Origin of the sequence: Segatella copri (assembly GCF_009494835.1) — a bacterium.
Lineage (GTDB): Bacteria > Bacteroidota > Bacteroidia > Bacteroidales > Bacteroidaceae > Prevotella > Prevotella copri_F.
The window spans coordinates 1-57671 of the sequence record NZ_VZBE01000073.1; the positions used below are offsets into that span (position 1 = coordinate 1).

Annotated in this window: 58 protein-coding genes, 1 tRNA gene and 1 pseudogene (1 of these 60 running past the window's edge); 20 read left to right on the top strand and 40 right to left on the bottom strand. The window is 40.7% G+C overall.

Translation table 11 applies throughout. The annotated features are described in order from the left end of the window. The first annotated feature begins 183 nt into the window (after positions 1 to 183). The 6 genes and pseudogenes from F7D47_RS15050 to F7D47_RS11215 all read left to right on the top strand — a co-directional run bounded on the left by F7D47_RS15050 (position 184) and on the right by F7D47_RS11215 (position 4632). Positions 184 to 312: a hypothetical protein gene (locus F7D47_RS15050; protein ID WP_262884480.1), complete on the top strand. Its 129-nt coding sequence runs from the start codon at positions 184 to 186 to the stop codon at positions 310 to 312. 708 nt (positions 313 to 1020) lie between these two features. After that, the gene (locus F7D47_RS11195) at positions 1021 to 1632 is read left to right on the top strand and encodes a hypothetical protein (RefSeq protein ID WP_153086685.1); all 612 of its coding nucleotides are present in this window, start codon (positions 1021 to 1023) and stop codon (positions 1630 to 1632) included. A 13-nt stretch (positions 1633 to 1645) separates the two neighbouring features. After that, entirely contained in the window at positions 1646 to 2116 is a 471-nt protein-coding gene (locus tag F7D47_RS11200; RefSeq protein ID WP_072546033.1) for a hypothetical protein, read from the top strand. A 207-nt stretch (positions 2117 to 2323) separates the two neighbouring features. After that, positions 2324 to 2722, top strand: a pseudogene (locus F7D47_RS11205) (chorismate-binding protein); the annotation flags it as partial. A 277-nt stretch (positions 2723 to 2999) separates the two neighbouring features. Next, positions 3000 to 3875: a peptidoglycan-binding protein gene (locus F7D47_RS11210; protein ID WP_153086686.1), complete on the top strand. Its 876-nt coding sequence runs from the start codon at positions 3000 to 3002 to the stop codon at positions 3873 to 3875. Further along, a complete protein-coding gene (locus F7D47_RS11215) occupies positions 3847 to 4632 on the top strand; it encodes an XAC2610-related protein (RefSeq protein WP_153086687.1) in 786 nt (261 codons plus the stop codon). The genes F7D47_RS11210 and F7D47_RS11215 overlap by 29 nt, the downstream gene beginning before the upstream one ends. A 670-nt stretch (positions 4633 to 5302) precedes the next feature. Here F7D47_RS11215 and F7D47_RS11220 read toward each other — a convergent pair. From F7D47_RS11220 to F7D47_RS11245, 6 genes are all read right to left on the bottom strand, one after another. Next, positions 5303 to 6223, bottom strand: coding sequence for a hypothetical protein (locus F7D47_RS11220; protein ID WP_153086688.1), 921 nt, complete (start codon positions 6221 to 6223; stop codon positions 5303 to 5305). Continuing rightward, positions 6220 to 6723, bottom strand: coding sequence for a hypothetical protein (locus F7D47_RS11225; RefSeq protein WP_153086689.1), 504 nt, complete (start codon positions 6721 to 6723; stop codon positions 6220 to 6222). The genes F7D47_RS11220 and F7D47_RS11225 overlap by 4 nt, the downstream gene beginning before the upstream one ends. 429 nt (positions 6724 to 7152) lie before the next feature. Continuing rightward, positions 7153 to 8103: a capsular polysaccharide synthesis protein gene (locus F7D47_RS11230; protein ID WP_153086690.1), complete on the bottom strand. Its 951-nt coding sequence runs from the start codon at positions 8101 to 8103 to the stop codon at positions 7153 to 7155. A gap of 27 nt (positions 8104 to 8130) precedes the next feature. After that, positions 8131 to 8961 (bottom strand): LicD family protein, encoded by an 831-nt coding sequence (locus F7D47_RS11235; RefSeq protein ID WP_153086691.1) that lies wholly within the window; start codon positions 8959 to 8961, stop codon positions 8131 to 8133. Beyond that, complete coding sequence (locus F7D47_RS11240) at positions 8951 to 9982, bottom strand: NAD-dependent epimerase/dehydratase family protein (protein ID WP_153086692.1); 1032 nt, start codon at positions 9980 to 9982, stop codon at positions 8951 to 8953. The genes F7D47_RS11235 and F7D47_RS11240 overlap by 11 nt, the downstream gene beginning before the upstream one ends. Further along, the gene (locus F7D47_RS11245) at positions 9970 to 10686 is read right to left on the bottom strand and encodes an IspD/TarI family cytidylyltransferase (protein WP_153086693.1); all 717 of its coding nucleotides are present in this window, start codon (positions 10684 to 10686) and stop codon (positions 9970 to 9972) included. The genes F7D47_RS11240 and F7D47_RS11245 overlap by 13 nt, the downstream gene beginning before the upstream one ends. 473 nt (positions 10687 to 11159) lie before the next feature. On the opposite strand from F7D47_RS11245, the gene F7D47_RS11250 reads away from it, so the two are divergent. Beyond that, positions 11160 to 12338 carry an IS4 family transposase gene (locus F7D47_RS11250; RefSeq protein ID WP_153086694.1) on the top strand — a complete coding sequence of 393 codons (1179 nt, stop codon included), beginning with the start codon at positions 11160 to 11162 and terminating at the stop codon, positions 12336 to 12338. 40 nt (positions 12339 to 12378) lie between these two features. Here the strand turns inward: F7D47_RS11250 and F7D47_RS11255 are convergent, their stop codons facing one another. The 18 genes from F7D47_RS11255 to F7D47_RS11340 all read right to left on the bottom strand — a co-directional run bounded on the left by F7D47_RS11255 (position 12379) and on the right by F7D47_RS11340 (position 28531). Continuing rightward, complete coding sequence (locus F7D47_RS11255) at positions 12379 to 13581, bottom strand: O-antigen polymerase (RefSeq protein ID WP_153086695.1); 1203 nt, start codon at positions 13579 to 13581, stop codon at positions 12379 to 12381. 2 nt (positions 13582 to 13583) lie between these two features. Beyond that, complete coding sequence (locus tag F7D47_RS11260) at positions 13584 to 14558, bottom strand: hypothetical protein (protein ID WP_153086696.1); 975 nt, start codon at positions 14556 to 14558, stop codon at positions 13584 to 13586. A 13-nt stretch (positions 14559 to 14571) separates the two neighbouring features. Further along, complete coding sequence (locus F7D47_RS11265; protein WP_153086697.1) at positions 14572 to 15600, bottom strand: hypothetical protein; 1029 nt, start codon at positions 15598 to 15600, stop codon at positions 14572 to 14574. Continuing rightward, positions 15593 to 16744, bottom strand: a complete 1152-nt coding sequence (gene wecB, locus F7D47_RS11270; RefSeq protein ID WP_153086698.1) for a non-hydrolyzing UDP-N-acetylglucosamine 2-epimerase — start codon at positions 16742 to 16744, stop codon at positions 15593 to 15595. The genes F7D47_RS11265 and wecB overlap by 8 nt, the downstream gene beginning before the upstream one ends. 9 nt (positions 16745 to 16753) lie before the next feature. Beyond that, complete coding sequence (locus F7D47_RS11275) at positions 16754 to 18193, bottom strand: lipopolysaccharide biosynthesis protein (protein WP_153086699.1); 1440 nt, start codon at positions 18191 to 18193, stop codon at positions 16754 to 16756. A gap of 9 nt (positions 18194 to 18202) precedes the next feature. Beyond that, positions 18203 to 18931: a LicD family protein gene (locus tag F7D47_RS11280; protein WP_153086700.1), complete on the bottom strand. Its 729-nt coding sequence runs from the start codon at positions 18929 to 18931 to the stop codon at positions 18203 to 18205. 110 nt (positions 18932 to 19041) lie between these two features. Beyond that, positions 19042 to 19740: an IspD/TarI family cytidylyltransferase gene (locus F7D47_RS11285; RefSeq protein ID WP_153086701.1), complete on the bottom strand. Its 699-nt coding sequence runs from the start codon at positions 19738 to 19740 to the stop codon at positions 19042 to 19044. Between the two features lie 9 nt (positions 19741 to 19749). Beyond that, positions 19750 to 21351 carry a phosphotransferase gene (locus F7D47_RS11290; RefSeq protein WP_153086702.1) on the bottom strand — a complete coding sequence of 534 codons (1602 nt, stop codon included), beginning with the start codon at positions 21349 to 21351 and terminating at the stop codon, positions 19750 to 19752. 1 nt (position 21352) lies between these two features. After that, positions 21353 to 21703: an HNH endonuclease signature motif containing protein gene (locus F7D47_RS11295; RefSeq protein ID WP_153086703.1), complete on the bottom strand. Its 351-nt coding sequence runs from the start codon at positions 21701 to 21703 to the stop codon at positions 21353 to 21355. 191 nt (positions 21704 to 21894) lie between these two features. Then, the gene (gene rfbA, locus F7D47_RS11300; protein WP_153086704.1) at positions 21895 to 22803 is read right to left on the bottom strand and encodes a glucose-1-phosphate thymidylyltransferase RfbA; all 909 of its coding nucleotides are present in this window, start codon (positions 22801 to 22803) and stop codon (positions 21895 to 21897) included. 319 nt (positions 22804 to 23122) lie between these two features. Further along, positions 23123 to 23926 carry a hypothetical protein gene (locus F7D47_RS11305; protein ID WP_153086705.1) on the bottom strand — a complete coding sequence of 268 codons (804 nt, stop codon included), beginning with the start codon at positions 23924 to 23926 and terminating at the stop codon, positions 23123 to 23125. Between the two features lie 2 nt (positions 23927 to 23928). After that, positions 23929 to 24219, bottom strand: a complete 291-nt coding sequence (locus F7D47_RS11310) for a hypothetical protein (protein WP_153086706.1) — start codon at positions 24217 to 24219, stop codon at positions 23929 to 23931. Positions 24220 to 24356: 137 nt separating this feature from the next. Continuing rightward, entirely contained in the window at positions 24357 to 24854 is a 498-nt protein-coding gene (locus tag F7D47_RS11315; RefSeq protein WP_153086707.1) for a hypothetical protein, read from the bottom strand. Positions 24855 to 25361: 507 nt separating this feature from the next. After that, complete coding sequence (locus F7D47_RS11320) at positions 25362 to 25514, bottom strand: ABC transporter ATP-binding protein (RefSeq protein ID WP_089542799.1); 153 nt, start codon at positions 25512 to 25514, stop codon at positions 25362 to 25364. 287 nt (positions 25515 to 25801) lie between these two features. Then, entirely contained in the window at positions 25802 to 26143 is a 342-nt protein-coding gene (locus F7D47_RS11325; protein ID WP_153086708.1) for a HepT-like ribonuclease domain-containing protein, read from the bottom strand. Continuing rightward, the gene (locus F7D47_RS11330; RefSeq protein WP_089545413.1) at positions 26127 to 26438 is read right to left on the bottom strand and encodes a nucleotidyltransferase family protein; all 312 of its coding nucleotides are present in this window, start codon (positions 26436 to 26438) and stop codon (positions 26127 to 26129) included. The genes F7D47_RS11325 and F7D47_RS11330 overlap by 17 nt, the downstream gene beginning before the upstream one ends. 125 nt (positions 26439 to 26563) lie before the next feature. Further along, the gene (locus tag F7D47_RS11335) at positions 26564 to 27982 is read right to left on the bottom strand and encodes a hypothetical protein (protein WP_153086709.1); all 1419 of its coding nucleotides are present in this window, start codon (positions 27980 to 27982) and stop codon (positions 26564 to 26566) included. Positions 27983 to 28099: 117 nt separating this feature from the next. Further along, positions 28100 to 28531, bottom strand: coding sequence for a hypothetical protein (locus F7D47_RS11340; protein WP_153086710.1), 432 nt, complete (start codon positions 28529 to 28531; stop codon positions 28100 to 28102). Between the two features lie 277 nt (positions 28532 to 28808). Here F7D47_RS11340 and F7D47_RS11345 point away from each other — a divergent pair, with 277 nt between their 5' ends. The 3 genes from F7D47_RS11345 (at position 28809) to F7D47_RS11355 (ending at position 30138) form a co-directional block, all read left to right on the top strand. Then, the gene (locus tag F7D47_RS11345) at positions 28809 to 29390 is read left to right on the top strand and encodes an HU family DNA-binding protein (protein ID WP_153086711.1); all 582 of its coding nucleotides are present in this window, start codon (positions 28809 to 28811) and stop codon (positions 29388 to 29390) included. A gap of 86 nt (positions 29391 to 29476) precedes the next feature. Beyond that, positions 29477 to 29602: a smalltalk protein gene (locus F7D47_RS11350; RefSeq protein ID WP_153084304.1), complete on the top strand. Its 126-nt coding sequence runs from the start codon at positions 29477 to 29479 to the stop codon at positions 29600 to 29602. An 86-nt stretch (positions 29603 to 29688) separates the two neighbouring features. Continuing rightward, a complete protein-coding gene (locus F7D47_RS11355; protein ID WP_228113585.1) occupies positions 29689 to 30138 on the top strand; it encodes an N-acetylmuramoyl-L-alanine amidase in 450 nt (149 codons plus the stop codon). A 70-nt stretch (positions 30139 to 30208) separates the two neighbouring features. On the opposite strand, the gene F7D47_RS11360 is transcribed toward F7D47_RS11355, so the two are convergent. The 7 genes from F7D47_RS11360 to F7D47_RS11390 form a co-directional block, all read right to left on the bottom strand. Next, complete coding sequence (locus F7D47_RS11360) at positions 30209 to 30754, bottom strand: transcription termination/antitermination NusG family protein (RefSeq protein ID WP_153085550.1); 546 nt, start codon at positions 30752 to 30754, stop codon at positions 30209 to 30211. Between the two features lie 490 nt (positions 30755 to 31244). Beyond that, positions 31245 to 32201, bottom strand: coding sequence for a tyrosine-type recombinase/integrase (locus tag F7D47_RS11365; RefSeq protein WP_153085549.1), 957 nt, complete (start codon positions 32199 to 32201; stop codon positions 31245 to 31247). 337 nt (positions 32202 to 32538) lie between these two features. Next, positions 32539 to 32611, bottom strand: a tRNA-Lys gene (locus F7D47_RS11370). Positions 32612 to 32739: 128 nt separating this feature from the next. Then, positions 32740 to 34044, bottom strand: coding sequence for a S28 family serine protease (locus F7D47_RS11375; RefSeq protein ID WP_119228545.1), 1305 nt, complete (start codon positions 34042 to 34044; stop codon positions 32740 to 32742). 152 nt (positions 34045 to 34196) lie between these two features. Next, positions 34197 to 36434: a patatin-like phospholipase family protein gene (locus F7D47_RS11380; protein WP_153085356.1), complete on the bottom strand. Its 2238-nt coding sequence runs from the start codon at positions 36432 to 36434 to the stop codon at positions 34197 to 34199. Positions 36435 to 36705: 271 nt separating this feature from the next. After that, positions 36706 to 37047: a hypothetical protein gene (locus tag F7D47_RS11385; protein ID WP_153085357.1), complete on the bottom strand. Its 342-nt coding sequence runs from the start codon at positions 37045 to 37047 to the stop codon at positions 36706 to 36708. After that, on the bottom strand, positions 37038 to 37310 hold the full coding sequence (locus F7D47_RS11390; protein ID WP_153085358.1) for a hypothetical protein: 273 nt from the start codon (positions 37308 to 37310) through the stop codon (positions 37038 to 37040). The genes F7D47_RS11385 and F7D47_RS11390 overlap by 10 nt, the downstream gene beginning before the upstream one ends. 876 nt (positions 37311 to 38186) lie before the next feature. On the opposite strand from F7D47_RS11390, the gene F7D47_RS11395 reads away from it, so the two are divergent. After that, positions 38187 to 38555, top strand: a complete 369-nt coding sequence (locus tag F7D47_RS11395) for a DMT family protein (protein ID WP_040553814.1) — start codon at positions 38187 to 38189, stop codon at positions 38553 to 38555. A 63-nt stretch (positions 38556 to 38618) separates the two neighbouring features. On the opposite strand, the gene F7D47_RS11400 is transcribed toward F7D47_RS11395, so the two are convergent. Continuing rightward, positions 38619 to 39422: an MBL fold metallo-hydrolase gene (locus F7D47_RS11400; RefSeq protein WP_153085359.1), complete on the bottom strand. Its 804-nt coding sequence runs from the start codon at positions 39420 to 39422 to the stop codon at positions 38619 to 38621. A gap of 113 nt (positions 39423 to 39535) precedes the next feature. Between F7D47_RS11400 and F7D47_RS11405 the strand changes: the two genes are divergently transcribed. Further along, positions 39536 to 39991: a hypothetical protein gene (locus tag F7D47_RS11405; protein ID WP_153085360.1), complete on the top strand. Its 456-nt coding sequence runs from the start codon at positions 39536 to 39538 to the stop codon at positions 39989 to 39991. A 118-nt stretch (positions 39992 to 40109) separates the two neighbouring features. Here F7D47_RS11405 and F7D47_RS11410 read toward each other — a convergent pair whose 3' ends face one another. Further along, positions 40110 to 42224 (bottom strand): BamA/TamA family outer membrane protein, encoded by a 2115-nt coding sequence (locus F7D47_RS11410; RefSeq protein ID WP_228113458.1) that lies wholly within the window; start codon positions 42222 to 42224, stop codon positions 40110 to 40112. A 190-nt stretch (positions 42225 to 42414) separates the two neighbouring features. Here F7D47_RS11410 and F7D47_RS11415 point away from each other — a divergent pair, with 190 nt between their 5' ends. The 3 genes from F7D47_RS11415 to hisB all read left to right on the top strand — a co-directional run bounded on the left by F7D47_RS11415 (position 42415) and on the right by hisB (position 45046). Continuing rightward, entirely contained in the window at positions 42415 to 43164 is a 750-nt protein-coding gene (locus tag F7D47_RS11415; protein WP_153085361.1) for an RNA methyltransferase, read from the top strand. 149 nt (positions 43165 to 43313) lie between these two features. After that, the gene (locus F7D47_RS11420; RefSeq protein ID WP_181976413.1) at positions 43314 to 43946 is read left to right on the top strand and encodes a hypothetical protein; all 633 of its coding nucleotides are present in this window, start codon (positions 43314 to 43316) and stop codon (positions 43944 to 43946) included. A 23-nt stretch (positions 43947 to 43969) separates the two neighbouring features. Then, positions 43970 to 45046 (top strand): bifunctional histidinol-phosphatase/imidazoleglycerol-phosphate dehydratase HisB, encoded by a 1077-nt coding sequence (gene hisB, locus F7D47_RS11425; RefSeq protein WP_153085362.1) that lies wholly within the window; start codon positions 43970 to 43972, stop codon positions 45044 to 45046. Positions 45047 to 45154: 108 nt separating this feature from the next. On the opposite strand, the gene F7D47_RS11430 is transcribed toward hisB, so the two are convergent. Further along, positions 45155 to 46216 carry a porin gene (locus F7D47_RS11430; protein WP_153085363.1) on the bottom strand — a complete coding sequence of 354 codons (1062 nt, stop codon included), beginning with the start codon at positions 46214 to 46216 and terminating at the stop codon, positions 45155 to 45157. Positions 46217 to 46567: 351 nt separating this feature from the next. Here F7D47_RS11430 and F7D47_RS11435 point away from each other — a divergent pair, with 351 nt between their 5' ends. From F7D47_RS11435 to F7D47_RS11445, 3 genes are read left to right on the top strand one after another with little or no spacing between them, the layout of a single operon-like run. After that, positions 46568 to 47074 carry an RNA polymerase sigma factor gene (locus tag F7D47_RS11435; RefSeq protein ID WP_153085364.1) on the top strand — a complete coding sequence of 169 codons (507 nt, stop codon included), beginning with the start codon at positions 46568 to 46570 and terminating at the stop codon, positions 47072 to 47074. An 18-nt stretch (positions 47075 to 47092) separates the two neighbouring features. Then, on the top strand, positions 47093 to 48088 hold the full coding sequence (locus tag F7D47_RS11440; protein WP_153085365.1) for a hypothetical protein: 996 nt from the start codon (positions 47093 to 47095) through the stop codon (positions 48086 to 48088). 14 nt (positions 48089 to 48102) lie between these two features. Continuing rightward, the gene (locus tag F7D47_RS11445; protein WP_153085366.1) at positions 48103 to 48525 is read left to right on the top strand and encodes a hypothetical protein; all 423 of its coding nucleotides are present in this window, start codon (positions 48103 to 48105) and stop codon (positions 48523 to 48525) included. Here the strand turns inward: F7D47_RS11445 and F7D47_RS11450 are convergent. Together F7D47_RS11450 and F7D47_RS11455 are read right to left on the bottom strand one after the other, a co-directional pair. Beyond that, entirely contained in the window at positions 48509 to 49195 is a 687-nt protein-coding gene (locus F7D47_RS11450) for a response regulator transcription factor (RefSeq protein WP_153085367.1), read from the bottom strand. The genes F7D47_RS11445 and F7D47_RS11450 overlap by 17 nt on opposite strands. A 34-nt stretch (positions 49196 to 49229) precedes the next feature. Beyond that, positions 49230 to 50639, bottom strand: a complete 1410-nt coding sequence (locus F7D47_RS11455) for a sensor histidine kinase (protein WP_153085368.1) — start codon at positions 50637 to 50639, stop codon at positions 49230 to 49232. A gap of 162 nt (positions 50640 to 50801) precedes the next feature. Between F7D47_RS11455 and F7D47_RS11460 the strand changes: the two genes are divergently transcribed. Continuing rightward, positions 50802 to 53042, top strand: a complete 2241-nt coding sequence (locus tag F7D47_RS11460; RefSeq protein ID WP_194252652.1) for an outer membrane beta-barrel protein — start codon at positions 50802 to 50804, stop codon at positions 53040 to 53042. 5 nt (positions 53043 to 53047) lie between these two features. Here F7D47_RS11460 and F7D47_RS11465 read toward each other — a convergent pair whose 3' ends face one another. Continuing rightward, positions 53048 to 53446, bottom strand: coding sequence for an FKBP-type peptidyl-prolyl cis-trans isomerase (locus F7D47_RS11465; RefSeq protein ID WP_022121977.1), 399 nt, complete (start codon positions 53444 to 53446; stop codon positions 53048 to 53050). 25 nt (positions 53447 to 53471) lie between these two features. On the opposite strand from F7D47_RS11465, the gene F7D47_RS15135 reads away from it, so the two are divergent. Then, entirely contained in the window at positions 53472 to 53741 is a 270-nt protein-coding gene (locus tag F7D47_RS15135) for a hypothetical protein (RefSeq protein WP_437181637.1), read from the top strand. A 1-nt stretch (position 53742) separates the two neighbouring features. On the opposite strand, the gene F7D47_RS11475 is transcribed toward F7D47_RS15135, so the two are convergent. The 3 genes from F7D47_RS11475 to F7D47_RS11485 all read right to left on the bottom strand — a co-directional run. Next, on the bottom strand, positions 53743 to 54723 hold the full coding sequence (locus F7D47_RS11475; RefSeq protein WP_437181636.1) for an alpha/beta hydrolase: 981 nt from the start codon (positions 54721 to 54723) through the stop codon (positions 53743 to 53745). A 191-nt stretch (positions 54724 to 54914) separates the two neighbouring features. Further along, positions 54915 to 57029 carry an outer membrane beta-barrel family protein gene (locus F7D47_RS11480; RefSeq protein ID WP_194252654.1) on the bottom strand — a complete coding sequence of 705 codons (2115 nt, stop codon included), beginning with the start codon at positions 57027 to 57029 and terminating at the stop codon, positions 54915 to 54917. Between the two features lie 36 nt (positions 57030 to 57065). Next, positions 57066 to 57671, bottom strand: the final stretch of a protein-coding gene (locus tag F7D47_RS11485; RefSeq protein ID WP_153085372.1) for a hypothetical protein. Its footprint extends 1440 nt past the window's final position; 606 of the gene's 2046 nt are visible here — the last part of the coding sequence; the start codon falls outside the window, past its right edge; it ends in the stop codon at positions 57066 to 57068.

The following is a 57671-nucleotide window of genomic DNA, read 5'->3' on the forward strand; positions in this document are numbered from 1 at the left end:
CCGCTGCCATACCTTTGCACCTGCACGATAACGGTTGATGCCAAAAGGAAAGACCTTGTGGAGTAAAGAAAATCAGAGCGGCAAATGAAGATAGAAACTTCACGGAAGTTTTTGGACTGTACGATTATCGCATACTCATTTCTGAGAAATGGATACAACGTCGTCTTACAAACGTCTTGAAAAATGGAAATCGCATACAAAAATGGCACAGCCATCAGAGAAATTCCGATGAAAGAAGAGTATGGCTTGTCCATGCTTCTTGCATCGGGTTTTCTCCAAGGCTGTGCAGCCAAGCATGAAAGTGGTCATTGAGGTTTACATCAATGACTTCTTTCTTGTGGTGGAGTATGCAAACAAAATGGTACGACAAATCAAGGAATGGTGTTTCTTTTGATCGGTTAGCCTGCAACCGACAAAAAGAAGCACTTTTCCTCATGCCGTACTACTGAGACATGAAAGGGTGGCGTGCCACTGTTTCATGTCGTTTGGATTGTGCGATAAAAATGGAACTGCGAGTTGTGGCTATAAAAGTCAGCCGTTGTCAGCACGGCAAACAAAGAAAAGTCCTTGGCAGTATAGTCTTGAAGTATTTCAAGGCATACCGCCAAGGATTTTTCTTGCCGTGCCATAGTCGGAGGAAGTTAGTCTGAGGTACGAGGACTGTCTTTCTGCGACGACGGCTGAGTTTTATATAGAAGTTGCATACCGTATTTATAGCTTAAAGTTGTTTGGACTGACACTTTGACATCATAAAATCCTCAAAATAAAATAGGCATGATTTTTGTAATGTATATATATGATTTTTGAATGATACGACTCAGCCAACAGTCCCGGCTAAGCCGCATGGATTAAAAGGGACTTAAACACAAATAAAAATGGCATTAACGTATAAAGTATTAAATTCAAATTTTGAAAAAATGAATGGTAAAAGCCTTGCTGAATCAGAAACATTTGGTGGTGGAAAAGTAGGATAGAACATTATATCTGTAGTATTTGATATTAAATATAAGGAATTATCATATGAAATATAGAATTTTGTTTTTTTTGTCAATTATTATAAGTATGGGGTTCTGTGCCTGTACAGACGATAGTGACGGCATTTTTATTAACGAGAATCAAATTTCAACAAGAGCTGTAAATGGAGCTTATACTTATCCTGATGTTTCTGAGATATTGAAACAAGACGTAGTAAAAAAGCAAATGAATGAAGCTTGGAATTTGATGAAGAAAACCGCAAGTTCTGCTTCTCGCTCCGAGTACGGATTTTATATTTATAAAAGTCAGACAAGCGGAAAATATTATGTAGGAAAAATGGTAAAAGGTCCTGCCATTACGGGATGTGCAGGTACTAACGCAAGTATATCGTTGGGAGTACCAACTTCAAACATTGATGTTTGTGCTTTTTTTCATTGCCATACAACACTCCATTATTGTCCTAAAACAACTTCACGAAGAACAGGTCCATCCCAAAATGATTTAGATTTAGCACAGTCATATAATTTGCCTGGAATTTTACGTGATTATGAAGGTCCAGAAATAACAGGAGGGCATAATATCAATGAATCCTATAAGGATATAACGTTTGGTCCGACAAAAAGACCTGATATTCAATATAATGATGTTATCAAATAAAAAACATAAAGACATGAAGTATTTGGTTTTATTTTTAATGTCCATGTTTCCACTTTTGAGTATTTCTGCTCAAAATCTTGAAAAAATGGACTCAGTTCAGAGAAATAAGTATCTTATCGATTTAAGTTCTGAAGTCATAAAAACAATGGGGCCTGGTTATTATAGAAACACACATCCAACGATTAGTGAAGGTGTGTTTAAAAGTAATGATGGCAGAGCAAAAATAAAAAAGAATATTGGTCGCAAATATTATGAAATAAAATATCCTTACGACAAGTCAAAAGAAACTTTGGAGTTTGATTTTTCTGCAAAAGTTCGTATTTGGAAAGATACGGGCGAACCTTGCGATGTGATATTTGGAAATGGATATGGGAAAAACTTTTTCTTTTCAAGTTACAAGGAACAGACTAAAAGTCGAACTGCAACAGATAAAGTTCCATATCAACAGGTACAAAATGCCAATAAGAATATTGGAACAAAATGAGGAGCCATGTAAAGAGGATGAAAAATTAACGATTTGAATAGAATCTTTATACATAAAAGTATAAATTACAAAGGTTCATGGTCGTGACATTGTTTTATTGCTCTTGCGACAGAATCTGTAGTTAATGTACTTCGAATTAGATAATGGGAGAATGGTTTATGAAGCAGACTTAACCATTCTCCTTTTTTTATATGATATGATAAGCAGATGAGCGATAAAAAAGAAGCTGCCGAACATGCTACCATTGTGGATCTGATTCGCAATGACCTTAGCCGTGTGGCAGAGCATGTAAAGGTGGATAAATACCGTTATATTGATGTGCTCCATACCAATAAGGGGAATATTCTCCAGACCAGTTCTGAAATAAGCGGCAAGTTACCAACCGACTATCAAAAGCACATCGGAAACATATTGGATGCAATGTTGCCCGCAGGTTCCATAACAGGTGCGCCAAAGGACAAGACTATGGAAATAATCCACGAACCGGAAGGCTATGACCGTGGATTCTATACAGGAATCATGGGTATATATAATAATGGTGAACTCAACTCGGCTGTAATGATACGCTTTCTTGAAAATGACGGTCAGGGAACGTATTTCAAGGCATACCGCCAAGGATTTTTCTTGCCGTGCCATAGTCGGAGGAAGTTAGTCTGAGGTACGAGGACTGTTTTTCTGCGACGACGGCTGACTTTTATATAGAAGTTGCATACCGTATTGACAGCTTAAAGTCGTTTGAACTGACACTTTGACATAATAAAATTCCCCAAATATAATAGGCATGATGTTTGTAATGTTTATAAATGAATTTTGAATGATACGACTCAGCCAACAGTCCCGACTAAGCCGCAGAGGATTAAAAGGGACTTAAAACAATATATATATGAGTACTGAAACAAGTGCTAAATCTGTATCGCGCGAGGCACCATCAATCTATGCAATCCAGCAAGGTTCGGCATATTTGAAAGTTGGTGACGTAGGTGATTCTGTTCTTACATGTAGAGGTTTGCTCAATCAAAAAGGCTATTCCTGCAATTTGACAAGCGAAACTTATGATTCAGTTTTGAAGAGTGTTGTCGCAAAATTCCAAAAAGATTTCGGATTGACCAGCGACGGATTGTTGGGACAGTCAAGTTTAGCTGTCTTACAGGACAATGTGAGTGATACAGAATGGCTAGTTGACGGTGTTGTGAATATTACAGCAGGAAAATTGGCTCGTATGGGTTTCGGTAAGGAAGTTTTAAAACCAGCCAATGTTACGGCTCTGAATGAGGTATGTAACCGTTACCACATTACTTCTAAGACCAAAGTCAGACACTTTCTGGCCCAAGGTTTTGTTGAGACGGACAAAGGAAGAACCTTTACTGAGTACATTTATGTGCCAGGAAAGACCAAAAGTGAATATGATAAGCAGTACCAACGATATGCACCATACTGTGGTGGAGGCTTTATGCAATTGACTTGGAAGGACAATTACACTGCATTCTACAATTACATGAAAGATACGCTGAAGGTTACTGATGAGGAGATAAAATCTCCAGCGGAATATGCCACTCAGCATGTTGCTAAGAATTATACCTTTGAGAGTGCAGGTTGGTATTGGGATGTGTTCAAAGATATTAATACCAAAATATCTCAATGGGCTTCTTTATCAGCAGACGCAACTGTTACAAAGGTTACGCAAGAGATTAATGGTGGGACAAATGGCTTGCAAGCAAGAAAGGATGCATATGCAAAATCAAAGAAGATATTTAAATAGACAAAATGGAGGTGTGCCAAACTTGGCACACCTCTTGTTACTATTCATTATGATATTGGTTATACCAATATCGTGTATATCATGCCAACAAAATAAGCGTGTTGTACCAATAAGTAAGCATAATGACAGTATTCATGCCAAGATTCCTAACGATACATCATTGATTCATAGCGATACATCATTGGAGGGAAAAAAAATCCATATAGATAATACTGTGACAATAGACAGTATAACTCATTTGCCTGACACCAATAAAATCTTCGTTTTTAGAGATGAAAAAAAAATTCAGACTATCATATATAAATATAATTGGGAAGAATATGGCTCTCCTACCATAGGACGAGATTCAATAGGCAAAATTGATTTTGTGGATGTTGATTTTGATGGAAACAAAGACCTTTTAATCTACAAAGGAGGTTTCGGAAATCAAGGGGCCGATATTTATGATTGTTTCCTATGGAATGACAACAAACATCAATTTAAAATTGCCCCTTCGTTTTCTTATATATTGAATCCCTCAATAGATAATAGACAGAAATGTATATATTCTTTCTCCAGAGAAAATGCTTCTTCTTACGTTAATGTGAAATATAAATTTCAAAATGGGGAGTTTCGTGCTATTTCAACTTTGAAGGAGAAGGTTGATAATGGCAAAATGGTGTATATATTAGAAACTTCACAAAATGGTGTTTTGCACAAAAAAATATTGCGGCCTGCAGATTTGGGAGAATGGAAGAAAAAAATATTAACAAAGTAAGGGTGTTGCCACTTATTCGTATAGTCATAATAATGTTGTTCACTAATATGTGATGAGCGATATTATTATGACTACGATAATAACAGGGATGAGAAATTTTATAGAGAAACATATTGGAGGTACACTACTTTCATGCCGTTTGGATTGTGCGATAAAAATGGAACTGCGAGTTGTGGCTATAAAAGTCAGCCGTTGTCAGCACGGCAAACAAAGAAAAGTCCTTGGCAGTATAGTCTTGAAGTATTTCAAGGCATACCGCCAAGGATTTTTCTTGCCGTGCCATAGTCGGAGGAAGTTAGTCTGAGGCACGAAGACTGTCTTTCTGCGACGACGGCTGACTTTTATACAAAACACACGAAAGGATGAGAATATGCAAACGAAATAGACCATTCAAAACAGAAACCCTTACCACATATGTTTGAATGGATTGAAATGGAAATAGCAAAGAATGGAGAAGAATATGGTTTAATAAAAATAGATTTATCCAAGCAAAAAATCGAGGATAAAAAATCTTAAAACATTCTTTATCCCCGATTAAATATCGTACCTTTGCAACCGAAAGAGTTCTTTGGATGGTTATGCAAATCACAGCAGGATGCTACATTCTGTTTATTTCTAATTCGTAACCTCTTCTTTTTATGAGATAAAAACTTATCTCATTCTCAATCACTTATAAAAAATACGTACTTTCTGTTATCAAAACAGATTGCTGCCTGTTGAACTCAGACAAAAGAGTTGCAGAGATTTTCTCTATTTTATCATTATCTACCTGCCCTGTTGCATTAATTTTCTTTTTACAAGCGTCTATGTAACTATCCAATAACTGTGACGCCTTCTTATCATCTTCTTTTTGTTTTTCTAGTTCCTGAACATTTTTCTTCAATATTTCCAGATTCTGCACATTCACTAAATTAACCGAAACAAAATTTTTCTTTTCATCTACAGCATCTCCATAGACATGCGGCAGAGCCAATGGTTCAACATACCTCACATTGAAATCCATCTTCGGCAGCCTACACATCATCAATGCCAGATATCTTATAATACCTTTATAAAGATTAGCACCAGCTCTTACTCCCTCGTACTGCGAGTACAAATGATACTTCACGTCTAGGTCAACTGAAGTATCTACCATTTGCGAAAAATATGTTAGCCAATCGAAAATTTCAGAGAAAGTACTTGGTATCAAGAAATATTTAGCAGGCAAACAATTACTAAAGAAAGCAATATGATCTATCCACTCATCTTTCTCATTCAACGCAAGTAAACCACCAACAGCTACATGAAACTCTTGGTATTTACTCCTTTCCTCAATAGCATCCCCATATTCAAAAACATCGCGATAATATTGGTCAGCAAATTCCCAATACCGATACATCCAGTTTCTGTCATCATTTCTAATGGCTTGATTAATAGCATACCAAAGCTGAGTATATTTAAATTCAGACAACCCAATCTTTCTAGTATCAAAAATCAATCCAAAAACCCCATTATCATTCTTCATCATCAAAGGAGTATCTTGGCGATAGGAACATTCCAAGAGTTTTGCCAAAGCCTCATCCCGTATAGCTTGCTTATCCTTATCTATCATAGCTCATCATCCTTTGATAAAAGTTCATACACTCGCCGCATACAAGAATTATATAGATTTATATTTTCTCTTTTTGCAGCATATTTTGCCAAATCGATAAACTCGAGCAGACATTCCTCCGGTTTATTTATCAAATGTTTACAGAACAAGGAAGGATCATTGTAAATCAGAATCAACTTATACAAACGCACTACATACAGAAGAAGATTCAGTACCACTAAGGTATGGCACACTAAAACAAACATCTGCATCCAAAGAATACCTTTCATAACGAACAATGCAAATGGCGCAATTATAGCAAAACCGATAGCCAGTAATATAAGTTTTTGGAATCTAGCGTACACAGTCTCCTCCTTGAACAGTTCAACAAACCTGACAACTTGATATTTCTCGTCTATCCTATCAATGGCTTGAATCATCAATGGATAGCACATACCTATCACGGCAGAAAATAACCCAAGCAATCCACTATAAGTATAATCCGCAAAATCAAAGTCCATATCACTTTACTTTATTATGTTTCAGAATATCCATATCACATTTTATACTATCAACGATATGTTGATATTTCCGGTCTACTTCTTCCCGTATTCTAGTCTCCTGCGTTTGTATCATCAGAGCACCGATAGAGAAAGAAACTATAAATGAGACAGACCATCTGAAAATGGATTTCATACTTATATTCTTAACGTAGGCCCAACCTCCATTCGCTAGATTACCAACAATATAGGGAAGAGCTATCAGATGAATGAAGAAGCCCAACAGAAAAGATATAAATGCAATAAGTAGTATCATTTCTAACGATATCTATACCATTAATAAATTTACATTTTTACTCTTTTTTCCACTAGAAAGGAACCATATAATATTTCTATCACCTTTTTGCATACCTTTCCATATAATGCTTACAAGATAATTTATTATATTTTTCAACTTTCCATAACATACCTATAAAAAGTCCCTTCTTTTCTTGTATCTTCTTCCTTTACCTTGTATGTCAGTTTATGGAAAGGACTTGCCTTACAAGCTGCGTCCCATCGTCTATGGTCAAACTTTTCAAACTGCATCAGTTGCAAAACATGAGGCAAAGAGTTTGGATAAGGTATTATTTGTTTCCACTCTTCCATATAATAGTCCTTTACTATCATCATAAACAGATGAAGCAAGAAATAGTCTATCATACGGTCGTTCTTCTGCCAATAAGCATAAAGTAGTTCACGAGTGGCAAGTAAAAACTTATGGTTGCTCCATGCCGACATAAACCAACTTGACATATTGATAGCGCTACCATCACTACCAGGTTTAACTTTTTGGAAAATGAAGAACTCATCCTCCATCATATATTTCGGAATGTCACCACCTGAGCAAAATACCGTAGCATCTATCCATGTACCTCCTTGTTGTATCAACAATTCCAAGCGAAGTATATCTGAGAAATGTGTTCTTGTAATAATCCCTTTATGAAGTTTCTCTATTATAAAATCTGGGATGTGTACATACTGATCAAAATTACTTTCTGTAAGTAACACAATTTCCTTACCTTTCAGATTGTCTTGTAGAGAACGATAACATCGTTGTACCAAGGCCGGCGCCTGTTCCAAGCCCTGCATCCAGCACACCCAAACCTTGTTACTCTTTTGCATCGGATATTCTTCCTTACTATAGTTGTTATCAAAATTTCTCAACACCCCAATATAATGTTTCCAAAGCTTTTGCTTTATCTTCAGTTGAATACCATTGCGCATTAATTCTAAGGCAGTTTTAGACTTGCCAGTCAACAATATCTGAGCAACCATATAAGGTAGCACACCCACCTTAGCATAATTTAATATGGCTTTCCAACCTCCGGCTTTATCAAAAAGTTGCTTAAATCTGGACATAAAAAATACTTTTGAAATGCAATTAACCTATTTTTCACCTCTAAGTCTGATGATTTCTATATCATGGCTTACTCTATCCTTCTCTGGAGGAAGCTGCATATACTCACCATAGAGATGTTTCAGCAGTTTGTCAGGCTCATCAGGACAGCAGACCTTGATATTCTCAAAATCCAAGTCCTTGCCATGACCAAAATATTCGTAAGGTACAATCTCACGTTCCCTATACTTACCGAGCATATTGCCTACATAACCACTCTTGTCATAATCGTATTTTTCCAAGGCTTTCTCCATCTTCTTCAAGACGGAATCCACATTGATAAACTTGCCCATTGGAATATAATGAAGCAACTTGATCACACATTTCTCATAGAATGGTCTGCCCACCTTGTGCGTATCCACCTGAGTTCTGATGTTCGGTATTTGGATAAGGTAACGATACATCAAAATGTGCTTGATGTGAAACCATCTCAGCAAGCTATTATTGGGCATACCATCCAGAGGGAACACATCTATCCAGATCTTACATTTGCGTGGCACCTCATTCATACGGACAATAATCTCTGACTGATTATCTACAAACTGGGCAAAATTAAACTGCCAGTTCTTGTCTGTATCATGGTTCACCAAGAAATAATCCTTAGGAAACTCGTTTTGCAATTTTACGAACTGATTGTAGTCGCTACGAGGCATCATGACATCAATATCATCATCCCATGGTATAAAACCTTTGTGGCGCATCACACCAATCAAAGAACCACCAGAGACGAAATATCTCAAATGATGCTCCTTGCAGAAAGCCATATAGTCCTTCAAAATCTGCAACTGAACATTTTGTACTTTTCTTACATTACTTTCCATTTCTCAACTCATTTATAGTTTTTTCCATCTTTTCTCTCATGGTACCTTCTACAGACCATCCTAGAGACCTTAACCTTTCCGTCTTAAACACAGACTTTTTTACAAGATTATACCCAACCTTTTCTGAATCAGCAGGAATATCTTGCACCACCTTTTTTCCAGCAATACTTGCCCCCATATCAGCAAGCTCTTTAATGGAAATATTAGAGCCTTCATCTGCCACATTATAGGCTTCTTTGTTTTCTCCCTTTAACAATATGTACAAAAGGGCCGAAACACAATCTACAACATAGCACCATGAACGAAACTGTACACCTGTACTCTTCATGACAATATCATTGCCATCCAATACATTTCTGATAAACTGCGCATAAACCCTATTGTCTGACTCCGTAAAATGAGGACCATAAACATGACATGGGCGAGCTATCACACAATCCACCCCATACTCCTCAACATAGCAAACACAAAGATTCTCTGCTGTACGCTTGCTCGATGGATAACAGTTTCTTGAAAGTAGAGGATTCACATAGCCGCTATAGTCTTCGCTAAATTCATCACCATTACCCTCACCATACACTTCGCCACTTGAAACATACAATAGCCTCTTCATGTTATGTTTCAAACCATATTCCATGAGATTCTTGACTCCAAGGATATTTGCGAAAATAACCTCAACAGGTTTCGTAGCAAAGAAATTGGGACTGGCATTGCTTGCCGCATGAATCACATAATGGAAATCAACGCTGCTCGCCAATGGTGAAGCCACGTCATATTGCACAAAATGGAACTTGCTATCATTCCAATAATCTTGAAATCTATCCTTAGCTCGTTGTTCGTTGCGCCCACAAGCATATATATCAAAATTGCGTGGTGCATGAGCCATCAATGCTTCCACTATACAAGAGCCTATCAAGCCTGTAGCACCAGTAATCAATATATTACATCCATCCAACTTCTCCCATGGCAAACAGATGTTGGCAGCATGGAGAATGTCGTTTTTATAACTTATTTCAACCATTCTTCCTTACTTGTATGAATTAAAGCCTTGAGAATTTCCAAATCCTCAACAGTTGTAATCTTGATGTTCTTTTCAGAACCAGGAACTATATGCATCTCTCTGCCACCGACTTCCGCTATTAATGTACAAGAAGCCACACTGTCAAGAATACCTCTGACTTTAGCCTCCTCATGAACATTAAGGATATTTCCTAAGCGGAAAGTTTGCGGAGTCTGGGTTCTCACCAACTTGTCACGTGGTATACTTGTCGTAGAAGTAAACCCATCCTCACTTTCCAAGATAGCCTCACGACACTGGATGCCAGTAATGGCATATCCGTATGCCTTGCAAATGGCAATATTGCTGCTGATAATGTCTTGACTCAACAAAGGACGTACAGAATCATGAATTAAAACCAAGTCATTTTCGTTACATCCATTCTCTTTCAAGCCATAAATGCCGTTATGAATAGATTCCATACCCGATTTTCCACCAGGGAAAATCCATTTAAGCTTATCTATCACAAACTGATTGGCATAAGCCTGCAACACAGTTTCCCATCCCTTCAAACAGACAACGGCGATAGCATCGATATCTGGATGCTGTTGGAAACATTGCATGGTTCTGATAATGATAGGACATCCATCTACATGCATAAACTGTTTTGGGATATCTTGTCCCATTCTGTTGCCGGAACCTCCGGCTATAAGAAGTGCTATATTCATATTTTTTTTAGTATTTAACTTTATTTTTTTTACCTTCCACATTGTTTCTTTATATCTCTCTTCAATTTATCAAAGTATCTTTATAGATACTTGTACCAGGAGTGAAGTAAGTATCCGCTCAACTCCGCATTGCATATCTCAAAATAATATTGTAACTTTGCACGGCGGCCTAATAAAAATACTTGCACTACAGCATAAGGAAAAATTCCTGCTCGAAGTCAATCTTTTATAAGTTTAAAGCCGCCTTGTTTGTGGAAAATATCCTTTAGGATAGCAACTTGTTTTAATATGTTAAATGCATATTGCTGAATTTCTCTCATTGTCAATTAAATCATTATATTTACAATCACTAGTGTCCCGTTAAAACGAGACGATTATTAAATAAGTTATTAATACTCAAAAGTTTACGGACTTTTTATAGTGTATTCGATTTGATTTTGTATCTTTGCACACATATTTAAAATACGTGTGCGATGAACAAAGGCAAAACTATATTCTCTCAGATTATGTCACTTATACCAGAACGTGATTTCAAAACTTGTGTAGACCGTTATAAGGGAAACTACAGAGCAAGAAACTTCTCTTGCAAAGACAAATTCCTAGTAATGAGCTATGCTCAATTAACAGGTCGTGATAGTCTTCGAGCTATAGAAAACTGCCTTACGGCACTCTCCAGCAAACTTTACCATTGTGGTATTAGTTATGCTGTACCACGTAATACTCTAGCAAAAGCTAACGAGAAGCGAGATTGGCATATCTATAAAGATTTTGCAGACGTTCTTTTGAAAAAAGTACGTCCTCTTTATGTCAAAGACAAGTTCAGATTAGACCTAGACAACATGGTATATGCTTTTGATAGCAGTACTATAAGTCTGTGTCTCAAATTATGTCCTTGGGCAAAGTATCGCAAAAACAAAGGTGGCATCAAAATGCACACATTAGTCGATTTGCGAGGAAATCTTCCAGTCTCAGTTTATTTGACTTCTGCATCGGTTAATGATGTAAAAGTTCTTGATGATCTCTACATAGAACCTTCTGCTATCTATTTGATGGACAGAGGATATGTAGATTTCAACAGACTCTTCAAGTTGATAACTAAGAAGAATGCATTCTTTGTTACTAGGGCAAAAGATAACATGCTTTTTGAAGTTGTATCAGAAGCCGAAGTTGACAAGAGTACTGGTATCATTTCTGATGAACGTATCAAATTAACAGGACTACATACTGCCAAATGGTATCCTGAAGAACTTAGAATGGTAACCTATGAGGACTATGCAACAAGTAAGGTGTATAGGTTTCTCACAAACAACATGGAATATGAAGCGCTTACCATATCTGAATTATATAGGGAAAGATGGAACGTGGAACTTTACTTTAAATGGATTAAGCAACACCTTCACATCAAATCCTTTTATGGAACTTCCGAGAATGCCATATATCTGCAAATCTGGATTGCCATATGCACATACTTGCTTTTAGCTTATGCAAAGAAAGTGATGCACATAGATCAATCGCTACACACTATTTCAAAGAACGTGGGTCTATTCCTTACGGACAAGACTCCTTTAAATGAATTGTTTAACAAAGCTGTTCCAACAGAAGAGACGGAGGATTGGCTATATCCTAGCCTTTTCAGGCCCGATGATTTCTAAACGGGACAGCAGTGATTTACAATACAAAAAAATAGTCATACTATACAATACGCCAACGCTTATTAAATAGATAGAAAATCAATAAAAACAAAAAGAAAGATTGTCCTCTCTGTATAATATGACCTAGCTGAAAACCTCCAGATGCTGTAAGCATCACAAAAAGTTTAACATCCATTCCTACATTAGACTTAAATAAAACTCCATACAAAGCATGAACTAGCCATAACCATAATACGTAAGGGACAACAAACCAGTAGCCAAAATTCAAATAAAAATCAACACTTGGAGTTGTGAAAATCCCTCCTCCATCAAATTCCATTCCTGTTAAATCTTTGTAAACAAAATCAATAGGCATAGGTTTGCTTGGCCACAAAAAGCGTGGGACGTAGCGCACGATATCATAAAAATATGACTCACCATAAAAAAACATTTTTGAATCATGAACAAAATTAACTAAGCGAATAGTATTTTGTTCTAATATCATTAACGGATAATCAAATAAAGACCATTTAATCTCTGTATCTCCAGAGGCTCCTGCAGAACGTATAAATTTTAGCATATCCGCAATTACAGGTTTAGCTATATAAAAAATTGCCATATATTCATACCATTTAAAAGCTCTTCTTCTAATAGAAAACCAAATAAAGAAACACATTGCATATGTCAAGATTCCATCTCTAGATGCTGTTGTTATAAACATTAAAAAACCGAGAAGGAGTCCTATCAATGCCGCCTTTTTGACGGTTAGGTATTTATTTAAAATAAAGTTTTCTAATATAATAAAAGGTAAGCCAAATACAGGCAATGCTCTAACAACTCCCATACCTAAATTTGAGGTCACACGTAAGTCTTCCACATCGGCACCTGCCAAAAGAGCTTGCGTTAAACCAGTATAAACACCAGCAAAAACAATTAATATTAAAAAAATAACTAGTACAATATTACGACTACTTCTATATTTCTCATAATATAAATTCGAATTAATGCATAGTTTTACTGGAGTTATCCATTGCTTCCTATAAATCAACATAAAAACTATATTAATAAAGGTTGTAATGAATGTAATATTAAGCAACGTTGGTGGAACTTGTTTTTTTGTCAAAAATAGAGGTATTATCTCATTCCAACCAAAATTCAAATATACGCATAATAATATGGAAAACACATACAAGGTTTTCTTGCATGAGCTCAAATATATAAAATATGCTAACAATATTAGATAAAGCCAAAATACGTAATCCATTTTTACTTCAAAAAGCTTCTAAATTTAGAGATATAATATTTACGCGAATAATACGAATCAAATATTGTTTTGTATTCATTCAATAATTCACATATCGAAACACATTGTTCCTCATTTTTTATGATCTTTGCCAATAACATCTGGTCGTTGTTACCTCCAATTATATACTTATAGCATTCTAGATTTTTATCAAAATCATGTATGACAGTAGAAAACACAGGAATTACTCCTGAAGCCAAATAAGAACTCATCTTAGTAGGAGTAGCAACTCTATTTACTTCATTATCTTCACGAATAAGAAATCCATATTTAATTTTGGACATTTCTTTATTTAGCTCTTGATAAGGCACGTATTTAGCTTCTCCATTAATACCTCGTTTAGACATTTCTGCTTTAGCTTGTTCTATTGCTCCAGTAAATATTGTCAACGTTGCATTTGGAATAATCTCCTGGATTTTTTTGAATAAGTCAAGCGTTTTGTCAAAACACTGCCATTTTTGCAATCCACCAGCATAAACAAAAGAAGGATTTTCGTAATGCTCTTTACATATGGTAGATTCGTCAAGCATATCGTTAAAACATGGCATTAAAAAATAATTATCTTTTGTGTATCCATATTTTTTCTTGAAGTGCTTTTGCATAGCTTCAGAAACAAAGATATTAAAATCACAAAATCTCAATGCTAAAATTTCAAAAATAGTCCATGCTAGTCTCCAAATATAATACTTCAAACGATTTGGAATAAGGAAATCCATTTCTTCTGGAGGAATGCCTTGATACCAATTTATTGTATGATGTCCAGGTTTTAACAACTTAGCTTTCAGCCATGCCTTAGCTTGAATTGTAACAACTACATCATTTTTGCCAATCTCTTTTAAAGAATTAACTATTTTCGTAGTATGTCCATTCTCTTCAGCTGCTTGGCGAATAATATTAACATAAAATTCGGTGGCATCTTTCATGTCACCTTTCTCCATATAAAAACTATAATTACTCATTATTTGATTCATTAATAATTTGTTCGTATGTAGTAAACTCGTTACTCTTGCTAATTAACAAAAGAGTCTTTATGCTACTATCAGAAAAATCTTTAGGATGATCTATAATAATCACTAAATCTTTATCATAATGGAAAAATTTATTCTTTAAAAGCAAAGGCGAAAAATGAGACAATGTATAAAAATTAACCTTTGTACTTATCACCCTTTTGATTTTTTCCATAATGCCTGGCGTTTCACCAGAAACTACTTTACGAGCGTGCGTACCATCACATTGATACTTCATCTCATTTTTATGAAACTGTCTATAAACACCATTTACAAGTCTGTCAAAGAATGAATACTTAAAAGTAGAAATTGGAGCTTCGATAAAACAACCTTTGACATCCTCTCTTAAAGCATTGGTTGATATACGATAATATGATTTAGCAGGCATTTTGGTACAGTCAATAATTCTATATCCATCATTAATAAAAATACCTCTCCCTAAAGAACTATCTAATTTAATATTATTTCGTAAAAAAGAAGAAGAAACTATGTCCATTTCTGGTAAAGCCCAACCACCTGCACGAAATGCGACAACACAATAATTAGGAATGACTTCTCTTGCAATTTGATTGATAATCTTCGTCCCTTCATTAAACATATTTTCGATTTCACCTACAGAGAAACTTGTAAGCATGTAATGTGAAAAATCGTCAAAGTTCCATGTGCCGTCACCATTATATTTTGCGTCTATCCAATGTGGATGAATATGTAATTCTATTCTGTGTCCTCTTCTAAGAATTTCACTTAATTGTTCTTTTATTAATTCTAAATCAGAATTACATCTTTTATCATTTTCTTTTTCCAAGTATTTTAACATAAGGTAGTCTACAAAATATGTAGCCTTGGCACCAACCTGATCCATAGCATCCAACATTTTATTTGTTGGCTCTATCAAACTCTTACGAACTGTTCCAGACTTATAACCAAAGAACAGTTCGTAATCGAAAGAAAGTATTATTTTTTTTCTAGGCATTTCTTAGAGCATTAACAATTCTTCCACAAGCTTTACCATCCCCATAAGGATTAACAGCCTTACTCATTTTTTCATAAGCAGTATCATCCTCAAGTAGTGTACTTACTTCATTAAATATCTTATCATAGTCTGTACCAACAAGATGAACAGTACCAGACTCAAGCGCTTCAGGACGTTCTGTGGTATCACGCATAACAAGAACTGGCTTGCCTAAACCAGGAGCCTCTTCCTGGATACCGCCAGAGTCTGTTAGAACAATGGTTGATTTCTCCATCAAATAGACGAATTCGAGATATTGCAAAGGTTCAATGAAGAAAAAGTTTGGACGAGTTAAATCCTCACCAAACACTTCATGGATAGGCTTACGAACATTTGGATTCAAATGCATTGGATAAACAAAATCTACATCTGGGTATTTCTCTGAAAGATCCTTCATGGCTGTTACCATGCGAATGAAACCTTCACCAAAGTTTTCACGACGATGACCAGTAATAAGGACAAGTTTCTTACCATCCTTCAATCGCATTACATCATACCCTGCCTTAGCAAGAATTTCTTCCTGTTCTTTAGCAAGAGCTATGTCGTTCTTCAGTTTTTCAACTACCATATGAAGAGCGTCTATTACAGTATTACCAGTAACAACGATTTTACCATGAACATTCTCTTCCAAAAGATTCTTCTCAGAGAGAGGAGTTGGAGAAAAATTATAAGTTGCAATACGCCCTGTAATCTGTCTGTTCATCTCCTCTGGCCATGGTGAATAAATATTATGTGTACGGAGACCAGCCTCTACGTGACCAACTGGTATCTGAGCATAAAATGCAGCCAAAGCTCCAGCAGTGGATGTTGTTGTATCACCATGAACGAGTACAACATCAGGACGGCACTCTTTGAAGACATCACGAAGTCCAGTAAGAACTCGCGCAGTAACATCTGTCAAATCCTGACCTTGCTTCATAATATTGAGGTCATAATCTGGCTTTACGTCGAAAATAGTCAATACTTGATCTAACATTTCTCTATGCTGACCAGTAACACAAACTATAGTTTCAAAATTCTTTGTATCCTTTTGGAATTCCTTAACCAATGGACACATTTTGATGGCCTCAGGACGAGTACCAAAAACTAACATAACTTTTTTCATACAAACTTTTTATTTTTGAAATATTCTTTCTTTCATAATAGCATAAACTTCTTTTAAAGATTCATTATGAGTTATAAATGCCAATCCTATATAAAAAGAAGCAAATGTGACCCCACCCAACAATAACTCAGCATACAAATTATTCAGACAGTAAACAGGTATTAGGGCTGTTAAAGTACTAAAAACGCCCATAAATAAATATGGAGTAAAATCTTTAACTTGTTCAAGAATAGAAATACCTATTAATCTCTTTGTAAAAATTGAATTTAATAACATAGCCAAAAGCCCATATATAGCCTTACCAATACAAAGCCCTATTAAGCCAAAAGGAATTGAAACTACTAATATAAGGAATGCAGTAGTTTTTTTTATGATTTCTAGCTTTAATGCAAGATCTGCACGCCCTTTGACATATACCATGTTTCTGTTTATAGAACTAATATGTTCAAGCAAAAAACCACAACATAAAATTTGCATCAAGACTATAATACCAGCCCACTTTTCGGTCAATAATATTAAAACCAATGGCTTGGTTAAAGCCAAAAGAGCAAAAAGCAATGGCATTATAATAAAAGAAGACAAAGATATGTACTTACGATATACAGAAATCAGTTGGTTTTCATCAGTAATTGAACTCATTATAGGAAATGTAACACGTGCAAAAACATCCACACAAGTAAATGCAGGCATAGAAGTAAATTGTTCTGCTCGTGAATAAAAGCCTAACTGTACTTGATTACAATATTTTCCTATTATAATCGGGTATAAATTAGAATATATTTTATCTATAATACTAGCTGCCATAAGTCGCATTCCAAACGGAAATAATCTACGGAATGATTTGATATCAAAAAAGCAAACTGGTTTCCATCGTTGGGTAACAGTATACATACATGTAACCATTACAGCCGATGTAATATATTGCCAGATCAATGCCCAAACTCCGAAGCCTTTATAAGCAAACAAAACGCCTATACCTCCTGAAAGTAATGATGATATTACTGTAACCTTAGCAATTGCTTTAAAGTTAACAGCAACCATCATTCGTATTTTGTGTATAGAAGACAATGAGTATATTATGATTCCTAAACTCTGAACTCTTAAATAAATAGTAATATCCGTATTATAAAATTTTGATATAAACGGAGCTGTTATATATAACAAAATATAGAAGATTACTGATATCAAAACATTAAACGTAAATACGGTAGAGTAATCACGTTCTGTCTTATTTTTATCTTGAATCAATGTCGTAGCAAAACCGCCATCAATAAAAACCTGTGAGATTGTTATAAAAACCAAAATTATTGCAACTATACCATAATCTGCAGGCATCAATAAGCGAGCCATAATAATACCTATAACAAATTGTATTACTTTAGTCGATGCAGATTCTACAAATGACCAAGCTATACCCTTAACTGATTTTTTCTTTAAATTACCTGACATGAGTTTGGTTTAAAAACTTTTTAAAATTTGCTCAAAGAAAGCACTCTCTTTAAAGAACTCCATTGGTAATTTTCTAAAACTCTTAGCATAAAGAGGATCTTGATAAACCAGAGGATCAGCATGGGCATTTTTCTTAGGTATCATAAAATCTTTACCATAAAGCGAGGCTAATATTTCATTCGTATTTTGTGGTATCATTAATTTCATATTTCGGAACTCATATGGTATTAGTTCTTGACTTAAAGGTATTTTTACATCTTTACATCTAAATAAATTTAAACTACATGAAAAAGCCCAATCATGATTTTGAATTGCAAGAGGTAAATATATATGCGCAATCTTGTTACCTTCCATATATGAAAAATAAATATCACAAGTTAAGCCTTTATATTTCATAGGTAATTGACAGCCTTTAAAATCTGAAGCCACAAATATTGAATTGAAAACAAAACCATGATTACTCAATGCTTTTAGTAAATCATCAGATAAATATCTAATATCAAGAATCATATCTATATCATCATCATGTTTTATAAAATCATGATTTCTATAAATACCTAACAACGTTCCAAACATTGGGATAAAATTTATTCCAAGTTCATTTGCAACATCAAAATATGCATGTAATGCTTCTTCACCTATATTTTGAAGAAGTAAGCTACATTTTTTAGAATGTCTTTTTTCTCTTATTTCATATATACCCGTTTTTATTAGGATTTTTTTTATAAATCTTTTCATTTTGCCATCTTTAAAATAATTAATACTAAATGATGGCAGGCTTCAAGTTCTATGCAGAAAAGTAGCTCAAAAAAAATAAGCAAAGAACTTTTCGCCTGCCAAATTTGTTATTACTTGCTTAAAACATATCCTTTAAACAACTCTACATCCTCCTTTGTAGTAATCTTGATATTAGTTTGATCACCATAGCTTAAATTTAGCTTATACCCCATATACAGCATCAATGTTGTGGTATGAGGCTCCACTTTATCAAGCAAATTCTTTGCGATTGCCTCCTTGTAGAGATTCTTAACAAAGCCATAATTGAAAGCGTACGGGCATGTTATCTGGATGAGTTTGTCTCTATCCACCCATTTTTCACTTATCTCGCCTTCATCTCTAGTTCCCATCAATTGATAACAAGGAATACCACTGACAGCATTGCCTTTCTCCTTACATACCCGAATGGCATCCGTAAGTATCTTCTGCGAAGTAAATGGAGCTGCACCATAATGAATCATAATCATGTCATCATCCTGAAGTTTATCCTCTAAGAAATCGATGCCATTCAAGCATGATTCCTGGAAGGTTTCGCCACCATTAGTAACCCATTTTACTTTGGTAAGATGATATTTCTCTATGAGTTCATGCAAGTAATCAATATACTTTGCATGACAAACTACTTCTATAGCATCAACCTCAGGATACTTCTGGTAAATTTCAATGGTGTAAACCAAAACAGGCTTACCATTTACCTCAATAAATTGCTTGGGTACATTGGCTCCAACTCTAGAACCAACACCACCAGCAAGAATAATTGCTGTATTCATTCTAAAATATTATTTTTTGTATGAAGCCAAAGCTTCGTCTATAAATCTATGAAAATTTCGATATGCAGGAAGGAAGAAGAAACCATCATCATCTCCTACACTTCCCTTATATAATCCCCAACTTATCCAATAAAAAGCACACAAGGCGATATATGCTCGCCAATGACGATACTCATCATTGGTAGGCTCTCGCTGAAAATAAGCTTTAATAAATTTATCAATTTCTTCATCACTATATTCATAACGACTGAAGAAGCAAGCTAAGTCATTGGCAGGGTCGTTGATACCAGCATACTCCCAATCTATCATATATAAGTCACCATCTTCTGTTGCCAAGAAATTTGGTTCGTAGGTATCATTATGACAACAGACTGGTTTAATCCCCATACGTTTGGCATCTTCTTTAAGATATTTATCCAGGACTTTTGCCTTTTCGATTTCCTCAGAAAACTCTTGCAGTAGATTTCCTTTAGTTGCCGAAGCTATCTTCATCAGTTTCAGACCTTCCTCAAAATCATCAAACGTCTTTACACTTCCATCTTGCGGTATCTCCAAAGCATGGATTCTTCGAAGATACTCCATACCTTTCTCCAACTGGTCATCATGCTTTCTGAAATCACACTCTACCAAGTTCTGGACACAATAGGAAAGTTTCCATCCATCCAAAGTCATCGTGATTACAGATTTATCTACTCCCAAATCTCTTGCACTCATCTGTGCAAAGAATTCTGTACGACGGTCGATAAGATTACCGGCTGTTCCTCCAGGATGACGATAAACAAATTCTGTATCATTTACTTTGAAGCGAAAAGAGACATTCGTTAAACCTGCATTGATAACATTGATGTCTGTAATATTGTTTGGATTGCACTTCAATGTATTGCATATATTCGAGATAATGTCGCTATCAACATTAAACAAGAAATCCGAATCAAACTGGCGAAGGTCATCTATGGTATTGAACTCAAATATCTCATTCTCCTTGAAAGGCTTCATGTAGAGAGTCAATTCCTTGATATGTCGCTCATAAAACTCTTCCCAAAAGAGGGAATTCACACGGAAATCATCAATCTCATCATCCATCAACTCAACCAAACGTTTGGAAAAATGCTGATTGAAATAAGCATGACCTACCATTGCCATTTGGTAACTGCCACCCAAATCCACATGAGTTATGACATTGGCATCTGAATATTGAACAGAAAACTCATTGAACTTTCGTGGTCGATAAACACAAGCGTGATAAGAAATATTCTCTGGATTATCATTCAAGAATGGATTACTCTCAAAATAATAATCCGCATAAGAAAGGTAAGTATTTCCCAGATATTCCTTTGCCACGTAAAGTGAATAGAGGTTACCTTTCACTCCAAACTTATTATTTATGAGTAGTTTTACCTCAGGATATTTCTGTTCCAAGAAGAAGAATTTCTCCTTCATATAACCTACCACAATATAGATTTCTTTTACACCAGCATCTATAAGCTGGTTAATCTGACGTTCTATCAGATACTCGCCCTTAACCCTAAACAATCCCTTAGGACGTTCATAAGTAAAAGGTGCAAAACGTGTTGACTTGCCAGCGGCAAGAATTATTGCATTATTAATCATATTATTTGTTTTTTTCTTTTGCTTTCCAGTATTTTTCTTCATTTATATTATCATCAAAAAAAGATGATATGGAAGTCTTCCAAATAGGATAATCATCTCCTTTTGTTCGATTATTGTTCCATTGCAACGGGAAGAGATTATCCAAATCATATGTCCCACCCAATGCCAATGGTTTTTGATGATCTATTTCCCATCCATATTCAGAATTGACGTCTCCATAGGCATCTCTACAAATCCAAGCACCGGCATAGTCTTGACGCCATTTGCGATTATCTACATTTTCAACAACTATAGCCCTTGACCATGCATAATTTATCTCTTCTTTAGTAAAGTCTCTTCTTTCTGTTGCCATAACCCTATTGCTTTTAATTCATAATTTCTCACACTCTCAATCTATAGAGATATGCTCCTTTGCAAAGAATAGGAGTATCTTTTTTATAAACTATCACTCACTGTAGCTCTCGAAAAAGTTGTCATGAGCAACACAGAATAGACACCTCTTTAGAATGAGCACGTCATCAATTTCAACTATATTTATCGTTTCTAAAACACCAAATTTTTTCTTAATGCTTCGTCTGTTTCGCTGAGAATAGAAAGCAGATACTTGCCATAATCGTTCTTCAGCATAGGCTGAGCATTCTCTCTCAACTGTTCTGCGGTAATCCAACCTTGACGGTATGCTATACCTTCCAGACAAGCTACCTTCAAGCCCTGTCGCTTCTCCAGGACTTCAATAAAGGTTGATGCTTCTGAAAGGGAATCATGGGTTCCGGTATCGAGCCAGGCAAATCCTCTTGCCATGGTCTGTACCTTCAGCTGCTTATCCTTCAAGAACTCCTGGTTTACGGTGGTGATTTCCAACTCACCACGAGCAGATGGTTTGATATGCTTAGCTACATCTACCACCTTGTTAGGATAGAAGTATAAGCCAACTACAGCATAATTGCTCTTTGGATGCTGAGGCTTCTCTTCAATGCTCAGGCAATTGCCTTGCTCGTCAAACTCAGCTACACCATATCGTTCCGGATCACTTACACGATAGCCAAAAACTGTAGCCTTGTCGTTCTGCTCAGCATCTACTACTGCCTGATGCAGCATCTGATTTAATCCTGCACCATAGAAGATATTATCGCCTAATACAAGACAAGCAGAATCATTACCAATGAATTTCTCTCCGATAATGAAAGCTTGGGCTAAGCCATCTGGTGATGGCTGTTCTGCATACTCGAACTTCACACCTAACTGGCTTCCATCGCCTAAGAGTCGTTTAAAGCCTGGCAAGTCATAAGGTGTTGAAATAATGAGTATCTCACGGATACCTGCCAACATCAATACTGATATTGGGTAATATATCATTGGTTTATCAAAGATTGGTATCAGCTGCTTGCTGATTCCTTTGGTGATAGGATACAAGCGGGTTCCGCTTCCACCTGCTAATACTATTCCTTTCATATCATTATTATTTATTGATCAATAACATGTTTTCTAAAATCATCCCGTCCTTCTTTACCGTTAAAGAAGGAGACTTTCGAATCCCTACGTCTCCCTTTAGCCAAAAGGAGGGTTTTCTAAAATCATCCCGTCCTTCTTTACCATTAAAGAAGGCTCCACCTTTCTCTCCAAGCCTCTCTTCCCTCAGGGACGAGAGGATGTAACCGCCCTCCGGTGCTCAGAACCGCTACGCTATAAGGTTGGCGGACCATCAAAGGTCTGCGCCATGTTATGCGGGATGGGACCGCCTGGAAGTACACATACTTAATATTACTGTAGTTCATATTCTAAATGTCACATGCTCATAATTTAAAAATTCTTTCTTACCAAATTCATTCTTCCAGAAATATCCAACACTCATTTCTACATTTTTTTGTCGAAGTATATTTTTAACACGAAACTTATTGATATTTTTTTGCGGTTTATAATATTCTTCAAACAAACAGCGTCGATTACCATCAGGATGCTTTATATAAACAGCAACATAAACAGCAGCAACATCTGGTATCATATTTTCATTTGTAAAAATGAAAGAAAAATCTAAAAAATCAGAATTTAAATTCTTGGGAGGATACAAGATAATACTTGATGTCTCATGTGAATACGTTGTCCCTTTATATTTTTTATCATAAAAAGAAGGAGGCAATATTTCATTATAACTTTTAATTTTATCTATATCGGCATCAGTAATATTAATATCTTCTTGAATATCACGATGGAACTGGTTATTACTCCCTAATAAAACCGATTTTTTCTTTAGTTGATTTTGAAGTTTTGAAAGCTGTGATTTTAATAATATCAAGCTATCTTCTAATTGTTTACGCCCATTATTCGTCATAAGTAAACTATCATCTGATTCTATCGAGATAGAACTAACCTTTACGTTTTCTACCTTCTGTTTTAAATCACTATAGGTATACTCGTAAACAACAATTAATAGAATAAGAACCAGAACTGTAAATATTGACAGTAATTTCTTTGCTAACCAAGACTTACTTCTATTCTTATCTAACAATATGTATATTGAAAAGCTAAATACTAGAAGTATACTTAAAATCATAAGATAAACTGCTATCGAAACCATAATTAATCGTTTTTAGAATTTGTCAGAGCAATAATGGACCCACTCAAAGTTAAGCCAGCAACTAAAGCAGTTTTCATGTTTTGTGGCTCAGCTAGAATATAGCCTAAAAAAGCTCCTATTACAGGGGTCAATATAACATCTATTAAAGTATAAACACAATTTGGCTTATTTGGAAGAATTTTCTTCAAAAAAGGTAGTGTTCCTTTAAATCTCTTGGATGATAAAGACAATACATTAGCAGAAAAAACACCAAACCAGACCCAGAGTAATAGCCAAAAATTTATTTCCTCCATAGAATAATCATTATAGTAAGCATCCAACCCCTATGGCAATACAACTCCATCCCCAGTGCTTACTGGGGATACAGAGTATTTTAAGGAATTGAACTTTTTCGATTTTAAAACAGGTTTAACTAAAAGTGCCTCTTTCTTCAAAGCTCTTTTCCACCTAAGAATTGACCTAAGGCGGACATCATGCGGAGTTGCTTGGCTGATGGGGCTTTAACGCCTTTGTTTGCCATATCCAAATAAAAGTTGAGACTGGTGGATAAGGCTTTGGTTAACTCTGATGGCATGAGCATGTGCCATTCCAGGTTCTCCTTATCCTCGTAGGTTGCTACCAAGAATAGTTTCTGAAGCTTGTACTGGGTCTTGCGCATCTTGCGTACTACGTAGGTGTTGGCATCGCCTTTTACAAACTCATCTACTATCTGGAGTTCCTGCTTGTTCAAACGGCTCAAGATCTCTATTGGATTATCCAACATCTCCTGAGCTATTCGCCTAGCTGTCTCATCTTTCTTCAAGTTAGGACTTACGTATAAATCGAGCTTGTCACATGCTTTCAGCATATTGACTTTCGTTGTACTATTGAGTAGCAGAACCAAGCGGATGCTATCAGCAGTGAAGTTCTTATTTGGAATTACAATCATAAAATTATAATGTTTCTTGTCCCAATATAGCATCGTCTTTATGATAGACGAGGAGCTGGGAGCTACCTAAAAAGAAGGTTGCTCCTGGCTTTATTGAGAAATAAGATTTCATGATTTTATATTTGGTTCCTCATTGCAGTATCGCTCTGCACTTGTCGTCAATCGAATGAGGAGTTTATTCTAATGTCCCACAGATCTCACAGATTTACACAGATTTCTTCGTTGCAAGCAACGGTAGTCACTATGCCTCACAGCAATAGATATTTCTCTGCACGCTAATTACGTATTTTTTTTCGGAACACGAATTGCACGAATTACACGAATAAGTTGCTTAGTCTCGAAAGATTCGTGTTCAACACTCAATATTATTCTTTTAAGTCGCACACGGATCTCACGGATTTTTTTCGTTGCAAGCAACGATTCGTATATCACCAAGACTGCGTCTCTACTATATTACTGCATATGGTGCACAACTATTAATCTTGACTAAATCTAATTTTTTCATTCTTACAACACACAAAATGATTCTGCTTCCTTACCGGTTCTGCGGCGATAGTCATCACGCATACGCTTTTCCATTTGTGCTATGTATTCTGCCTTCCGCTCCCTAGAAGCCTTGAAGCGACGCATAAAATCTGCTTTTTTTTCTTCTATGTTCATAACGTAAGCTTCTTATTAATTATTTCGACTCCCCTGTCCCCCTCTTGCGAAGAGGGGGTCCTTACCCAATACCCAAGCCCTAAATCCCTACCATAGGGATTAGGGATGTAACCGCCCTCCGGTGCTCAGAACCGCTACGCTCTAAGGTTGGCGGACCAAAGCGGTCTTCGCCATGTTTTGCGGGATGGGACCGCCGGGATGCTATTGGGGCATCAAAGGTCTCGCCAGGTTGTGCGGGATGGGACCGCCGGGGTATAACTTGCTTTAAACTTGCTATTATGCTCATATTACTCAGACAGATACCTAACTATCCAAGGTTTCAACTCAGGAATGTCTACTTCTATCGTATCCCATAGACTTTCGGGGTCTATGGTATAATAGCCATGCACAAGGACATGGCGCATACGCTCAATCTGACGCCAATTCACGCCAGAATGAGAATCACGAAATTCTGTTGAAAGCATATAGACAGCCTCACCTATAACTTCTACCAATTTGGTAAAGCCATAAAAGATGAGCTTATTCTTCTTGATATCTTCAAAAGTATATTGAGCATGAAACTCCTCTATGCTTTCTATCGCTTCAAGAATATGCTCTAACCTTCCCCTATCTCTAACTTTTTCTCTCATAAATCAAGAATTTATCTTGGTTGGCTGTTTCTTGAGCAAAAGGGAGGAGTCGATTAGCCTCTACTATATCCACCTTGCGATGAAGCAAGTCTTCCAAATTCAACATAATACCTGCTATTTTCATCAGAGAAATTCGATTATGCTGACGATCATACTCTACAAGAATGTCTATGTCACTATCAGTAGTTTCTTCTCCTCGTGAGCATGAACCAAAGAGCCAAGCCTTTGTTATTGGCTGGCTACCAAAGAAATCTTGTATCTTTGGAATCATATTTTGTACATTCTTACTAATCATAACAGCGTAATTTTATTGGTTTTAATGAAGTTTATACCCCATTTCTCTGTTTATTGTGCAAATATAGGCTTTTTCTGTGAAACTACCAAATTTTTTGGGGAGTTTTTTCTTCATATCCTAATGTCTCACACATCATCCAAATTAACATCCGCCAAGTCTGCTCCAATAATCGTCACTCGATTGTTGTATTTGCGTATCTCATGCCCATCCTTTATTTGCTTGGTGTAGCGATTGGCATCCAACTGGAGGCAACGACACACATTGCGACTTGCTGTTTCCATGTTCTTGTCGATAATGATGATTTGTGCATCGTGGTTCTCTCGCAACATATCACAGAAATAGTTGTCGGCAGAAGAGAATGAATAGCCAAGAATGATGATCTTACTTGCACGCAGCACCATCTGAGAAGCATGATACCATGTATCAATGTAATGCTTGGATATGACAGGGCGCAACTTTAATGGTGGCAAGAATGATGGGATGGGTATAGACTTGTGGTCTGGATTAAAACTTATCTCGGCTGCAAGTTGATTCTTGAAAAAATCTTCTAAATCAACGGTCGTTAAATCATCATGCAGAAAAACGTTCTTGTTCTCTACATCTACATACTCTTTGAGTGAGCCATGGAAATAGAGAGCTGTCGGAGAGGCTTGGGAAGCATACGATGTATAGTTGAACGTGATGACTTGGCAGTCTTTTCCGTCCAATTGGTCGTAAATAGTGTGGTTGTTTTTGTTCTCTACAGCCACATTCTCTTGCGCCTTTCGCTGCTCCTCGCTTACCAAGTATGCCCATAGAATCCAGGATATGTATAGATAGTCGCGGATATAATTGTTTTGCCCCGTATAAAATCCATAGAAATACCCTGCGAGCAATTGCTCTATATCGAGCATATTCTTATAGATATGGCGCAAGATGGGATTGTTCGACTCATGGATGCTTTTCTGAAGTATCTCCACGATGATGTTCTTGAATGTGTCGGTATAGTTGAGATGGCTTAAATCTATGATGCTGTCATCTTTTACAACCGTATCAAACACCTCTTCTATCAAGTTCATCGTCTCGGCATCAATCTCAGCTCCTTTCTTGAAGTCCAACACCTTTTTGAAAAGGCGAACGATAAGCATACCCAGCTTGCGTTGTGACTCATCAAGGCTTGCGTTGTTGGCAAGTTCGTCGTTGATATTATGGCAAATGGAAACAATCTCCTTATCCAAGTCTTTTGCCAAACGGTCGATGGCTGTACTCACAAACTTGTCGAAATGGAAATGTACTCTGCCTATTGCCTTGCGCAAAATGGCATCAAGCGTCTTGCCTTCATCGGTTTCCAAGAAATCGACAATGCGAGGTATAAGGTCGGCTGATGTCGGCAAGCCAATTGTAGCATCCACGCCAGCACCGAGCACTACCAGACTAAGTGGCTTATCCTTGCTTCCCAATATTTTGCGAGCGAATTCCTCACCATAGAAATATTGGTTCTGAGTCATTGCATTGGGAGCAATTTGATTGGCTCCGTTGTTGATATCAAATGATGTATCTGCCATTTTAAAATTTTAATGTTAGAAAGAGGGTTAGGATACTTTCCAAAGTATCTTAGGATACTTGGCGAAGTATCTTAGGATACTTGCCCATGTATCTTAAGATACTTTTTTGGGGGTGTTTTAGCGACCTGCTTGACGGATAGTCTTTTTACGGGCCGTCCAGGCAGTATTGATTGCCACCCGGATGTTGTCGATGGTCTGTCCTTTTTCCCATTTCGGAACGAAGGGAAGGAGAAGGGAAATGAAACTCTGCTTCACTATCAGCTCATCGGTGAGGGTAGGCTCTTGCTGTCGCATGGTTGCCACCACCTCGCCCAGGTCTCTCGCTGTCTTGCAGGAGCGAAGGAGGGTGATGTAGCCTCGCAAGGATTCCACCTTATTTATATATATAGACAAAGTCTGTTCTTCCTCGGTGAGAGGTTGAGATGCTTCGCCATGCTTGGCAAGCGTCTTCTCTGCGAACTGGTCGCCATAGAAGTTTTGCTCTGCCTTTGTAGCGTTGGGGAGGATTTGGTTATTGCCTCCGTATATGTTGAAAGTTACATCTGCCATATTATAAAGGTAAAAAAGTAAAAAGGTAAAAGGGTAAAAATGACTTGTTTCCTATGATTGGTTCTTGATTTTCCTAACCTTATTCAATAGATATTCAACGTTTTTCAATGCCTTTCAACGGAATTGTTTTCGGACCGCGGATGTTGTATCTTTGCAACAGCTTAAACGAAGAACGAAGAGTGATGAGTGATAATTTCAATACCCGGGGTGCTCGACATTCGAAGTTTGGAGTAGCTGACAATTTTAGTATTAACAATTTAAAAGAAAGGAATCGATTATGATTGAGTATTCTATTTACATGATGGGTAATCCTATCAAACCAGAGGAGCCTCAAAAGGCTTATGCCAAGAACCAAGTTCGTGAAATCTGGGACTTGAACAAGTTTTGCAAGCACATTGCATCACATAACGCTGGCTACAGCCGCGGTATGGTGAAAGCCATCCTGTCGGACATGTGCGACTGCATTGTAGAGCAACTGCTCAACGGCAACAAGATTAAACTCGGTGAGTTTGGTGTCTTTAGCATCTCCATCAACTGTGAGGGTGCGGAGTCGCTGGAGAAGTTTAGCGAGGAGAACATCAAGTCGGTGAACATCAAGTTCAACCCTGGTGTGGACTTTGAGAACCTTGTTGATCAAGCTGAGTTTAAGCTCGTGGCAAGCCGTGCTGGTCAAGCTGCCTTGCTCAAGGCTGAAAAGGCGAACGAGACTACCGTTGACCTGGAGGCTGCGAAGAAGAAGCCTACCAAGGACGACAAGAGTGACAACAAGCCATCGGGTGATGGTGGTGATACACCAAACCCTGGCGGTGGAAGCAGTACCGACTCTGGCACCGACGGTAGCGGTGATGGCCTGGAGTAGGATTCTCCCTGTGACTGCATCCTGCATAGTGCAGGGTGTGGTCACCCCTTCAAACTTATGTTTCACTTTTAAACACATTTCTGATTATGAAGAATTTTAATGATGGTTCCAAGAAAATTTCTTGGGTTTCAATTTTGAATGCTGCTGTTCAAGCTTTGATTGCAGCTCTTACTGCACTGGGAGTAAGCTCGTGCGCAAATGCTATGCTTTAATGTTGAGTGTTGAATGTTGAGTGTTGAATGTTGAGTGTTGAATGTTGAGTGTTGAATGTTGAATGTTGAATTATGAATTATGAATTATGAGACAAAGTCAATATATGTCGGCTAACGACATTAAATATCTGGTTCTGCATTGCTCGGCTAGCCGATGCAATCAGGACTATAGTGTGGAACAGCTGCGACGCGACCATAAGGCTCGTGGGTTTTATGACATCGGCTACCACTTCTACATCCGTAAGGATGGTACGATGACGCAGCACCGGATGCTGTTGGAGGTTGGTGCTCATGCCAGACCTTATAATAGATGCTCTATCGGCATCTGCTATGAGGGAGGGCTCGATGAGCAAGGCAAGCCTTGCAACACCATGACCACTGAGCAGGAAACGAGACTCATTGACCTTTTCAGGAATCTGAAGATTCTCTTTCCGAAAGCGAAGATTGTGGGGCATCGGGATTTGCCGGGGACTACTCCCAAAGAGTGTCCGTGTTTGGATGCGGGCAGCTGGGCTGCTCATCATCATCTCGATTAATACTCTGTTACTGGCGAGGTACTTTTCCTCGTCAGTACCACTTGCTTAATATCTGACATTTCCATATACTCTATTCGATTTTTTGCAAGTATGCTTTAGGAATATATCCTGTCGTAACAGCACACAACCCCTTGATACTCACATAAAGTTTATGATCTTTTTTGATACGGACGACATAGCCTTCCGCTCCTTTCAAAGGACCTTCAATGACTCGGAACTTGTCGCCTTTGGTAAACTTGGGATTATACTCATCGTAAAAATCCAGTCCTTCAACACCAGAAGTTGCTACAATATTGAAGATTTTCACTTCACGTTCTGAAATTTTAGAAGGTTCTTTCAAGTTCTCAGAATTTTTGCCACGATAGAGCATCACTTTATTGAGAAATTTGCGTTCAATCTCTTCGGCTTCTGTTCTCGTAGTACGGAAAAGAATGAGAGATGGCATAATAGGAACTTCCTTCAACAGACTCTTTTTCTTATTCTTGTCCCAATATTCTTGTTTCACATCATAAATATGCTCTATCCCTTTGGCAACGAAATATGCCTTGATAGGCTTTCCTTTCCCAAAAAATATCTTGAATGCGTACCAACTCTCCTCGTTGTCTGGTTGTATCATTGTTTATTTTTTTCTATTTTGATCAGGGTGTACTTCTCATTCCCCCGTGTCGTGAAATCATGTTTCAAAACACTTGGCAAGAAAGGGTTGGTTAGTCTATTTCCAATAACGGAAACCTCTAATCACAGACGTACTCCTGATCCAAGAGCATGATAGTCTGCAACCCTTGGAATGATTAGCTGTCCGATTCCTTTGCCCTCAAAATCCTTCCCTCAATCACTCCCGTTCTTCTGAATCTCTATATAAGAGACACAGAAAACCGAAAAACATTCTTTCAATCAACGACTTAGAAGATTGTGTACGAGAAGAATGCTGAAAAAATGTAGAATTTCGTAGAATGATATTAATTTTTTAACACGCATAATTTGCTTGTTTCCAACAATTTTCGTAATTTTGCGGTAAGATTCTGTGTCTCTTATATAAAGATTCAGAAAAATTGGTTCATTTTGGTTCATTTTACATAATTCCTCTTTTTATTCTTTTTTGTGGCTTATAGGGCTGCCAGTATCTTGGCGTTGGCATCATCTACTTCTGAGCTTTTGATGGAACGGAGATAGATTTGTGTGGTGGTTTCGGAATGATGTCCCAATGCCTCGCTGATGACAGAGATAGAGATATGATTATCTCTTGCCGTCGTTGCCCAGGAATGGCGGGCAACATAGAGGGTGAGCTTGCCCTTGATGCCTATCGTAGCTCCAAACTTTCTGAGGTGGTAGGAGATACGCGCTTCCGCATTGTGATATAGGCGTGCCTCATCCTGCTTTTTGTCAATAGTTTTATCCTGTCTTTTGTTTCCATCATCAACAAGGAAAGGAAAGAGATAAGATGAGGAGGCGGTCTGCGCCTGGTACTTTTCCAACAACTCCTGCATCTCCTTCTCCCATCGGATGGTGAGACGCTGTCCTGTCTTTCTTCTTGTATAATGAAGATAACCGTCCTTGAGGTCAGATTTGCGGAGATGAGCCAGGTCGATGAAAGAGATACCACGCAGATAGAAACTCATCAGGAATGTATCTCTTGCCATCTCTTCCTTGGGATTGAGTTCCTTGACAGATTGCAGACTCTTGATCTGGCTGACATTCTCTGTAGGTATGGCTCTCTTGCGGGTTTGGGCAATACCGGTATAGACATCCGAGAAGGGATGCTGCTGTGGCGTCAGTCCCTTTGCCACAGCTTTGTTGTAGGTGGCACGGAGGATGCGGAGATAGAAGGAGCTGGTGTTTTTGCATACCTCCGCCGTATGATGCAGGTACGCCTCATACGAGCGCATCACTTCTGCATCTATCTCTTTTAGGGCAATATCCTTGTTGTCACGGTATCGCTTAAAGCTGTTGAGGGATGCCTTGTAATGCAGCGAGGTGCGGTATTGCCCGTTCTTCAGCAACAGGGCGATGAGGAGGTTCATGAACTGGAATAAAGACTCTGATGTTTTCTTGTTTCTTGACATAACGATTGTGTATTTATGAAGTTTATTAATATATGATAGAGGCACCTCTATCTCTATTCAAGAAACAAATATCAAGCAAATAAAACTGTTAAACTTTGTTGCTTTTCCATTCTATTGTGGCAGTTGACCCAATTTCATTGTGGCAGTTGACCCAATTTCATTGTGGCAGTTGGCGCATTTTCGTTGTGGCAGTTGGCGAATATTTCCTATAATTGTCAGTATTTGCACAATACAACGATTGATGGCGCAAAATTACAAAATCGCCTCTATCGTATAATGGTAATCATTATTACAAAAAAACTCCGAAGAACCAAGATTGATTCTTCGGAGTTTTTTGTACACCCTTAGGGATTCGAACCCTAGACCCACTGATTAAGAGTCAGTTGCTCTACCAACTGAGCTAAGGGTGCCTCTGCTAAAAGCTTTGTTTTCAAAAGCGAGTGCAAAGGTAATACATTTTTCTGAAACCACCAAATTTTTATGGATATTTTTTGATAAAAACTTTCATTTTATCCATCATGGTTGGTTCATGGAAGCATTATTCCTTCAGCCAACTACCTATCAGACTGATGATTTCCTGTCTTGTAGGCTCAGGGAACGACAAGATGCGAGTTTTGTGCGAACCGCCATGACACATATAAACATGCAGGTTCTTCTTGTTCTTGGTGAAAGGCAAGCCATAAATGCCCGAAGCTCCCCATGGGTCGATATCACCATAAATATAAACCATCTTCGGATCATTCTTGGTCAGGAACTCTACCGTATGATTATAGAGTGCTGGCGAGAACTTCACGTTTTCTGCCCCCTTTGGCACCATCAGTTTCTTCAGATAACCCTTAGCTGTCTTGATACTGAGATATTTCTTGAATGGTTTGGTATAATAGCCGTAATAACCCAACTCCCGGGCTGCCTGCACATCAAACGAGGCTGTGGCATTATAATTGGTGAAATAGTCAGGCTCACACATATTGATCCAGTAATCAAACACCGTCTTGTCATCTGCCTCTCTTGCAGGAATCTTGTTGATGTCTTCTCCCCACTGCCAGAAAGCAAAGGCGTATTCGAATACTGAGTAATCAAAAATCTCTGCCAGCGGAGCATTGAATACATATTTCTTATCGTTGCAATATTTCTCGAACATTGGCAGCAACGCAGCCTTTCGCTTGAAGAGGAGCAACTGGAAATCGAGCACCTTCTGTCGGTTTTCCTTGGTTGATACCTGATATTGCAGGAACTTCTCATGTCGTCCATCCTCCACACCCTTGTTGAGCGGAGCCACGTATGGCACAGAAATATCTACATCATCAGGGAAGTAAGAACGGTAGAACATCGTTGTCTGTCCGCCCTTGCTGATGCCGGTAGCAATCCATTTTCCCTTGTACATCGCATGCAGGGTCTGGTTTACATGATGCAGGTCATAGAGCGAATTCTCAACGGTAAGATAATCCCAGTTGCAAGGACTAGGCATCGACTTGTCGAAATAACGGTACTCTACGGTAATGATATTCGTATCGAAGAGTTTGGAAAGTTCTTCAATATATCCTTCACGCAGCGCATAGTTGGCATTATATCCTTCTGTCACGAGCACGGTAGGACGGTCGAAACCTCTATGGCAGAGCACCACCCTCTGTTCGAAATAGCCCTTGGATGCATCCTTGGCATCGAGCTGTTGCTTGATAAAGAACACATACTTTTCCGGGAAATGCGTACTTTTCAGCGTTTCCACGTTACTTACTCCAGGCAAAGCAGCCAGTTGCTTACCAGCCACTCCCAGTTCTGCCGCCAGCATCTGCAATGGCAGGATGAAGAGCAGCAGCATCAATTTCAAAAATCTCAGTTTCATCTGATTCTCTCTTTTTATTTATTATATTCTAAAATTCTAGATTGCAAAATACATTCTATATGTTTTCTAAACAGCTGCAAAGGTAATGATTTATTTTTGTTCGGCAAAGAGAAACAACACCTTATTTATTATATGGGCAGCAATTAAGGAAATCAGAACAAGAATCCTGCGTTGATATAGAATCCTACATTCTTACCCAAGCTAGAATAATTAGCCTGAATGCTTACCGGACCCAATACGAAATCATAGGATGCTCTCAAGGCTCCTCCCCACAAATCATCACCGATGAGAATATGGGAAAACTTGCGGGCTTCCTTGCCATACTCTCCCAGAGCGGTAAGATAGAACTTTCCTTTCACCCAATAGCGGAAACCAAGCTGACCTGTCACCACATTGCGCTCCAGCAGATGAACATGCTGCGCACTCTCCCATGCCACTTGCCAAGGCAGATAGTAACCGTCAGCTACTCCACCTGCATAATTCTGATAAATGGCAGGTACGGAACTGCCAAACAAGAAGCGGCTCTTGAGCTTAGGAAGCAGATAGAATCTGGAATTGAGACGTACGGCACATTCTCCTTGAAAAACAGCTTCACCGAAAGGATTACCATCAGCGTAATGTATTCCGTCATCCGTATGCAGAATGCCCTGAACCTGAATGCGGCTGCCACGGGTCGGGAAATAGCGGCGGTCGTAAGTATCCATCACAACAGATGCAAAGTAGTTCAGAAAATGGTCTGACGAACGTGTCTGAATGCTTCCGTCGCGTTCGAACATATCAGAATGATAATGATAATAATCAAACTGCACTCCCGATTTCAATCTGAAATTACCGATATCGCGGGTATAGAATCCAGCGAAAGAATGCGAAAGAAACTCCAGGGCATCCAACTTATGCTTATCAGCATAAAGGTCGAAATCATAATGAGCCATACGATAGGAAATGCCTATTTTCGCTCCGAAAAGGTTGCCATAGGCATATTTCATTTCCAGATAGGGATTACGGGAAATGCGTCCTGTAAAGGCATAATGATGACGGGTAGAAAACTGCTGGTTATTGGATATCTGAGCTATGACGCTCGCCAGATCCTGCGTATCAAAACGTGCACCTACACTGATTCTTCTCGATTCGTTGGGTTCCAGCATGAATACCAGGTCATAAGGTTCCTCGTTAGACTGTCTGTATTCTACACGCGAAAAGATATTCAGTCCTCTGAGCATGGCAAGTGTGCCATCTATCTCCTCAGGACTGACTTCCGAATTCTCCCGTAAAGCAATTTTCTTTCTAATCCACTTTTCCTCCTCTCCGCTGATGCCTTCTATCCGGATGCTTCCTATATGATAAGCTTCCGTCTGAGAAGGTTTCTGCAATTTGAGGCGTTTATCCTGTAATGTATCATCAGAGGCTACAGAATCACAAGCATCAGCATAGATATACTTTCTCAGAGCCATCAGCTCATCCCATTTCTGGCGGGCTGCCTGTTCTCCACGCTGTATCATCGTATCAATGGCTTCAGATTGGAAACTAGCTGCCGAATAACCTTTCAGAGAAGGATTGATATAAAGATCGGCTTCAGCCATATTCTTCCTATATTTGTTCTGCCCCATCATACTTATGAGCTGTTCTACAACAGAAGAAGCCGATTTCAGTTCTTCCTTCTTCTTCCAACCGGTACTCAAATCTACACAGATAATCACATCCGCTCCCATTTCCTTTGCCACATCAACCGGCAGATTGTTCAAGGCGCCGCCATCCACCAGCATCTTCCCTTTCCATTCTACCGGAGCAAAAACGCCCGGTATCGACATGCTGGCACGCATCGCCAATGGCAACGAGCCCGATGAAAATACGACCTCCTTGCCTTCTACCAGATCTACCGCCACGCAACGGTAAGGAATAGGTAGGTTGGAGAAATCATCCACCTGATGATACCCCACGGTAAGTTTAGAGAAAAGGTTAAAGATATTCTGCCCCTTCACATAACCGGTTGGCAACGAAACCTTTCTCTCTTTAGAAAGGGGAATATGAACGATATATTTCTCTCTTTCTTCTTTAGAAAGAAAAGTCTCCGATTCACGTTTCACCTGGTCGCTCAAAAGGAAAAGCCAGTTCTGGTTACGGTAGAGGCTATCAATATCCGCAGCATCGTAGCCGATGGCATAGAGTCCGCCCACGATGGCACCGATACTGGTTCCGGCAATATAATCTACAGGAATATCAGCCTCTTCCAGCACCTTGAGCACACCTACTTCAGCCGCACCCTTGGCACCACCTCCACCCAACACGAGCCCCACCTTTTTGCGTGGCTGCTGGGCTTGCAGAGGAGTATGAGCAAAGAAGCAGCAGAATAAAACCAAAAAACATAATATCTTATCTCGATGTACCATCATATTGCTCCTTTTTAAAATGAATAACTGACACGGCAAAGATACGAAGAAAAGAGAGGATATTCTGGAGAGCAGAAGCTAACGCTGAAATACTCTTCACTCTTCACCAACCCCTCCGGAATACCGATAAACAGGGCAGTTATCGGAGGTGAAGTGTTCTCTGAAACTCTTCACCCACTCTTCACCACTCTTCACCAAATACTTTTTCAAGATTCCGACTGAAAAGAGAAGAATGACATTTCTTTTCCTCCATATTTCTTTCGTGTTTTAAGTTCTAATGATACTTCTTTCTTTCTATCTTCCTGGCTCGCAGGTTCAGTTTACTAGGGTCTTGGCGCATATCCCAGAGATCCACCAGCCAGATGATATCCTTCTCTTCATTGTAGAAATAGATAATCTTGAAGTTCTCCATGATGATGGCACCACGAAACTCCATTGTTTCATTACGGAAATAAGCTACTATAGGATAACGCTTAGGCATAAATTCCAACAAACGCGTAATCTCCTTAAATTGAGTTTGCCACTTACGAGCAGTTTTTAACCCAAACTCTTGCAAGGCATACTCAATACTCTTTTTTATTTCCCTCTTGAAAAGGGCATCAGCTTTTATTTCCATTCTGCAATCATCCTTTCTATCTCAGCTTCCAAAACGGAAATAGGCTCTCCATAATTTGGATCATCCAATTTATCCAAAATGCTCTCGCAATGCTCCATCACCTGCTCCAGCGAGCGACCCATAGGATAGGAATCGGTGTCGTAAGCCTCATCCCATGATACAGATGAAGCTGATGATGCCATAGAACGATAAGCAGGCGATGGCTCACAAGCCTTATCTCCTGCAATCTTCGATTCCTCGATATGATATTTCTTTTCCTCCATATTTTTTTCGCTTATATAGTTCCACGTTACTTATTGGTGCAAAAATACGAAGAAAGATTGGAACTCGCAAGAAAAATACTATAAAATTGCGAAGAACACTGAATTTTAAAGGATTATACCGATTAAGTTGGATAAAAACCGACCCGGTATTAGTTTTTCTTCTTAAAATCTTTGGAGATTCAATAATTATCTGTATCTTTGCAGCGTTAGTTCCAGCCGAGCCTCTTAACAAAGCTTAAATAGGCTGGGCTTTTTTATTTATAAACTATGGCAAAATGGCGGCATTTCTGCTGCCGAGAGCCAGATAAAGGAAAAGAGCTACACAGAACCATTCAAGGCAGACAAACGCAAAGTTATCGCCCTGGCAGTGGAACTCGATGAAAAGGGCAAGGGATTGATAGATTGGAAAGAAGTGGATGAGTCTTTGTAATCAAGATAAAGCTCTTCACCCTACCCCAGATAAACAGGGAGGTTGACGGAGGTGAAGAGTGGTGAAGAGTTGCTGATGACTCTTCACCTCCCGAAATGCCGATAAACACAGGGGATTTGAGAGGAAAGGTGAAGAGTGAAGAGATTTTTGCAGAATGCTAAACATAAATCATATTGATAGGATTGGGAAATCTGGTTTCCCCGTCTGAGATGACTGTCTTATAGGAACAGTCTACTGTTCCCTATTCCGCTAGTAGGCTGTTCGCCCCAAACAGCCTACTGGGCATACGCAAACAGCACACTTATCTTTCGGAGATAAATATCAGAACATCGGAGATTTATCTGCCAAAAACAGCCATATCAAAACAAAAACGAAATGAAACTTCCATGAAATTTGGAGGGTTAAAAAAAATATATTAACTTTGCATCCGCAAAAAAAATAAGATTATGAACGGATTGTATACTATATTATTATTGGTGCTGAGCAACATCTTCATGACGCTGGCTTGGTACGGACACCTCAAGTTGCAACAAACGGGCGTGAGCAGCAACTGGCCTCTTATCGGTGTCATCGCCTTCAGTTGGGCCATCGCCTTCTTCGAATATTGCTGTCAGGTACCAGCCAACCGCATCGGTTTCGTGGATAATGGCGGACCGTTTAATCTGGTCCAGCTCAAGGTGATACAGGAATGCGTATCGCTTATCGTTTTCGCCATCATCGCCAATATCCTCTTCCAGGGACAGGGATTGCACTGGAATCATTTCGCAGCCTTCTGCTGCCTCATTGCAGCCGTTTATTTCGTATTCATGAAATAGCCGGATAAGGAGTTAACTCAATATAACTCCTTATCCGGCTACCTTTTTAGTTTTACACCTGCCCTACACCAGGTTAAAGATTTCGCTCGGCGTCTTGCGCTTCAATACTTCCAGCTGGAAGTCCTTGCCGGCTATGATGCCTTTGCTGCGCAAAATCTGCTCCACGGTTTTGCGTGCCAGCTCAGGATGGTTGTTCTCCTCGCTGAGATGACAGAGCCAGACGTGATGAAGCTCCGGTGTAGCATAATTGGCAAGCGCCTCGCCACAATCGTCGTTGCTCAGATGACCGTTATCTCCCAGAATGCGTTCCTTCAGATACTGGGGATAATGACCCTGCTGGAGCATCTCTACACTATGGTTCGCCTCGAGTACAAGATAGTTGGCACGGCCGATAAAGTCGTGCATCTCTTCGGTAATATGCCCCACATCGGTGATGAGGCAGAAGTTCACACCTCCGCACTCCACGAAATAGCCAACATTGTCGGTACTGTCATGGGGTACGCCGAACGGGGTTATCTTAAACTCGCCCAGTGTGAAAGTTACGTTCTTCTCTATCACATGAGCATGGTTAGGCTCTATCTTCTTTCGAACACAATAGTTGCGCTCGATGCCTTGATGTACTTTACGGGTCGTATATACCGGTAGATGATAGTCAGAACTCAAGCTCCCCACCGACTTTACATGGTCGGCGTGGTCATGGGTGATGAGGACGTGATGCACATCCTCGAAGCGAAGTCCATAGTTATGGAAATGCTTCTTCAATATTCTTATTCCTACTCCTACGTCTATCAGTATCGAATCCGTATCAGTGTAAAGATAATAGCAATTGCCACTACTTCCACTGCCAAAGGATATAAATTTCAGCATTTTAATTGTTATTTTCCATGCAAAGTTAGCAAAAAAGATTCTTATTACAAAGTTTTTTACTATCTTTGTGCCGAAATATCGCAAAAAAATAGAATTTTTAAGATTTGAGAATCATGATGAAGAAGTCGATGATAGGTTTATGCATAGCTGTGGCATGCATGAGCGCAAGTATATTCAGCCTTTCGGGCTGTGAACCTCACGAAGGCAGCGAGGACCAGCTGAAGGCTGACGTTGATTCGTTTGCCAACTATTATTTCAACTGGCATTTCCCGAAAGCCGTGAAGTATTGCACCCAGGAATCGGAGCGCTGGCTGCGCTATGCTGCAAGTAATGTGAACGAGACCGACGTGGAACTGCTGCGCCAGAAACCGGAGGATGCCAGCATCGAGATTACGGATATTGATTTCGGTGACGATGAAACAAGTGCCACCGTTACCCTTACGGTTCATAATTTTCTGCAGATGGACAGCATAGGGCAGGATCCGCAGCTCATAGAACAGGCCGATTTCCAACTGCCGATGTGTATGGAAAAGGGGCTCTGGAAGATTAAGTTGGAAAAATTGCCTTGAAAAAAGTAAGGAGTTTCTGAGGGACATCATGATCAAAAAGATGCTCCCAGAAACTCCTGGCTATAAACTGTTAACTATAAACTATCATCTATTATTAACTATAAACTATTAGCTGCATTTAGAACGGCAGACCAACTGCGAAATGGAAGGCGAAATCGCGGTCTAGTTTCGGGTGGATAATCGCCCAATGCTCTTCCTTCGTTCCGTAGGCTGGATTGATTGCCTTCATACCCATATCCAGGCGGAGGATGAAGTAATCGAAATTCAACCTGAGACCTAAACCATAGGCTACAGCTATCTGTTTGTAGAATTCATCTATCTTGAACTGACCACCAGGCTGATCCTGATAATTGCGAAGTGTCCAGATATTACCGGCATCGATAAACGCTGCACCCTCAAACTTCCAGAAGAGCGAAGTGCGATATTCGGCATTCAAGTCGAGCTTCACATCACCCGTCTGGTTGATGAAATCTATTCTGCCGTCAGTTCCCTTAAACTTGCCCGGACCTAATTCTCTTACGCCCCAACCTCTTACCGAGTTGGCACCACCCGAGAAATAACGCTTTTCGAAAGGCAACACCGTACTGTTGCCGTAAGGATAAGCCACACCGATGCCCGCATGCAGCGCCAGAGCATTGCGCTTATCAAACTGCATCAGATGGGTATAATCTACATCAAACTTGGCATACTGGGCATAAGCTATATTAAATAATGTACGCTGCCCCTGGCTGTTCACCTTGAAACCGAATGTCTTGGAAACACCACTCAGCAGATTGCCCGAACTCTCTACATTCACTCGCACAGCATCTACCCCATCGCTATAACTCAAACCGAAACCCATCTTCATGATAAACAGGTCTTCGTAATTGTAGCGGAGGATGGCATTTCTGTTTTCTGCATTATCGAGATAGTCTCTCTTGAAAGTCTCGGATATCCATGGCATATACACATAGTTGAGATCGAGCAGGTCGAAACGCCAAGCCAGGTGATGACGCGGTTCTGTCCAGCGATAACGCCAGGCAGTAGAGAATACGCGGCGATGAAACTCCGGACGGTTCTGAAGATTCCAACTTGCCGACAACTCGCTGTTTGCCGTCTGTCTTCTTCTGAAATTTCTTGAAAGGAAAGGCGCCAAGAAACGAGGGAAAACCAGTTTGCCTTCAACCGAATATTCAGTATAGTTCTGGTCCTGATACCCCTCCAGACCGGTAATAGCCTCGTAAGCTCCACGAAGTTCGATGCTCAGCTGCTCACTACCTCTGAAGAGATTTCGGTTGGTATAAGTGAGCGATGCAGCAGCTCCCAAGTCGCCCGCCGTATTGGTTCCCTCCGGCTGGAAGGCAATGGTAGAAGGCTTGTTGGTACTGATCTGGATATTGCAATCCATCTGCCGGCTGATGCTGTCCCTCTCCATTCCGTTCTCCGTAACCTGGTTGCTGTCAGGAACTTCAGAGAAACTGATGTTGGTATACTTCACCGCCTGCAGACGGGCAAAGTTGTTATAGGTGCGCTGCAAGGCAGCGGCGCTGTAGGGACGGCCTTCTCTGAGGGCAGTAGCATTGAGCAAAACCTGATGGCGCAAGTGAATGCGGTCGCTGTCATTACTCAGATAGTTGATGTTTCTGATTTCATATCGGGGATGATCAACCTCAGGAGCATTACTGTTTGCCTTATACTTCATCAGGTGGAGCGTCAGGGCAATATCCTTCTGTCCTGCAATCGTATCGGCAGAAAACTGGATAAAATCTTTATGAAAGCGGAAATAGCCATCATTGGTCAGAAGGCTGGAGATACGCCTGCGTTCATTATCCAATGTTTCTACCGTAAATCTCATACCCGGCTTAATCTGCTGATTATCGGGGTTATCGAGATGCAGAAGTTGCTGGATATGTTCATCTTCCACTTCATATTTCACCTTACCTATCACAAAAGGTTCTCCGGGATGCAACAGATAGGTAGCATCCAGTTTCTTTCCTTTCTTTGTGGTATAGAGCGACACCCCGGCATGCATGAAGCCCTGGTTCTGCATGGCGGTAAGCAGATCCTGACAGGAGAGCCGCGCCTGCAAAGTATCGTAGATGACAGGCTTCTTGCTGAAAGGATTCTTGAAGAGCGAGAAGAGTTTCGGCTTCTCTTTCTGGCGCACATACTGCTTGAGCGCCCCGGCATTATACCCTGCCGAGTCGCTCTTCACTTCCACCTTATTTAATATATACTCCCCTTCCGGCACCATTTTGCTTGAAGAACAAGATGCTATGAGCAGCGGCAAGGCAAGTAATGAAATCTTCTGTATTTTCAAAATATCTATCGTTTTTGATATGCAAAGATAATGCAAAACAAATTAAATACAAAATATTTAGCACTTTTTATTTTGAAATGTCTATATTTTATGTTACCTTTGCACACATATAGACAAAAAATAAATGATTAGCAAGAATAAAATAAAGTACATACGTTCGCTCGAACTGAAGAAGAACAGAAATAAAGAAGGAAAGTTCGTGGCAGAAGGTTTTAAGGTGGTAGACGATCTGCTCGCTCTGCAACCTGCCGACCTGATTGTGGCTACCGGCGAATGGCTCCGGGGCAAGCACTTCGGGGCTGAAACCGAAGTGATAGAGGTTACTGATGAAGAACTGAAGAAGGTGAGTTTCCTGCAACATCCGCAACAGGTGCTTGCCGTATTCAGACAGGCAACCTCAGGAGATTACTCTATTAATACCAGCGAACTGAGTCTGGCGCTCGACGGCGTTCAAGACCCGGGCAATCTGGGCACCATCATCCGCATCGCCGACTGGTTTGGTATCACCCATATCTACTGCAGTCAGGATACTGCCGACGTATACAATCCGAAGGTGGTGCAGGCTACGATGGGCAGCATAGCAAGAGTGAAGGTAGAATATGGCGACCTGCTGGGACTGGTAGAATCACTTCCAGCCGATGTTCCCGTTTACGGAACCCTGCTCGATGGTGACAATATCTATCAGCAAAAGCTCGAAAACCGGGGACTCATCGTGATGGGAAACGAAGGAAAAGGCATCTCGCCTGAACTGGCAAAAAAGGTGAGCCACAAGCTGCTCATCCCTAACTTTCCGGAAGGTAGAGCTACTGCCGACAGTCTGAATGTGGCCATCGCTACCGCCATTACCTGCTCTGAATTCAGAAGAAACTTTTAAAGGTAAAAGGGTAAAAAAGTAAAAAGGTAAAAAAACTTTTAAAGGGTAAAAAGTAAAAGAGTAAAAAAACAAAAGCGATAATTAGAAATTAAAACAAGATAGTTATGGAAGTAAATGAATTATTTAAGCACCGAAGTATAACTTCCTGCATGAGAGCATCATACGATACCATAACAAGTGACTTCAGATCACTCGTAAAACAGACATGGACTACCCATGTTCCATTTGCAGTATTGCTGGCTATCGTACTCTATTTCCTCCTCCCCAACAAACCGCTTCACGATTGGGGAGCCGTGAATCCGATGGCTTCGTTCATTCTGCAAACCATCATTTACGGAGCCACTATCGTAATGGCTATCGTATCATTCTGGCATCTTCTGCCAAGAAAGCAACTGTGTCCTAAAGGCGAAAAGCGCAAGATAGGAAAATCCCTCCTCCGCATTCTCCGCCACTTCGGAGGTTTCTTTCTGACCAGTTTTCTCGGCATGATTATCGTAGGCATCGCTACCTTTATCGCAGCCCTGCCTTCCATCATCCTCATCATCGCACAGTTCTATTCACAGCTCGGTGCACTTGATGGCGACCCGCTCGGTGTGCCGGGGTATTTCACCCCACTCCTCTTCCTGGTGTTCACCATCACATTCCTGCTCATCATCTACGCCCTGAGCTGGCTTGGCATTTCGCTTGCCTATCAATTCGGCTCTTACAAGGTACAAGACGAAGAGAAACAGAGAATGAAGGAAAGCCAGAAAATGGCAACTACAGAGATAGAAAAATATTAATCGTATTAACATATATAAGAGACATGAAACAGACAAGATTACTCTTCATCGACCGCGATGGAACTCTGATTCAGGAACCAGAGGACGAACAGATTGACAGCTTCGAGAAGCTGGTATTCACCAAGGGCGTGTTCCGCAATCTCGCCTTCATTGCCCAGCACACCGACTACGAGCTGGTGATGGTGAGCAACCAGGACGGACTGGGCACCGACTCCTTTCCGGAAGATACCTTCTGGCCAGTCCACAACTTCATCATCCAGACCCTGGACAGCGAAGGCATCCACTTTTCCAAGCAGCACATCGACCGCCACTTCCCTGAAGATAACTCGCCGATGCGCAAGCCAGGAACAGGCATGCTGACCGAATACATCGATAACCCTGCCTACGATATGGCAAACAGTTATGTAATCGGCGACCGTGAAACCGATGCCCAGCTTGCAGAGAACCTGGGTTGCAAGAGTCTGATTCTCGGAAAAGACGGCATGGACTGGGATAAGATTGCCGAGATTCTCTTTGCCGGAGACCGCATCGCAGAGGTGAAGCGCACCACCAAGGAAACGGATATCTACATCAAGGTAAATCTCGATGGTTCAGGAAAATGCGACATTTCTACCGGTCTCGGTTTCTTCGACCACATGCTGGAACAGATAGGCAAGCACGGCATGATGGACCTCACCATCCATACCAAGGGCGACCTCTATGTGGATGAGCATCATACCATTGAGGATACGGGTATTGCACTGGGTGAATGCCTGCTGCAGGCTTTAGGTGATAAGCGCGGAATAGAAAGATACGGCTACAGCCTGCCGATGGATGATTGTCTCTGTCAGGTGGCATTGGATTTCGGCGGCCGTCCATGGCTGATTTGGGATGCCGAGTTCCATAGAGAGAAGGTGGGCGAAATGCCAACCGAGATGTTCAAGCATTTCTTCAAGAGTCTGAGTGATGCGGCAAAAATGAACCTCAACATCAAGGCTGAGGGCGAGAACGAGCATCACAAGATAGAAGGCATCTTCAAGGCGCTTGCCCGTTCGCTGAAAATGGCGGTAAAGAGAGACATCTACCACTTCGAGCTTCCTAGCTCTAAGGGAATGTTGTAAGAATGTTGAATGTTAAATGTTGAATGTTGAATTGAAAGCCCGGCAAGATTCGCTGAATCCTGCCGGGCTTTTGTTTTTCAAGAGTTAGAAATTCAAGATTTATCCTGACTAAAATTTAGTCATGAACTCCACAACAATCTTATCTTTTTCTGAAACTTTAGCTATGCCACCTTTACGATAGAAATATTTCTCGTAGTTGATACGGATATCAGAGATGAATGGCTTGGCAAGGCTCAGGGTTACACCGCCCGTAACACGATGGCGCTTATAATCATTAATCTTCAAGGCACCAAGCTCTGTATCAGAACCGCCATATCTTGTACCATCACTGTGGTCGCTCATGAAATCATATCTTGCCAAAGGAGAAACCTTCCTGATGATGCTCTTGGGATTAGCCACCGGAATGTCATAGCATACGAATCCATCGAAAGCATGCACATCGTGGAAGGCATCCTTGCTGTAATGCTTGTAAAGATACTCAGCCTCAGCAATGAAACCACCCTTGTGGAAGGTGATACCGCCATCATACATCGTTACCGTAACATCAGATGGCTTGATCTTCTGGGTACTCAACACCAGGTTCACATTCGGAAAGAGGAACTGAGCCTTGGCTGAATAGTTAACACCCTTGGTCCAGTAATCCTTCTGGTTGGTCAAGCCCGAACCGTTAAAGATACCGGCATTCACCACGATAGGGAAACCAACATTCCAGGTATATCCTATTTCAGCACCCACGTCGCGCACGTTACCCACCTGCTTGGCGATGAACGAACGGTTGGCAAAGTACTGCTGATGAGGAGAACGATGAGCATCGATGGTGAATGGCACACGCTCCTGACCGATGGTAAACTGCAGGGTCTTCCAAGGCTTGATGCGTGTATAGGCATCGAGCATCTTGATCTTACCCTCATCGCAGAGGTCGATTTCTGCCTTATAGCTTACCTGAGGTGTTACATTGCCTGCCACGTTGATGCGGGCTGTACGCACCTCGAATCGTCCCTCCCCTTCTTCGGTCTGGTACTCATACTTAGAGCGGATGGTTCCACCAATGGTCATGGTCTTGGTGAATTCCCCGATGCCCTTCTCCAAAGAACTGTTTCCAGAATTCTGGGCATTCATTCCCATCGACACCATCGAGAGTGCCATCAACAAATACGTTTTCTTCTTCATTTCTTACCTTATTATATATACACGTAAATCTGATTTTCTTTATTCCGAATGAAATCTTTTCCGATGATGCGGAAAGACATCTTCTTCATTTCGACTGCAAAGGTAAGGAGAAGATATTTCTACCGTAAAACATAAGTATTACAAAGCTGTTACATCACTGATTTTCTGCACCTGTAATATCATTGTAATGATGGCAAAAACAGAGGAATAAACCACTTCATCCACAAATAAAATAAAAGATATGTCTATATCTCAAATTTTTATGCTATCTTTGCACGGAAATGTGCGAAGGTAGCATTTTTTTTGTTTACCTTCCGCCTCTTCTTGCGTCATACACATAAAAAGAAACAAATGGAAGAAACAGAATTTGAACATATCGCTCAGAAAATGCGCCCCAGGTTGACGGCACATTGTCAACGCTATCTCTCGGCAGGAACCCTTGTCGAAGAAGCCGATGACATCGTGCAGGAAACCCTGGTGAAGCTCTGGAAGATGCGCGAAAGGCTCTCTGAATACCAAAGCATCGAGGCCTTAGGTATGACGATAGCCAGGAATCTCTGCATCGACCATCTGAGACGCAACAAAGCCCAGACTGCATCGCTGGAACAGATAAAGCATCCCGCAGAAATCTGTACGGCAGCAGAGCGTACCGACCAGGCCATCATCGGCGAGGATACGCAAAGGCGACTCAACAGGGCGATGGACAGGCTTCCGGATACGCAGAGAAGAATGCTGCTATTGAGAAGCGAGGGAAAGAGCCTCGATGAGATTGCCGAAATCTGCGGAGCCAACAAAACGAGCACCAAGACGATGATTTCTGCAGCAAGAAGATCATTGTTGAAAATGATGAAGTCATAAACTCTAAAAAGGAAAGAAATGAAGAAACTAGAAGATATAACCTATCGCCACGAGCTGATAGAGCGCTACCTCGATGCTGATACCAGTGTGGAGGAAGAACAGGCATTGGCTGATTTCTATCGCCATTGCGAGGATAAGGATTTAACGGATGAGGATCTCGACATCAGAAACCTGATGCTGGGAATGGAGAACTATACTCCGAATTTCCATCAAACAGAATTGGAAATGATGGAAGAATTGGACGGAGAAGAAGAGATAAAAGAACTGGATAGAAAAGAAGAAGCTGATGGACAGCCGCAAATGAAAGAGATGTCCCTTGCTACTTCTAAGAAGCACGAAACAAGATGGGTACGCCTCTCTGCGATACTTCTCTCTACGGCGATGCTGGCAGGACTCATCTTCCAGCTCTTCCCTATCAAGAATTATTTCTCATCCTCTTCTGAACAACAACCTGGCCTTGCCAACCTGGTTCCTACAGAGCAGGTGGTTCGCTCGCAGCCATCTTCCGAGGATGAAGACGGGAACCTGAACGCATACGAAAAGATGGAACGTGCCGACTCCCTCTTCCTGGCTGCAACCCAGGATATCGTGACTCCACAGGAAATGAAGTCAAGCAAGATGACCCTTGCCAAAAGAAAGAATATCGCAGAAAGAAGCGAGAAACATGCAGGGAAGACTGCTGAAAATACAGAAGAGACCTCTTCTGGCAATACGGAGAAGACTTCAGAAAATACAGGGAAGACTTCAAGAAAAAATGAAAAGACTTCCGGCAATGCCGGGAAGACTTCATCTGAAGCAGAAAGAAGCATTCATGAAGATTTCAATCAGATTTATGAAGTAGCCTCTGCCGCCCTGCCTTCTGCCGAGCAGCTGATCATCAATCGCCAAGGCAATAACATCGTTATCTCAACCCTGGACAACGAAGGCAACATGCAGCATTACACCATCAATGCAGCAGAGACACAAGATGGTAGTTATCAACTACTTCCACTGGCACAGTTAAACGATTTATAAAACTCTCTACGCTTATGAAAAAGTATATTTTCACCATTGCATTTGCCCTGCTGAGCATAACCAACAGTATGGCATCGAAGACAGATACCCTGCGTATCTACAGCATTGACGGTGAGCGCATCCCAAACTTCACCGGCAAGGAGCTTATCGGTAAAACCATCAAGAATTACCGCATAAACACCACCGTCTTGCCGGCACCCAAAAGCGATGTGATAGAAATTCATATCATCACCACTACCACACCTCCTGCCCCCAAGCCAGACCCTCACTATCTGATCAAGGGCAGAGAGCAGGAGCTGACTAAAGAGGAATTCAACAAGATTTCTCCCAGCAAGATCAAAGCCATCGAGATCTTGAAAGAGAGCACCAAAGCCATTCAGGAAAGAGGTCTGAAAGAGGATGGCAGAAGCTACATCATCGTTACTCTGAAGAAATAACAGACAAAACATATCCCTTTTTCTTCAGCGACTCAATCTTAACGGTCGCGTCATGCTGAAGAGCATGGCGGAGATACGTCATCTGCACATTCACAGCCTGGGAGTTGGCATAGCTTACGGTACCCCACACCGCCTCCTGTATCATCTCCTTGCTTACTACATTGCCGATATTCTTCGCCAGCAGACGGAGGATGTCGGCTTGTCGGCTGGTGATGAGCACACGAGAGGAACGGGTACGAAGCTCATTGTTGTTATAGCAGAAGGTGGTTTCTCCGAAATGATACTCCTCCTCTTCTATCGTCTCACTCTCATTCATAGAGAACCGCTCCTCTATTCTTGCCAGCAACTCTTCCGGATAGAAGGGTTTGGCAAGATAATCGTTTGCCTTCAGGGAGAAACCTTTCAGTCGAGCGTTCTTCTCCGTACGGTCGGTGAGGAAGAAGATAAGCACCTTCGGGTCGATGGCTCTGATGCGCTCAGCCACCTCATAGCCATCCATCTCCGGCATATTGATGTCGAGCAATACCAGATCGGGCTTCACTTCCGGGAACTGCTCCCATGCCTTCTTGCCATTGCCGACATAAGTCACGTCGTAGCCATGCTGCTGCAGAAAACTCTTCAGCAACATGGAATACTTCAAGTCATCGTCTGCAAATAATATCTTGATCATTTTTTCTGTTCTTTATAGCGTTAAACCGGATGCATCAGGAGTGCTGCGGGATGACGATTGAAATTCTGGTTCCCTTGCCCACTTCGCTCTGCATCATTTTTCTACCCCCATGGGCCTTCACAATCATATCCACAAAACTCAAACCCAAGCCGATGCCTGGCTGCATCATATCCGGGTAAGCATTGCTGCGATAGAACTTCGTCCAGACTCTCTGCTGCTCATCGGACGAGATGCCGATGCCATTATCAGATACAGAAATCATGACTTCCTCCTTCTCAGTATCTCGGCAGGCAACATGGATATTGACAATGTCGCCGGAATACTTCACCGAGTTCTCCATCAGATTGCTGACCACATTCAGAAGCTGGTCTCTATCTCCCATCATCCTATCGGAAGTGCGCTGGTAATCGAGCGAAACATTCACCTCCTTCTGCTTATTCTTTCGATAAACTGCCACCAGATTCAGCAAAGCGGCATGGATATCGAAAGAAGTTATCTGGAGCGGGATATGTTCCTCTGCCCTGATTACTTCACGAAGTTTGGCGAGATAGGCGGTCAGGTTATCGCTCTCCTCTCTTACGGTCTCCATGATAAGGGCATTCTCATCTGTCTTTTGAGCAGAGAATACGGATACACACATCTTCAGTGTCTGCACGGGGCGCTTCAGCTCGTGAATCATCGTATGCACGAAGTCGCTTCGCATCTTATCCACCTTCTTCTGCAGGAGCATCACCTTGATGAGATAAGCTATGCTCAGGAGAAGCATGATGGTAACCAGCAGACTTCCTATCATCTGCCACATCATTCCCTTCAGGATGGGCAGCATCGGCACCTGCATTCTCATCTGCATCGACTGATACTGGATAGGATTAAAAGGCACTTCCACCAACATTTCGTGATGAAACAAGGTAGGAGACTCCACGATTCTTGTCTGCCATAGACGATGCTTGCCTGTCTTCATCTCTGCCCCGATGAAGTCATTGCCCAGTTTCCTACTGATGAAACGATCAAAATGCGCCTTGTCAAAGCGGGTAAGCTGGTAAGTGATGTAAGTATTCAGGCAATCAAAAGAATTGTTGGAATCCGTCTCACGCAAATCGAATGTATCTCTCTTCTCCATCACATTGCCGAATCCCGGCTTGCTATACACCACTCCACCAATGATTGTATCCGTATCCAGCGGAGAGCAAATCGTGGTAAGGGGAAGCTTGCTGTCTGAAAAATATGCCGTAACGACATAACCGATATGTGTTTTTTCTCTTACCGCCGCTCCGATATTTGTCTGATAAGTGACTATTGCCTGTTCCGCCTTTTCGGCGTTTTTCTTCCCCATCTCTCCCATCGAATAGGTTACGCTATTGTAGAGCCAATAGGTCTGCAAGCCTATCAGCAGGAAAGAGGAAAGGATGGCGAGCAGCCAGACTTGTTTGATTCTTCTATTCATATCATTTTTTCTTTTTTCGATGCAAAGGTACGAAGATTTCACAATATATAAAAAGGTGGAGTCCTATTATTTTGCCAGCGTAATGTTTCAGTAATGATTATTTGCGATTTTGAGCCCGAAAAGTTGTTCCTTTGCAAACGAAAACAAAAAACAAGGAAGAATATGAAGAAAGAAACAGTTTTATGGACGATGCTAGCCACCGCCACCTGTGCAACAGCACAAAACGGGAATTTCCCGACATCTGAAGTTTCCGCAGACTCGGTACAGACGGAAAAAGATTCGATCAAAGCAGATAAGGAAGCAGAGATCTATGCTGATAAGGAGGCTGAGATCAAAGCAGATAAGGAGGCCGAGATTCAAGCCGTAACCGTAACAGGTCATCGCCCGATGTACAAGATGAGAAACGATGCCCTGGTTACCCGTGTCCGCAACACTCCTTTGGCAAAGGAACCAACGCTGGAAGATGTATTGAGACACATCCCCGGTATGAGACAAACCGCCGATGGAAGCCTGGTGGTAAACGGACTGGGAGCCCCCACCATCTACCTCAACGACAAGAAGGCGACTTCAGCCGAACTCGCTCATCTCGATGTGAAACTGATAGATGAAATAGAACTCATTACCACTCCTGGTGCAAAATATGATGCAACGACGGGAGCCGTACTGAGAATCCTAACGAGAAGAACAGACGAGGGTATATTCGGCAAGATGCAGGTGTATGATAAATTGAGCGAGGTGAACACCAACCACGAGGAATTGACTCTGGGTTGGGTAACGAAGAAAATTTCGCTCACAGGATTTTACGGTTACACAGACAACCGATACAATGTACATCAGCCACAGGAAGCGCTCGTAAGAGCCAAAGATGGCGAATATCTCTTCGGAGCCGACCGCCATGGCAAGAACAAAGCAAATTACAACGCTACGGAACTCAACTTCGACTGGTTGCTCAGCAAGCAGCACGAAGTGGGAATACAATGGGAAGGGCTTTGGCTGAATGGCGGCAGAAGCGAGATACAGCAGCAGTACTATCGCTATCCTAACCCAGCAGGAGAAGATACAAATAGCGAGATGAAGCTTTCTGATGCGGATGGCGAAATGAAGTATTTTGATGCGGAGAGCCAGCAATGGGGACACCAGCGCAGCCACCACTTCAACCTCTTCCATCTGGCTAAATGGTCGAAACATCTCTCATCACAGATTTATCTGGACTATGCCAGGAACAAGGATTCTGACAGCCAGCCTATCACGGAGAAAGAAGGTAGCGAGATGCAGGAAACCCTCAACCGCTCTAATTCCAACTACGATATCTATAGTGGAAGAATCGAAGTCAAACAACTCTTCTCTGATAAACATTCCATCAACTATGGTGGCGAATGGAGCCTGATGGAAGGCAAGGGTAGAACCGAAAGTTCTGCCGATATGCTTGGAACTACGGAATACAAAAACCACGATACCAAGACGGCTGCTTACCTGCAATATCAGGGTGAAGCTGGCAGATGGAGCTGGTGGGCAGGCATCCGATACGAACATCTCACATCCCGATACACCAATCTGTCGGAGGAATCTCCCGACAATATGGAGCGCCATTACGAACAGTGGTTTCCATCGTTCGGTATCACTCTCAACGAACCATCGTGGCATCACTCGCTCAGCTTCCGAACTACCACCGCCCGACCTTCTTTCAGTCAGCTCAGTGGGAACATCTACTATATCTCGCGCTTTCAGTATCAGATCAGCAATCCGAAGCTGCAGCCTGTCAACACCTATCATCTGACCTACTCAGTGCAGTGGAAAGATTTCATGGGAATGCTGAGATACACCCGTACCGACCACTCCATCATGTACATTCATGAAGTGCCGGAGGACAAGCCCGTAAGATACGTGAGTACATTCATGAACTTCAACAAGATGCAGAAATACATGGCCTATCTCAACTGGGGACACGTCTTCGGCTGCTGGCGTCCGAATGTCAATGCAAGCATCACTTACCAGCGCTTCTCCGTAAATGATCATGGAGAGCTAATCAGCTATAACGGAGCAACTTGGAATGCATCGTTTGACAATTACTTCACGCTACCAAACGACTATCAGCTGTCGCTCTCCTACAGTTTTGACAACGGAGGACAAGTGGGCAAAACGAAGTTCAGCCCCACTCAGAACTGGAGTCTTGGTGCCAACAAATCGTGGATGGACGGCAGATTACAGGTTGCCTTCAGTGCCAACGACCTCTTCCATCAGCAGCTCTTCAAGGAGCGAACCCACGAGCATGCCGTTGACTTCTCCCAGACTGAGGATTACAAGCTATGGAGCTACAAGTTGACCATAACCTGGAAATTCAACAAGCGCAAGGGAAGATACAACGGCATGAACAGTGCGGAAGATGAATTGAACCGACTGTAGCCGGGTTATCCTACACCCAGCAGTTCTACTTCGAATATCAGGGTAGAACCGCCTGGGATGCCCGGCTGCGAGAACTTGCCGTATCCCATCTCGGCTGGGATGTAAAGTTCCCACTGGTCGCCCACGTGCATCTGCTGCATGGCAACAATCCAGCCATCTATCAGGTCGCTCAACCGCATGGCGAACGGCGTACCGCCACGGCTGGAATCAAACTTCTTGCCGTTGATGGTCCAACCGGTATAATGAGCCGTCACGATGCTGCGTCGGCTAGGCTGTGCTCCCTTCGGGTCGCCCTGCTTCAACACCTTATAATATATACCACGAGGCAGCGCCATAACGCCCTCCTCCTTTGCCTTTTCCTCCAGCCAACGCTTGTTGGCCTCAACATATTCTCTTTTTGCCATAAATCTATTTGATACTTAATATACTATGATTTTTGCGCAAAGTTACAAAAATCTATCGTATCTGCAAAAGAAAAAGGGGAACTTTTCTTCTTTTATCAAAGAAAAGCAGTACCTTTGCACCCTAATCAACCAAAAATACGATATGCCACAATCACTACATATTGCAATTATTGGTGGGGGGGGCCGCAGAATTCTTTGCGGCGAAGTGCTCGACATCGATGCCATCACCGGCGGCTTCAATCTGCAGGCAGCCTGGACCACGGGGTATGTGGTGGGACAGCATATCGGAGAATAGCCTATTCTTCTTTAGAAACAAAATCTTTCACGATGCGGGTGTATTCCTCGTGATGGTCGCGATATGCCATAGCATGAACGGAGCCTTTGGCGATGAAGATGGCTTTTCTGCCTTTCGTCTTTGCCTCGTAAAGGGGATGCAGCATGGCGTAGGGCACGAAGGCATCCTTATCGCCATGGATAAAGAGCATCGGTTTGGTGCTCTTGCGAACCTGCTCTATCTGCTGAGCCTCGGCAAACGACCAGCCGTAGCGATACTGGCAAAGGGCAGAAGTAGTATTCATCAGCGGGAAGGAAGGCAAGCCAAACTGGTCTTTGAGCTGAGCGGAAAACTCATTCCACACGCTGGTATAGCCGCAGTCCTCCACAAAGCACTTCACGTAATCGGGAGTCTTCTCTCCCGATACTGCCATCGTGGTTGCCGCACCCATCGAAATACCGTGAATCACCTGACGGGTATTCTTCGCTCTTCGGTCTTCACCCTTCGCTTTAAAAATCTCATTGGCGATTTCCGACCATCTGATCACATCCCATCTATCCTTCCATCCCATCTGGATATGGTCGCCCTCGCTCTCTCCATGTCCATACAAATCTGGCAGGAGCACATTATACCCCATATCGTGATTATAGAGATAGGCGATGTGCAGCATTCCCTCGGAGCGCACCTGATAGCCATGCACCACCACGGCAGTCTTTTCCGTAGTCTTCGGTGCATAGAGATAGATGGCATGTGCCTTGTAGCCAGACGGCATCACGACAAAGGTATCCTTCACGCAATGGTGCTGATACACAGAGTCCATCCAGCCAATCATCCAGGGACACTCATTCTTCATCCTATTCTTCCAATGCTCAGCTGTCATTCTCTCCTCCTTCGGATAGTTGAGCGAATAATTGAGCATATAGTTGCTGGCGCCATACAGTCCCAGCATCACGAGCACCACCAAGCCCAAAGCCGAAGCGATGCCTATCTTTTTCTGTTTCATCTTCATTCTTATTGCCATTACAAATATCTATTATAGAGTTTCCGCTGCAAAATTAAGAAAAAAGATGGAATTAGCAAAGAAACGGAGGAAAAAATCCTATTAAATTGAAGCATAAAGCTGCATTTATAAGGGTATATGAACTACGGCAAACAATCGATAAGCATATCCCAGAAAGGATAGAGTTTAAACAGTTACAATCTATCCATTTCCTTTTTCCCTGCCCCTTTACCTTTATATTTTGTTTTAACTGTATTAAACTTATATCTTACGATACATTCCACTGCCCTTACAGACGCAACCTTTTCAATATAGACATCATTCATTCCGCTGAAAATGGTAAAAGTATTTTTGCGGGCAGTATTAAAGATGTCATTTGCAGACAACTTGACATTCCATTTTTTAGATAAGTCCTTAGCCAAAGAAAGATTTATCTGTCCAACACTCCCCATCTTAATATTCTCACTATTTCCCTCACTACGCCAACTGTAATTTACTGTCGCCATATAGTTGTTATGGAATTTGAAAATATTATTGAACTTAACTACAACCAAAGGATTGTCCAAGTGCTTTATATTTCCTCTGTAATCAATCTTGTAAAATTGCGAGACAACACCACATGCCAATACGGGATAATAGCATTTCCAAAGGAATCCGGGCATAAAAGAAGCCATTATCTGTAAGTTAGACAGACTGTTTCTAGAATTTTCCTTTTTGAGCAAGGCAATCGTCTTCGCATCATCATAATATGTATATGATGTTATTATTTGGTTTTGCACCTTTTTATAATTAGCAGTTAATGCCAACCAGCGATACCTCAAATTCAAAGAGATGTTGTCGCTATAGGATGGTTGCAAATACGGATTTCCACTTTGATAGAGATATTTGTTAACATAGTGAACCGTGTTGCTCAACTGAGAGTACAATGGACGATAGCATTGCTTAGAATAGCTCAGCTGCACCATAGTTTTTCCAATGGGCAGAGACAATGAAGCAGTCGGGAAAAACTTATCATAAACATGTGACGGTTCGTAATTTTTTCTGCCACCTATAAAATATTCACTGTTCACATGCTCATACCTGCCACCGATACGGAATGTTACATTGCCTAGATGCTGCATAGTTTCAACGTAATATGCCATGTTCTGCTCCTGTATTTTATTGTTCTCGCCTGCCATAATGCTATTTTCACTTTCTGAATTTTCCTCACGGCTACTATTGGTGAAATCTACTCCAAAGCTAAAATTTCCTTTAAGAAACGGGTGTGACGCATATAATTCCGTTGCCATTAACCTAGCATGCCCAACATCTTTTATTCCGAAATCCTGATTGATGCCAGTCTGCTCTATAACATTTTGATTTTCACGTGTTTTTTTCCACATTAAATCAAAAGTCATTTCCAAATTCCATTTTCCCCAACCCCCATGGCAATATCCATCTAACAAATGTTCCAAATCTCTTAATTTGATATCCTTGTATACAGAAGTCTCACTTTCAATTACATCATCAGAATATAATGATGACATAATGCTCGAATTGGTCTTTGTTGGAGCATAAGATACTTGATAAAATGCGCCAAATGAGAGTTTTGGAGATGAGGAAAAATCAAATCCCCATTTACCATCAATCAACTTTGAGTGCTGTGCCGATTTCATCGTCGTATTCTGTTGATGATGTAATGAGAGCCATGAATTCTGAATATTTTTGCTAGAGTTCGTATTCTTGCCTTTCTCAAATCCCAACGTTCCAAAAACATCCAAATTGTCAATTCTATAGTTCAAGTCCAAATTGTCTTTGCCATACATATAATTACGACAACCAAAAGTAGCAATGTTATCAAAGGAGAAACCATCCCCAACCTTTTTAATGGTTGTTATCTTTATGATGGAACCTATGGTTGAAGCATAACGTGAACTTGGATTCGTTATAACTGTTATCTTATCTATTTGGTTAGCCTTCAATTGCTCAACTTCTATATTATTGCGGACAATATGTCCATTGATATAGAAGACTGGTTTTCCCTTGCCAAAAACTTCAATGGAACCATTATTATTCAGTACACCAGGCAACATACCCATAACGTCTTTTGCAAAACCAAGTTTTTCCAAAACGGTACCTTTGACTTCTGTCACAAAGCCTTCGCTGTTCAACTTTGCCAAAGGGCGGGTGGCTCTAACAACAACCTCCCTTAATTGCAGAGTATCCTTTCCAAAATTTTGGTTAGCGATACCAGTCTGAGCTAAACAGATTTGAGCTAAAATCAAATGAAATATAATACCAACAAATCTTTTTACCTTAAAATCTAACATTTTCATCCGTTCCTATATCTTTTGTTTTATAAAACTCTACTCCACTCTTAACAAAGAGCTGTTTATGTTCTTATTAACATCCTTCTCTACTTTTTGGGTCTTCCTGCCAAAGTCGAAGGAGTAAGCAACCTTGATGCTGGCATATTGCGAAGCCGTCTGGTCTTTGATGCTCTTACTGTAGCTGTAGATAGGCAAATCCAACCAATATCGCTTCTCCTGCTTTTTGAAAGGCGATGCTGCCTGAAGTTCTACATAGAGATTGCCCCTGCTGTAAGAACCCGACATTCCATAGTCGACAGGAGTCTTGCTTATCACCAAAGCAGCTTCATCTAAAGACTTCTTGCCAAAATGCAGGTAAGGCTTCAAGGCAAAATCACCCATGAACATATTCAACCCAAGATTACCCGTCAAATTGTTGTTATGCTTCGACCAGGTAGTCTTCACCTCCGCATGGTTATATCTGATATCTCCCGACAGATTGGCAAACTTACACAATTTGTACTGCAAGGCGAGGATAGCAGAATAATATTGAGCATTTCCACCATTCGAGTAAGTCTTCACTATTTTCCCGTTTGCCTCATCCAGGTAATAATCATCAGTTACAGGATGATGATTGTAACGGAATTGTCCGATGGCAGAAAC

Excerpts from the sequence above, each read along its gene's own strand:
- F7D47_RS15050 (WP_262884480.1), top strand. The coding sequence starts at position 184 with ATGGAAATCGCATACAAAAATGGCACAGCCATCAGAGAAATTCCGATG.
- F7D47_RS11195 (WP_153086685.1), top strand. The coding sequence starts at position 1,021 with ATGAAATATAGAATTTTGTTTTTTTTGTCAATTATTATAAGTATGGGG.
- F7D47_RS11200 (WP_072546033.1), top strand. The coding sequence starts at position 1,646 with ATGAAGTATTTGGTTTTATTTTTAATGTCCATGTTTCCACTTTTGAGT.
- F7D47_RS11210 (WP_153086686.1), top strand. The coding sequence starts at position 3,000 with ATGAGTACTGAAACAAGTGCTAAATCTGTATCGCGCGAGGCACCATCA.
- F7D47_RS11215 (WP_153086687.1), top strand. The coding sequence starts at position 3,847 with ATGCAAAATCAAAGAAGATATTTAAATAGACAAAATGGAGGTGTGCCA.
- F7D47_RS11220 (WP_153086688.1), bottom strand. The coding sequence starts at position 6,223 with ATGATAGATAAGGATAAGCAAGCTATACGGGATGAGGCTTTGGCAAAA.
- F7D47_RS11225 (WP_153086689.1), bottom strand. The coding sequence starts at position 6,723 with ATGGACTTTGATTTTGCGGATTATACTTATAGTGGATTGCTTGGGTTA.
- F7D47_RS11230 (WP_153086690.1), bottom strand. The coding sequence starts at position 8,103 with ATGTCCAGATTTAAGCAACTTTTTGATAAAGCCGGAGGTTGGAAAGCC.
- F7D47_RS11235 (WP_153086691.1), bottom strand. The coding sequence starts at position 8,961 with ATGGAAAGTAATGTAAGAAAAGTACAAAATGTTCAGTTGCAGATTTTG.
- F7D47_RS11240 (WP_153086692.1), bottom strand. The coding sequence starts at position 9,982 with ATGGTTGAAATAAGTTATAAAAACGACATTCTCCATGCTGCCAACATC.
- F7D47_RS11245 (WP_153086693.1), bottom strand. The coding sequence starts at position 10,686 with ATGAATATAGCACTTCTTATAGCCGGAGGTTCCGGCAACAGAATGGGA.
- F7D47_RS11250 (WP_153086694.1), top strand. The coding sequence starts at position 11,160 with ATGAACAAAGGCAAAACTATATTCTCTCAGATTATGTCACTTATACCA.
- F7D47_RS11255 (WP_153086695.1), bottom strand. The coding sequence starts at position 13,581 with ATGGATTACGTATTTTGGCTTTATCTAATATTGTTAGCATATTTTATA.
- F7D47_RS11260 (WP_153086696.1), bottom strand. The coding sequence starts at position 14,558 with ATGGAGAAAGGTGACATGAAAGATGCCACCGAATTTTATGTTAATATT.
- F7D47_RS11265 (WP_153086697.1), bottom strand. The coding sequence starts at position 15,600 with ATGCCTAGAAAAAAAATAATACTTTCTTTCGATTACGAACTGTTCTTT.
- wecB (WP_153086698.1), bottom strand. The coding sequence starts at position 16,744 with ATGAAAAAAGTTATGTTAGTTTTTGGTACTCGTCCTGAGGCCATCAAA.
- F7D47_RS11275 (WP_153086699.1), bottom strand. The coding sequence starts at position 18,193 with ATGTCAGGTAATTTAAAGAAAAAATCAGTTAAGGGTATAGCTTGGTCA.
- F7D47_RS11280 (WP_153086700.1), bottom strand. The coding sequence starts at position 18,931 with ATGAAAAGATTTATAAAAAAAATCCTAATAAAAACGGGTATATATGAA.
- F7D47_RS11285 (WP_153086701.1), bottom strand. The coding sequence starts at position 19,740 with ATGAATACAGCAATTATTCTTGCTGGTGGTGTTGGTTCTAGAGTTGGA.
- F7D47_RS11290 (WP_153086702.1), bottom strand. The coding sequence starts at position 21,351 with ATGATTAATAATGCAATAATTCTTGCCGCTGGCAAGTCAACACGTTTT.
- F7D47_RS11295 (WP_153086703.1), bottom strand. The coding sequence starts at position 21,703 with ATGGCAACAGAAAGAAGAGACTTTACTAAAGAAGAGATAAATTATGCA.
- rfbA (WP_153086704.1), bottom strand. The coding sequence starts at position 22,803 with ATGAAAGGAATAGTATTAGCAGGTGGAAGCGGAACCCGCTTGTATCCT.
- F7D47_RS11305 (WP_153086705.1), bottom strand. The coding sequence starts at position 23,926 with ATGGTTTCGATAGCAGTTTATCTTATGATTTTAAGTATACTTCTAGTA.
- F7D47_RS11310 (WP_153086706.1), bottom strand. The coding sequence starts at position 24,219 with ATGGAGGAAATAAATTTTTGGCTATTACTCTGGGTCTGGTTTGGTGTT.
- F7D47_RS11315 (WP_153086707.1), bottom strand. The coding sequence starts at position 24,854 with ATGATTGTAATTCCAAATAAGAACTTCACTGCTGATAGCATCCGCTTG.
- F7D47_RS11320 (WP_089542799.1), bottom strand. The coding sequence starts at position 25,514 with ATGAACATAGAAGAAAAAAAAGCAGATTTTATGCGTCGCTTCAAGGCT.
- F7D47_RS11325 (WP_153086708.1), bottom strand. The coding sequence starts at position 26,143 with ATGAGAGAAAAAGTTAGAGATAGGGGAAGGTTAGAGCATATTCTTGAA.
- F7D47_RS11330 (WP_089545413.1), bottom strand. The coding sequence starts at position 26,438 with ATGATTAGTAAGAATGTACAAAATATGATTCCAAAGATACAAGATTTC.
- F7D47_RS11335 (WP_153086709.1), bottom strand. The coding sequence starts at position 27,982 with ATGGCAGATACATCATTTGATATCAACAACGGAGCCAATCAAATTGCT.
- F7D47_RS11340 (WP_153086710.1), bottom strand. The coding sequence starts at position 28,531 with ATGGCAGATGTAACTTTCAACATATACGGAGGCAATAACCAAATCCTC.
- F7D47_RS11345 (WP_153086711.1), top strand. The coding sequence starts at position 28,809 with ATGATTGAGTATTCTATTTACATGATGGGTAATCCTATCAAACCAGAG.
- F7D47_RS11350 (WP_153084304.1), top strand. The coding sequence starts at position 29,477 with ATGAAGAATTTTAATGATGGTTCCAAGAAAATTTCTTGGGTTTCAATT.
- F7D47_RS11355 (WP_228113585.1), top strand. The coding sequence starts at position 29,689 with ATGAGACAAAGTCAATATATGTCGGCTAACGACATTAAATATCTGGTT.
- F7D47_RS11360 (WP_153085550.1), bottom strand. The coding sequence starts at position 30,754 with ATGATACAACCAGACAACGAGGAGAGTTGGTACGCATTCAAGATATTT.
- F7D47_RS11365 (WP_153085549.1), bottom strand. The coding sequence starts at position 32,201 with ATGTCAAGAAACAAGAAAACATCAGAGTCTTTATTCCAGTTCATGAAC.
- F7D47_RS11375 (WP_119228545.1), bottom strand. The coding sequence starts at position 34,044 with ATGAAACTGAGATTTTTGAAATTGATGCTGCTGCTCTTCATCCTGCCA.
- F7D47_RS11380 (WP_153085356.1), bottom strand. The coding sequence starts at position 36,434 with ATGATGGTACATCGAGATAAGATATTATGTTTTTTGGTTTTATTCTGC.
- F7D47_RS11385 (WP_153085357.1), bottom strand. The coding sequence starts at position 37,047 with ATGGAAATAAAAGCTGATGCCCTTTTCAAGAGGGAAATAAAAAAGAGT.
- F7D47_RS11390 (WP_153085358.1), bottom strand. The coding sequence starts at position 37,310 with ATGGAGGAAAAGAAATATCATATCGAGGAATCGAAGATTGCAGGAGAT.
- F7D47_RS11395 (WP_040553814.1), top strand. The coding sequence starts at position 38,187 with ATGAACGGATTGTATACTATATTATTATTGGTGCTGAGCAACATCTTC.
- F7D47_RS11400 (WP_153085359.1), bottom strand. The coding sequence starts at position 39,422 with ATGCTGAAATTTATATCCTTTGGCAGTGGAAGTAGTGGCAATTGCTAT.
- F7D47_RS11405 (WP_153085360.1), top strand. The coding sequence starts at position 39,536 with ATGATGAAGAAGTCGATGATAGGTTTATGCATAGCTGTGGCATGCATG.
- F7D47_RS11410 (WP_228113458.1), bottom strand. The coding sequence starts at position 42,224 with ATGGTGCCGGAAGGGGAGTATATATTAAATAAGGTGGAAGTGAAGAGC.
- F7D47_RS11415 (WP_153085361.1), top strand. The coding sequence starts at position 42,415 with ATGATTAGCAAGAATAAAATAAAGTACATACGTTCGCTCGAACTGAAG.
- F7D47_RS11420 (WP_181976413.1), top strand. The coding sequence starts at position 43,314 with ATGAGAGCATCATACGATACCATAACAAGTGACTTCAGATCACTCGTA.
- hisB (WP_153085362.1), top strand. The coding sequence starts at position 43,970 with ATGAAACAGACAAGATTACTCTTCATCGACCGCGATGGAACTCTGATT.
- F7D47_RS11430 (WP_153085363.1), bottom strand. The coding sequence starts at position 46,216 with ATGAAGAAGAAAACGTATTTGTTGATGGCACTCTCGATGGTGTCGATG.
- F7D47_RS11435 (WP_153085364.1), top strand. The coding sequence starts at position 46,568 with ATGGAAGAAACAGAATTTGAACATATCGCTCAGAAAATGCGCCCCAGG.
- F7D47_RS11440 (WP_153085365.1), top strand. The coding sequence starts at position 47,093 with ATGAAGAAACTAGAAGATATAACCTATCGCCACGAGCTGATAGAGCGC.
- F7D47_RS11445 (WP_153085366.1), top strand. The coding sequence starts at position 48,103 with ATGAAAAAGTATATTTTCACCATTGCATTTGCCCTGCTGAGCATAACC.
- F7D47_RS11450 (WP_153085367.1), bottom strand. The coding sequence starts at position 49,195 with ATGATCAAGATATTATTTGCAGACGATGACTTGAAGTATTCCATGTTG.
- F7D47_RS11455 (WP_153085368.1), bottom strand. The coding sequence starts at position 50,639 with ATGAATAGAAGAATCAAACAAGTCTGGCTGCTCGCCATCCTTTCCTCT.
- F7D47_RS11460 (WP_194252652.1), top strand. The coding sequence starts at position 50,802 with ATGAAGAAAGAAACAGTTTTATGGACGATGCTAGCCACCGCCACCTGT.
- F7D47_RS11465 (WP_022121977.1), bottom strand. The coding sequence starts at position 53,446 with ATGGCAAAAAGAGAATATGTTGAGGCCAACAAGCGTTGGCTGGAGGAA.
- F7D47_RS15135 (WP_437181637.1), top strand. The coding sequence starts at position 53,472 with ATGATTTTTGCGCAAAGTTACAAAAATCTATCGTATCTGCAAAAGAAA.
- F7D47_RS11475 (WP_437181636.1), bottom strand. The coding sequence starts at position 54,723 with ATGAAACAGAAAAAGATAGGCATCGCTTCGGCTTTGGGCTTGGTGGTG.
- F7D47_RS11480 (WP_194252654.1), bottom strand. The coding sequence starts at position 57,029 with ATGTTAGATTTTAAGGTAAAAAGATTTGTTGGTATTATATTTCATTTG.